The organism is Rhabdobacter roseus (assembly GCF_014202275.1).
GTDB lineage: Bacteria > Bacteroidota > Bacteroidia > Cytophagales > Spirosomataceae > Rhabdobacter > Rhabdobacter roseus.
Map to the genome: position 1 here is coordinate 56,656 of NZ_JACHGF010000011.1, position 57,671 is coordinate 114,326.

Below are 57,671 nucleotides of genomic sequence, written 5' to 3' on the forward strand. Positions count from 1 at the left end.
CGGTCACTTTCTCGCCAAATTGATCCACGCTATCCTGATCCTGCATGATGGTAGCTACGGGCTTGAAAGCCGTCCGAAAGTAGATGGCCTCGCCGTTGGAAATCCCGCCCTGAATCCCACCCGAAAGGTTAGTACTGGTTCGTACTTTGCCGTTTTCGTCCGTAAAAAAAGCGTCGTTATGCTGCGAGCCGTACATTTCAACGCCCGCAAATCCACTGCCATACTCGAAGCCCTTGACCGCGTTGATGCTCAGCATGGCTTTGCCCAACTCAGCGTGTAGTTTGTCAAAAACGGGTTCGCCCCAGCCAGCCGGTACGCCCTGAGCCACGCAGGTTACTACGCCCCCCACTGAGTCGCCCCTCTTACGGGTTTCGTCAATGTAGTCGAACATGCGCTGGGCCATGGCTGCGTCAGGGCAACGTACGTCGTTGGTCTCGGTCTGCGCCAGATCCAGCTCCTGGTAGCTTTTTTCCAACTTTAAAGTACCTACCTGCGATACATAGGCCTGAACGCTCACGCCTACTTTTTTCAGAAGTAGCTTAGCCAGCGCTCCGGCCGCTACGCGCGCGGCCGTTTCGCGGGCAGAGCTTCGCCCTCCCCCCCGGTAGTCCCGGATACCGTACTTGGCCTGGTAGGTATAGTCGGCGTGGGAGGGGCGGTACTGCGCCGCAATATGCGAATAATCTTTGCTGCGCTGGTCTTCGTTGCGAATCAGGAGCGCGATGGGCGTGCCGGTTGTCTTTCCTTCAAAGACGCCGGAAAGTACCTCGAATTCGTCGGCTTCGCGCCGCTGAGTGGTAATGCGCGACTGGCCCGGCTTCCGGCGGGACAATTCACTTTGAATAAAGTCGGGGTCAAAATCCAAGCCCGCCGGGCATCCTTCTATCACTACCCCAATGCCTAGTCCGTGAGACTCTCCAAAGGTGGCAATTTTCAATATTTTTCCGTACGTACTGCTCATGAGTAAATGCTTTCTATTTTCTAAATATCCATACCATGCCGACCAGCATCACCAGTACTACGGCATTGATTAAGTTCCGGGTTATTTCCTGGTAGTTGGGGGTACTTTCGCTGGTATCCAGCTGCTCGATATTGTCATAAATGGAGGTTAGCGTTCCCTGCCCAATCCCCTCGGCTATCTTACTTTCTCCCACTACCTCGATTGTTTTATCGGATCTTAAGGTATCGTATCGAGCCCGCCGGGGATCAAAGTAGATCCACTGGAAGAAGCGACCTAAAGGAAATCTACCCTTTTGCTTCGCTACTACAAAATAGTCAAACGTTTTTTCGCCACTTACGCGGTCGTAGCTTCGCCGTATTACTTGGCCAATATCCGGAGCGTAAAAGTCGAAGTACTGGCTAGCAGGTACCTCCGAGGCCGTTAGAGCGGGTATGTTGCCCGTCCCAACTAGCTTAAACAGGTAGCGGAAGCTTTCGCCGGAGGCTACCTGCGGCTCACTGAGCCGTTCCTCAAGCCGGTACTCGCCTACCGCTACCTGATCTTTTTGAGGGTGAGGCGGAAGTTCTTTCACCAGTACTTTGGCTGGTTTGGCGCTAAATTTTCTGAGGCTTTGCTTACGGGTACCTCCTTCGGTTCCGGGTTCAAGTACCTGCATTTCCAGGCTGATGGCCGGAAAGGCGATGGCTTGCAACGTCAGCGGAAAGAACACCGCCTGGTACATGCGGTATTCCGTGAATTTTTTGCCTTGGATCGTCACCGGTCGCTCAATGATTTCTTCAATACCTACGTTTTCTTCCCAGCAATTAGCGGGCCTTATCTTTTTAAGGATTGCTTGAAGCTGTGCATCCAACCGGTAAAAACTCATGTCTACCTGGGCGTCTTCGGCTACGTACAGGGAGAGCCGGATCGCAAAGCCTTCGCGGATATAGACGCTGGACTTGGTGGTACTTAAAGCTAAAAAAATATCTCCCTCAATACTTTCTACCGACGCTCCTTCCGACTCCTCTGAGTCCTGCGCCAAGTCATTGGCTTCTGTGGCGGCCGTGAATGTAAGGTTCAAGTCTTCTAGTTTAAACTTCACTCCATTCACACTGACAAGTCCCCCCTCAATTTCGTAAGTACCTTCCCGGCTGGCAAAATATTGCTGGCTGATGGTTTGGGTAAGTACTACCTTGCCTCCAACCGTGCTGCTGGTCGTGGTCGCCGAAGCGCTCCTTTTTTCCAAACCTTTAATTTCGGGAAAACTCACTACCGGCCGCTCGTCGCTATTCCGAACGATCACGGATACTATAAATGGTTGGTCAAGTCTAAGCTGGGTATCGCCGGTTTCAACGCTTACATCCGAAATAGGCTGCTGGGCATAAGCAGAAAAACACAAAATAATATTTAAATACACATATAATTTCATTTAAAACTTTCGTTATAGAAGTTGGTAAAAACACCTTTTGCCCTTTGTGGGTTATAAGAAGGTGGTACCATTTTCTAATCTAATCTTTGCATCCCTAAACCACAAAACTACATAATACTATGGCCTCAATGCTTGAATACATTAAAATAATTCTGCAGAAGGTAAGCTTCGATCGCAGGTTATTTGAGAAAGAACTCCGCAAAGCTATTCGAATGCTGATGCCTGACGAAATTAAACGATTAAAAGCTTGGTGCTACGAACGGTTCAGTTCGGTTCATCTTCCGGTACTTAATAAATGTTTTTTAGTGGCCAGCCCCCTAGGCTAGTTTAAAAAATAAGCTCACAAAAAAGCCCCAGGAGAATATCCTGGGGCTTTTTTGTGAGCAAGCTTCAAAGCCTGGCCTGGTATTGCTTAGTTTTTCTTCACGGCTCCCTTAACCGGAGCGGCAGCGGCCTGAGTCATTCCCAATGCTTCCTTCGCATTTTGGTTGTCAGGATCAATTTCCAGCAACTTAGTCCAGTACATCTTCGCCTTTTCTTCGTCTTTCAGCGTCGTCTGGTTGTAATAAGCCAGGTAGTTGTAAGCCAGACGCAGGTAAGATTTATACTTACCCATGTCCCCTTCTTTCTCTACCGCTTCGACGAGCTTCTCGTAGTGTGGGGCTGAGATCCCTTTGTCAATATTTTCCTGCCGATCGTAGGCATTATACAACGAGCTAGCCCGCCAGTAATGTCCGTAAGGCCAATCGGGTACTTTTTGGGTAACAATAGCGAATACTGAATCCGAGCTTACGAATAGGTTTTTACGTACATCGGCCAGTTGTGTGCTGTCAGCTCCCGTTAGGGAATCAGCAACCACGGTATTGGTTCCCTGTTGAAAATAAGCCATACCCAACAGATAATAATCGTTAGTGGATGCTTTAACCGTATCCAACTTAATGCCTTTATCAAAGGCCGCAGCAGCCTGGGCATACTCCTTTTGCTTATAGTACAAGTTAGCTACTTCTTTATAGGTAGCGGCGGCCTCTGCCACGCTGGTATCCATCTCGGCTCCCTTCAAGATATAGACCATACCTGTGGAGTCATACTCCCCGTCGGTCGCCATTTTGTTGTAAGCCCGACCCAGGAATTTGTAGTCATCTCCGATGACTTTTTCCGGGGCAATTTTAATGAATTCCTCCAGGTTGCTGATGGATTGCTCCATGTCGTTGGTCTTGAAGTAAGCCCAGCCGTACATACGCTTCGTAATAGGGTCATCAAGTTTCCCTTTGATCGACTCGAGGAACTGCAAGGATTTGGCGTATTCATCCGCCGTAAAAGCAAACTGAGCCGCCCGTAGAATCATCTTAGGATCGGTGTCCCCGCTTTTCTGTAGGTACAGATCAAAGTTCTCGGCTGCGCGCTTGTATTGCTGCGCCATAAAGTAAAGCTCGGCCAGGTCTTTGTAAGCGGGAGCAAAATCGGGACTCGCTTCGATCGCTTTTTTATAGTACTCCAGCGCATTGTTGTAGTTTTTACCCCGCAAGTATACCTGTCCAATCCGGTTGTTAGCCAGCGCGTAGTTCGGCTTGGCCGTCAACGCATATTCGTAGGCTGTTACCGCCGGGCCACCTTCGTTGCGTAGCAAAAGGGCGTCGCCTTTAGCCAGGTAGGCATCGGCCAGTGAGTTATCCCGCTTAATGGCCGCATCCAGCAAACGAATGGCCTCCGCCGGATCGTTATTCTTTTCAAAAAGAATATACGCTTCCCCGGCCCGGAAAAGTACCTCGGCATTTTTACCTTTGGTTTTTTTCTCCGCTACGGCAATCAATTCCTGAGCCTTCGCACGGTCACCCTTGCCTAAGGCTACGGAGGCGAGACCAACCTGATTGAGGTAATCTTTTTCGTCGAGCTGCGCACCCTTTTCAAAAGCCTTTTGGGCTTCATCCAATTGATCCGTACGCAGGTAATAGTACCCTAAATAGTACTGATTCTCGGGCGTGGGACTGGCCTCGGCCAATTTTGTAAATACTTCTTTCGCCTCATTGATCCGCTCGCCGTTGAGCTTCTCCAGTCCTTCCTGAACGGTTTGGCCCAAGACGGCGGTGAGCGAAATAACACCCATGAAGAGTGTTCCCATCATCGTTTTCAATGTTCTGTTCATTTTTTAACCGGGTTGAAAAAAGGATAAAAAATTTTGTGTTTATACTAAACAACTGTCAAAGATAATAAATTGCAACCTAACCCTAAAAATTTTGTTTGGTCTCCACTTCTACTTCTCGAGGGTAGGGTATAGCGGGTATTAAGCCCGATTTTTGAATAATAAGCCCTCCTACATCTCTAGCAATGTAGGTCATTAATCCGCCGCCTAAACCCGAAAAACCTTCTCGACTGATGATGTACAGGTTGCGTGATAAGGGATACTGGCGGTACTGCAAGTCGCGTTGAAAGGGCTGAAAGTAATCCTCGAGAGAAGTGGGCGTAGGCTTGGCAGAGACACCCATAACCCGCAGCCCTTTGGAGAGTACGTGCGTCAACACTTCATTACCGTCACTGATCCAATTGACCCCGATGAAGCCAATCACGGAGGCATTCTGCCGTACGTGCTCAATCACTTTTTCGTTCGTGCCGGACGTATACAAGCGAAGCTTAGTTACATCCTTTACTTTGAAACGGTCCAGCATGTAGCGCAGGTTACTGGAATTGGCGTCATCAAAAACCAAGGTAATGGCACCTGAACGTCGGCTGTTCTTAAGCTGTGACCAGTCCGTGATTTCTCCTTTAAATATCCCCTCCAGCTCCTGCATAGTGATCAGACTATCCGGCGCCTCTTTATTCACGATAAGTGCGATGCCGTCAATGGCAATGAACTGCGCTTTTTGAATACCCTCTTGTTTCTGGATGATTTCTTTTTCCTTCTCATTCAGCTCTCGGGTCACAAAGGCTAATCGGGCGGTATCACGCAACAGCTCCAAGATGGCTTCCTGCTCTGGCTTATACATGACGTTAAAATGAGCATCCGGGTAGATACCCTCATAGGCACGGGTAAGCGCATTAACCAGCGGGACGAACGATTCGTCCGCCGCAATGGTAATGGTACCCTGCCGGGGATTATCCAATGACTCCGAAGAAGTACAGCCCAATAGCCCTACTACCGTCAGAAAGCCCATTAAGATTGCTACTAGTTTCATATCTAAGACGCGCGCTGATTTCTTTTCCAATTGATCCACCCCCGATAGCCCCGGTAAATTCCGTACAGAATGAGTACCGAAGCCAACAAGTACCGCCAGAAACTACCTACCGGAAATAGCCTAAAAGACGAGGAGGAGGCGATCAGATAGATCCCTCCTCCTGCGTAAATCGGGGCCATCAGCAAAGAGGTAAGATCACTAATCCTCTCATGCAAAGGTTTTCCCTTCATAAACTCCGTTACTCAAGCGTAAAGCTAATGGGTAAGTTAAACTTTACCCGGACCGAACGTCCGGACTGCTTTCCGGGCTTCCACTTAGGCATGGTCTTCACCACTCGCATGGCTTCTTCATCACAGCCAAAGCCTAAGCCCTTTAACACCGACACATCTTGAATACTCCCGTCCGTATTAACAACGAAGGTCAAAAACACCTTTCCGGAGATGTTGGCCCGTGAGGCTGCCGGAGGGTACTTGATGTGCTTGCTCAGGTACTTGTACATTTCTGCGGCACCACCCGGATATTCGGGCTGCTGCTCTACCACAGTAAAGATTTGTTCCGGGGCAGGAGCTGCTTCCACAACGGTACCTCTACCGGGCGACACGGCTTCTGGAGCGATAATAAGCTCTTCGGCGTTAGGGTCTCCTTTTACGGTCACTTCTGCAGCTACAGCTTCCTTCAATTCTTCCACCGTAGGGGGAGGCGTTTCTTCCGGAACTTCTTCATCCTTCTTTACTTCCGGAGGCAAGAACTTCACCGTATTCACCTTAGGCTGTTCTATAGGCGGCGGCGGTGGTGGTGGTGGTTCGGCCGGGTCAATGGGCGGTGGTGGCAAATTCATCAAATCTACTTCTACCATTACAGCCTGGTCGTCATCACTTTGAAGGAACTTGTCGATCAAAGTAGGGGCAAACATAGCCAAAATGAAGATAGAAGCGCCGAATATGGTAGCGCGATTAACGACACCACGATATTCCTGCCGAAGTGAATATGCACCATACGCCTTGTTTCGATTGGCAAACACTATTTCATCCAGTGTTGCATTCGGGCTCATCTCTGCCATGGCGCTAGTTGGGTTAATGTTTTAATTTAATTACTACTGGTCTTTGGCCTCTACTTTATCCCCTAATAACTCTTTTTCCGAAGGAGTAAGTTCATCTACGAGGGCATAACGCTTGGTTTTGGTAATTGCCATCTCATCCAGAATATCTACCATGTTTCTATAGGTCGATGCGGGAGTAGGCTTGATAACGACCACAAATGGATCATTCCCCTGCTCATCCTTAGGATTTTGCGAATTGATACGTGTTTTAGACTTAAACACAATATCCCGAATTTCTGAGCCAAAGCGGGCTGTCCCCATATCGGTTTTGGCCTTGTCATCATCCGCCGCAATTCCATCCAGGTAGTAGATGTCGTTGTTCCGCCCCAGAAAAATCGTTAATACCTTCGAAGCTTTCAGGGGCTCCGTTTTCTCTTCAATTTTGTCCTTTGCCGGGACGTTGAGAGTCATGGATGTTGGCTTCGTCATGGTAGTAGCCAGCATAAAGAAGGTAATAAGGAGGAATCCTAAATCTACCATGGGGGTCATATCGACCCGGGTAGACATTTTTTTGGCCCTAACCTTACCGTCACCTTTACCGTGCCCACCACCGGATTCTACTATTTCTGCCATTGCTTTACTTTATTTTTTCAGGTGAGACCTTACTCTTTTACTCCTCTTCGGCCACCCAACCCGCTGGGGGTTGTTCAGAACCCGTAATCAGGTTGAACTTGTTGATATTCTGCGATTGCAGGTTTGCCAACACATCCTTGAATACTGGAAACTTAGAAGCGTTATCGCCTTTGATGGCGAGCCGGAGCTGGTTGTTGGCCTTACGGGCGGCATATACCCAGTCAGCTAGTTCACTCGTTCCGGTCGAATCAACCGGAATTCCGGGCTGCTTTACCTGGCTCATTTGATCCGGCGGCAGACTCAACCAGGACTTTAGCTGGCCAACGGGAAATCCGAAGCTGGATTGAAAAGAAAACTTCTGCTTTTCAAGATCCGTAAACGAAATCCCCTTGGTTTCGCCCATGTTCTCCAGCATGGCTACTCGGGTAGCTGCTGCATCCACGCCAAAGTATACTTTGCCCTCGGGACTGATGCTAATGATCATGATCTTTTCGTCCGGCACTTTGATCGCCGAAATAGACGTAGGTGTCGTGATCTCTGCTGCTTCGTTTGATTTAAACGTCGCCGTCATGATAAAGAACGTGAGCAACAGAAACGCTACGTCGGTCATGGCCGTCATGTCAGTCGTAGGTGGGTGCTTTTTTGGTCTTACTTTTCCCATACCCCAAATATATAAGTTTTTTTTATATTAACGAAATTTCAGAATTAATAGTGTGCAGCAAAATTTTGCTGGATACTCATTCCGATTTCGTCGATGCTATAAGTAAGGTCATCCACCCGGCTGTTTAGGTAGGCGTATGAAATGGTAGCAATAGCTGCCGTACCGATACCTAAGGCTGTATTAATCAAAGCTTCGGAAATACCCGTTGCCAGGGCTGCGGAGTCAGGCTGACCCGAAGTACCTAGGGCGGCAAAGGCCTTGATCATCCCGATTACCGTTCCTAGAAGGGCTAATAGGGTAGAGGCTGATGCCAGCGTAGCAATGATTGTGAGGTTTTTCTGAAGCATGGGCATTTCCAGGGTAGTAGCCTCCTCGATTTCTTTTTGAAGAGCGGCCAATTTCTGCTCTTTGTCCAGATTGGTTTCTGTCGTGAGCTGCTTGTACTTCTCCAGGCCGGCTTTAATTACATTTCCTACTGATCCTCTCTGCTTGTCACACTCTTTGATGGCTTCGTCAATTTGATTACGATCGAGCAGGGTTCTGATTTTCCGTACGAAGGCATCAATGTTGCCACTACCGCTTGCTTTACCCAGGGTAATCAGACGCTCAATGGTAAATACAAGTACAATTAAAAAACAGGTCATCAAAATAGGTACAATAGGGCCTCCTTTATAGACGATGCCGTAGTAGTCGCCGGGCTTTGGACCTTTTTCATGGTCACCATCAATAAAGTGATCGGGGGACCCCAACACAAACAGGTAAATTGAAAGGGCAATCACAAACAAAACGGGAATCACCAACGCTGGGTTTAAACCGCCTTTGCCTTTCTTCGGTGCTGCTGCAGGCTTGGCTGCTGGTGCCGGAGTCGTAGCTTTCTTTTCCATCAGACTTACTTTTAAAGGGTTAATTTAGATTTTTGGTTGTGAAAGAAATAAAAATTTGGGTTTAATAGATTTTTGTAAAATAAAATTTTGATTACAGCAAAAATAAGCGATTTCACAAAAGTATGCGTTTTCCTTTTAAAATAAAGCAAAGGTTCGGTCAGATTTTTGATATTTTTTAAAAAGGCAAATAAAAAATTGTACTATAATAATAATCTAATAGTCATTACCCCATTCTAATCATTGTTTAAACATCTTTTAATCAACGATTTAAATCCGTTAGTTATATATAGGTAAATTGTACTATGAATCCCTCAAAGACAAATTTGATTTCTATTATCAGGTAAATCTGACTCGAAAAATAGAGTCTTGATTAGAGAAAAGCAAATTTTATTCGGAGATTCCCTTCTATTTAACAACTTCTTCATTTTCCTCCTTGCTCCTACTCCTCTCCCTGCTTCTTTCTTAAATCACCGATGGATCCAAACCCGATGACATCTTTCAAAAGCAACTCCGTCTTGAGTTCAGAAACGCGCATAATCGCCTCATTTCCAAAACGTGTTTTGATGTCGTAGTAGGCCTTTCGAAGTAGGTCGCGCCGGGTATTGTTTTCAAAAAGTGTGTATTGTACCATTTCGGCCGGAACAAAATCATAAACACCGACGTGTAGGCGGCTCAAATAAATACTTAGTATCTGTTTGGGAGGCTGACCATGCTCGGCCTTTTTGATACGTTCGAGTAGTAAACGATGAATCTCGGCTCCATCTTGTATCGGAAGGCTACTTCGTACTTCAACCTCATAACGCAGAGAGGTTGTGTAGCGAGCGGAGAAGGTTATGGCTTTGCAAAACAGGGATTGCGTTACTAAGCGTTTTTCAAGGGAAAAACATAGCTTCATAAATAGAGTATGTACGTCCTCTACGGTTTGACGCTGTTCGGCGGATAAGCTTCGCATGGCCTGCATGCTCTTATAGTTTAACGGAGTAGTGAGATCCATTTCTCCGCCGAAGTTGAGACGATAATGCCAATGCAAGCCTACCACGCTGCGAACTACCTGACGCAATTTTTCGGGCGACGCCTGACGCAGGTGCAGGGGAGAGTCGATGCCTCCGGCTTGCAGGCGAGCGGCCATGGCACTACCTATACCGGGCAGATCGGTTAATCTTAAAGTACTCAAAATACGGTCTATGTTTTCTGGATCGATACATACCAAGCCATCGGGCTTTTGTAGGCCCGAGGCTAGCTTAGCTAGAAAAGCGTTGGGAGCTACCCCGATGGAGCAGCGAAGCCAGTCGCCTACATCACGGCGAATGGCCGCTTTCACTTTATGGCCCACATCCACTATATTTGGGTACATAAGCTGATGGTGGGTCAAATCCACGATCGCTTCATCAATACTTCTGGGAAAGACATCCGCCGAAAAGGTTTTTAATACCTCCATAATTTTAATGTGAAAGTCACGATAACGGGCAGGGTTGGTTTCTAAGGGCACCAAATCAGGGCATACTTTGATGGCGTCATCCAGGCGCATCCCTACCCTAACGCCCCGCCGCTTGGCCTCAATAGAAGGCGAAATCACACAGCCGTTGCGACCCGTATACACACACACCGCAACGGGCCTTTCCCGTAGCCAATAATTGACCTGCTGCTCACAGCTAGCGAAAAAGCTGTTCATGTCTACGAACAATACCGTAGGTTTCGTGTTGGGATTAGCGTGATTCATGGCTTTTTTTAGTAGCTAGTAGGATATTTGTTTTCTTTATTGTTATTTTTGTGTCATAAATATATGATACTTTTATCATAAACATCCATTGACATATGAAAAAGGAAGATGAATCAGGGCTTAGTATTCAGGAGCGTCTTAAAGAGGTGTTTGAAGCACTTGATCTAAGCATTTATCAAATAGCCAAAGACTTGGACGAGAATTCTTCCAAATTTTATAATATCCTGAACGGTCGCGCTAAACCCTCCTACGATACCATCTTACAACTCTTGAATCATTATCCTCAGGTGAGCGCAGATTTTTTACTGCGTGGTATTCCGCCCGTTCTTCATCCCGGCAACCCTTCCAATGCCCGTTTGCTGGCGGAGCAGACCTCCTACCAGGAAGTACCCTATGTACCTGTGAAATTTCACGCCAGCTTTGTGGAGACCTACACGCAGGGCTTTCGGTACGAAGAATTGGAAACCTACCGGGTCAATAGCGAGGTAGTTAAAAATCTGCGGAGCCCCGTAATTCTGGAAATTTCCGGGAACAGCATGACCCCCCAGCTGGCAGACGGAGCCAAAGTACTGGCTACGCCCATTGATCAAGGCGACTGGATGTACCAGTCCGGAGGCGTATTTGCGGTTATTTACCGCGACTTCTTCGTAGTGAAGCGTATTCGGGAAAATGAACTATTAACCAAACACTACCTTACCCTGCATTCGGACAATCCTTTGGGAGGAAGCGTAAGTGTGCCCGCTAATGAGATAAGGGGGATTTGGCGGATCGCGAGTATTGTAAGCTCTCCTGTCGAATAGGAGCTATTACCATTCTCCTCGTTTTTCCTACCTTTGACTTTTTCTTCTACCAGAAGGAAAAACGGAAACGAACTGGAGAGAAATTATGACTGATTATTTGTCGGGCCTGAACGAACCCCAACGACAGGCCGTCACCCACGGCGACGGTCCGCTGATGATTATAGCCGGAGCAGGGTCAGGCAAAACACGCGTACTTACCTACCGGATTGCCTACTTAATTGAGAACGGCGTGGACCCGTTCCGCATTCTATCGCTGACTTTTACCAACAAAGCTGCCGGTGAAATGCGACAGCGCATTGAAAAAGCGGTAGGCTACGAGGCCCGTAACATCTGGATGGGTACCTTCCACTCGGTATTTGCCAAGATATTACGCATCGAAGCCCGCTACCTGGGCTATACCAGCGATTTCTCGATCTATGACACCGATGACTCCAAGTCGCTGCTCCGCTCTATTATTAAGGAATATAAACTGGACGATAAGGTTTATAAGGTCAATGTCGTATTCAACCGCATTTCGGGTGCCAAAAACCGCCTCGTGTCGGCCGACGACTACCTCAACAACGCGCTGATCCAAGCCGATGACGCCGCCGCCCGGATGCCGGAAATTGGCCGTATTTTTAAAGCCTACACCATGCGTTGCTTCCAGGCCAACGCCATGGACTTTGACGACCTGCTCTTTAATACGAATATTCTTTTCCGGGACTTTCTGGAGGTACTTAACAAGTACCAGCACAAGTTTAAACACGTCATGGTGGATGAGTTTCAGGACACCAACGTGTCGCAGTACCTCATTACGCGCAAGCTCTCGGCGGTGCATCGCAACATCTGCGTAGTGGGTGACGACGCGCAGAGCATCTACGCCTTCCGGGGGGCCAACATCGAAAACATTCTTAACTTCGAAAAGGACTTTCCGGACGTACGTACCATCAAGCTCGAGCAAAACTACCGCTCCACGCAAACCATCGTCAATACAGCTAACTCGGTCATTGCCCGCAACAAGGCTCAGCTCAAGAAAGAGGTATTTACCCATAATGACGAAGGTACCCTTATCGACGTCATCAAGGCAAACTCCGACAACGAGGAAGGTCGGCTCATCGCGACGGCGATCTTTGAAGAAAAGATGCAGCAAAGCCTGACGAACTCTCACTTTGCGATTTTGTACCGTACCAACGCCCAGTCGCGGGCTTTTGAAGAGGCGCTTCGGAAGCTGGGCGTCAAGTACCGCATTGTGGGTGGGCTGTCGTTCTACCAGCGGAAGGAGATCAAAGATTTGCTGGCTTACCTGCGCTTTATCGTTAACCAGCAGGACGAGGAAGCTTTCAAGCGAATCATTAACCTACCCAAACGAGGTATCGGCGATACCACCGTAGCTAAGATTGCCGTAACAGCCGCCGAGCATAACGTATCGATTTGGCAGGTAACCGGCCATATTCATCAGTACGTAAGCGGGCGCTCGACCACGCCCATCGAACAATTTGCTACGCTTATTAAAAGCTATATGCTCTTAGTGGAGCAGGGAAAAGATGCGTACGAAATGGCTTCGCACGTAGCCAAAACCTCCGGTCTACTTCGTGAACTCTACGAAGACAAAACCGTGGAGGGGCTCTCGCGCTACGAAAACATCCAGGAGCTGCTCAATGCGATTAAGGAATTTGTAGACAATGCTGATAACGAAGATAAAACGCTCAGTGCGTTCTTGCAATCGGTGTCGCTGCTCACGAATGCCGACGAACCCGATGACGATGGGGATACGGACCGCGTTACGCTTATGACGATTCACTCGGCCAAAGGACTGGAGTTTCGTAATGTCTATATAGTAGGGATGGAGGAGGATCTGTTTCCTAGTCAGATGATGCTCGAAAGTCGGCAGGATTTGGAAGAGGAGCGGCGCTTGTTTTACGTAGCCATCACCCGGGCCGAACGAAAACTTACCTTCTCCTACGCCGAAAGCCGGTATCAATGGGGACGCTTGAAAATGTGCGAGCCCAGCCGGTTTCTGCTCGAGGTCGACCAACGGTACCTCAATACCTCCAAAACGACCCGCAGCCTGAACGAACGGGAAACGAGCCCCAGCCCGATGGCCTTTTTGAAAAATATGACGCCCCGCTCCGCGACTTCGCGACCGGCCGCCAGCAGTGCGCACGTACCCTCCTCTGATTTCAAAGCAAGCGATACCAGCACGCTTTCCGAAGGGCAGCGGGTGGAACACCCCAAGTTTGGCTTTGGACTGGTTAGCCAAATCGATGTAAACGGTACTGACCGCAAAGCCGTGGTGAAGTTTGACACGGCGGGCGAAAAAACCCTACTGCTGAGTTTTGCCAAATTGCGCATCTTGGAATAAATGTACTTTCTTTTCCCGTAAATTTCCTGCTTCGCTTCCTTATAGTACCTAAGTACCTACTCAAACACCCTAAACCAAGTATAGTAGTATGTTTAGTTCAGATGATTTACTTCAAATAAAAGAGCGAGGTAGTGATACTTCGCTGATAGAGGAACAAATACAGTACTTCGTAGACGGCTTCCCGTTTCTTCCTCTTTCCAAAGCCGCAACCCTGGGTGACGGCATCATTTACCTTAGCGATGAGCAGGTGGCAGAGTTGGCCGCCGAATTTGAGAAAAACACCGCGGAGGGAGAACTGGCCCTGCTGAAATTTGTGCCGGCCTCGGGCGCCGCAACCCGGATGTTTAAGTCGCTATTTTCGTTCCTGGAAGAAGGAAAGACCGATTCATCCGTCGAGGCTTTTTTTACCCGCCTGTCGGAATTCGCTTTCTACGAAGATTTGCAGGACGCACTGGCTTCTGACGGCCACGACATTCGTACAGCCGATCGCCAATTGCTCGTGGACTATTTTCTGACCGACAAGGGGCTGGGCTACGGTAATCTGCCTAAAGGGCTACTGGAGTTTCACCGCTACGACGAAAGACCCCGCACTCCGCTGGAAGAGCATTTGGTAGAAGGTGCGCTCTATGCCAACGCGGGCGGGCGCGTACAACTGCACTTTACCGTATCGCCCGAGCACCGCGATAAATTTGAGAAGCTGGTCGTGGAGGTACTTCCCACCTACGAGAGCCGCTTTGGTGTAAAGTACTTCGTTTCGTTTTCGGAACAACAAGCTTCCACCGACACCATCGCCGTCAACCTGGACAATACTCCCTTCCGTGAAAAAGACGGACGGGTACTTTTCCGTCCGGCGGGGCATGGCGCGCTGCTGGAAAACCTAAACGCCCTCGAAGCGGACATCGTCTTCATCAAGAACATCGACAACGTAGTACCTGACCGCCTTAAGGAGCCGACCGTAGCATATAAGAAAGCGTTAGCAGGGGTACTTCTCCGCTACCAGAAGCGCATTTTTGGGTATCTGGAAAAACTGGATAACTCTCAGGACGCCGGGCTGATTCAGGAGCTGGATGATTTTTTGCGTCAGGAACTGTGCATTGCTCCTCCTGCGGCCTTTAGCAGCTGGGCCGACCAGGAAAAGGTAGCTTATTTCCGTCAAAAGCTAGACCGCCCCTTGCGCGTGTGTGGCATGGTGAAAAACGAGGGGGAACCCGGCGGCGGGCCCTTTTGGGCAACCAATGCCGACGGATCGGCCTCCCTACAGATTGTGGAATCGGCCCAGGTAGCGATGGACGATCCCGCCCAGCGGACAACCTTCCAGGAAGCAACGCACTTCAACCCGGTAGACCTGATCTGTGCTTTAAAAAATCGCCAAGGTACCTACTACGACCTGCGTCGCTACCGCGACCCCAAGACGGGCTTCGTGTCGACAAAATCCAAAGACGGAAAAGACCTCAAAGCCCAGGAGCTCCCCGGCCTCTGGAACGGCTCCATGGCCGACTGGAATACCCTCTTCGTAGAAGTACCCCTGATTACCTTCAATCCCGTGAAGACCGTCAACGACCTACTTCGCGAGCAGCATCAGTAGCAGCATCAACTACTTATAAGGATACGATTACCCGCGGAAGGACTTGGACGACAAGCCTTCCGCTTTCTTTTTCGCGCTACTTTAGTCTTATCTTTGCACCCAGAGAACCCATCCTTCCCTATGTCGCTCAGTCCTCGCTTTCTTGCTTTTTTGCTCGCGTTTCTTATTTCGGCCATCACGACCTCCTTCCTGGCATTCGTCAATGATGTTACGTCGAGCATGCTGTTTGTGGTGGGTGTTTCCAGCTTTGTGGTGTCCTTCTTTCTGGTACTTTATACCATCGAGATCATTGTGTACCGCGAGGTAAACAAGATGTACCGCAGTATCCATAAGCTGAAACTCAAAGATTTTAGTATTTCACGAAAATCTTTGATCCGGGAGAATAATCCGCTGAAACGGCTCAACGACGAAATCTTCGTGTATGTAGCCAAGAAGCAAAAAGAAATCGAGGAACTCCGAAAGCTCGAGCAGTTTCGGCGCGAGTTTCTGGCGGATGTATCGCACGAGCTCAAAACCCCCATCTTTGCTGCGCAGGGTTTTATCCATACCTTGCTCGACGGAGCCATCGACGACGAAAATGTCAGGGACCGCTTCCTTAAAAAAGCCGCCAAGAGTTTGGACGGATTGGACGCGCTGGTTAAAGACCTGGTGACCCTGTCGCAAATGGAAACGGGAGCCATCAAGATGAACATAGAGGTGGTTGACCTACGGCTCGTGACGGATGATGTACTGGAGCGGCTGGAAAAAATTGCGCAGGATCGAAAGGTGACGCTGAAGGTAAAGCCCGACAAACTACCCGAAGTGCGCGTGAGGGCAGATCCGCAGCGCATTGAGCAGGTGATGGTCAACCTCATCGAAAATGCCATCAAATATAACCACGAAGGAGGTAAGGTGATCATCCACTTCGACGAAGAAAAGAAGCACTTTGGAGTATCCGTCCGCGACAACGGGCCCGGCATACCGCCCGAACACCTCACCCGGATCTTTGAACGCTTTTACCGGGTAGACAAAAGTAGATCCAAGGAGCGCGGCGGAACGGGCCTCGGGCTGGCCATTGTGAAACATATCCTGAATGGGCACGGTTCTAAGATTGCCGTCATGAGTAAGCTCGATAAAGGCACGACGTTCACCTTCAAACTCGAAAAAGCCGAATGAATGGATTCCTCTCAGTAGCCGGACTTGCGCTGAGCCTGCTGGCCTGCCTCTCCGATCCTATATCCTCTACCGTTCCCGCTTCGCCCGATATCGTTCCGGTCCCGGCGTACCGCTTCCTTTCCTTGGGCGACTCGTATACCATTGGTGAGAGCGTACCGGTTTCCGAGCGCTGGTCTGTGCAGCTGGCCGCGATGCTGCGGGAAGAAGGCGTTCCGCTACAGGTACCTACCATCCTGGCCCAGACTGGCTGGACCACGGCCGAGCTGCAATTTGCTATTCAGCAAGCCAAGGACACATCTACCTATGACCTGGTGTCTTTGCTGATTGGTGTCAACAATCAATACCGGGGCCAAAGCCTAGGGCGCTACCGGACGGAATTTAAAGAATTGCTTGACCTTAGTACCCACTTTGCTCGCGGACGGCCGGAGCGGGTTTTCGTACTTTCCATTCCCGATTGGGGCGTTACGCCCGCGGGCCTATCGCGACGCCAAAAGACGGCCACTGAGATTGATGCTTTCAACACCGTAGCCAAAGAAGAATGTGCCAAGGCGGGTATTCTATTTATAGACATTACCCCTCTATCCCGAACGGCCCTGAATAACCCTAGCCTGATTGCTTCGGACAATCTTCACTTTTCTGGAAAAATGTATAAATTATGGGCGGAAGAAGCTTTTCTGACTGTGAAGCGAATGGTTACCAAGTAGTCCTTCCAGATTCTGTAAGCTGTATTTATCCAACATTTTTTACCTTTGTCAATAGGTACCTTTTACTCTACCTTTATTCCCATTCAACCTATCTTACCATGTTTGTACACTCCGTTTACTTTTGGCTTAAAGAAAAAGACAACACCGAGGCGCAGCAAGCGCTGTTGGCCGGTTTAAAAACGCTCGAAAGTATTGAAGCCGTTCACACCGCCTACGTGGGGGTCCCCGCCGAGACGCGTCGGCCGGTGATCGATCATTCTTACGACTTTTCACTGGTATTGGTATTTACGGACCAAGCGGCTCACGATATTTATCAGGAGCATCCAGTTCACTTAAAGTTTGTGGAAAACTGCGCACACCTTTGGGACCGAGTTCAGATTTATGATGCGGTTCTGGCTTAAAAGTTCAAGCACGGGAGCTTGATTTCCACCAGAAAGGGTAGTTATCCACATCGACTGTGTGGATAACTACCCTTTCTGGTGTATAACTTCTTCAGTAACAACCTTTGGGCATCTATTTAGGACTCAATGGTCAATACGATTTTGCCAAATTGCTCCCCAGCATCCATGCGCCGAAGCGCGTGCTCGGCTTCCTGGAGCGGATAGAGCTCATCAACTACTGGCATAAGTTCTTGATCTTCTACAAAACGAAGCATCGCTTCAAACTCGGCTTCGGTCCCCATGGTAGTACCTAGTATAGTAAGCTGTTTGAAGAACGCTTTCGCCGGTACTACGTCCGTAATGTTCCCGGCAGTGCCTCCATAAAAACAGATGCGCCCACCCGGAGCGGCCAGGTCGAGAAGACGCGCGAAGCCTGCACCGCCCGCACCATCAATGATGACGTCAAAGTACCCCCGCTTGGGTGCTCGGACCTTCATGAGCAGGTCGCGGTACCAGGTAGGTACTTTGTAATTGACGCCCCCCCGAGCACCAAGTGCAACTGCTTTACGGATCTTTTCGTCGGAGCCGGACGTAACCCACACTTCTGCTCCCGCCGCCAGCGCAAATTGTACCGCAAACAGCGCTACCCCTCCGCCTGCACCCGTCACCAGGACCCGTTCACCTTCCCGAAAAGACGCCCGCGTCATGAGGGCCCGCCAGGCGGTAAGGCCCGCCAGCGGAAGTGTGGCGGTTTGCTCGAATGAAAGATGGCTAGGCTTCATGGCCAGGTACCGGGCTTCCACTTTTACGTATTCTGCAAAGGTACCTTGGTCGGGTAAGCCCAGGATTTTGTAATCATCCCCATAGTAGCCAGGGTGGTCGCCCCAGTGGTGGGATGGGTTGATCACTACTTTTTTTCCCAACCAGTAGTCGGCTACACCTTCTCCTACCTGTGCCACTACCCCGGCTCCGTCGGAGCCTAATACAAGGGGTGTTTTGATGTTAGGGTAAAGGCCTTTTTGAATCCATACGTCACGGTGGTTGAGAGCTGCTGCTTTTAGTTCTACAAGTACCTCGCCTGGCCCGCAGGTAGGCGTAGGTACTTCAGTATAGCGTAAAGGCTGATGAAGTTGTTCGAGTAGGGCCGCTTTCATACAAGTTGGTTGTTTAAAAAAGTACAAGTAGGTAATGAGAGTTGCGTTTTTAGGTACGTCCTGCTTCAATAGCCCCCCGCACGCTGCCGTGCGCATCCAGCAGCGCTTCTGCTTCCTCGCGCGTGGTACTTAGCTCGTCCATCACCATCCCAATCGCGCGCTCCACCAGCTTATGGTTGGTCATCTGCATATCCACCATCTTATTTCCTTTCACTCGCCCCAATTGGATCATCACGGACGTAGAGAGCATATTTAGTACGAGCTTCTGGGCCGTACCTGCTTTCATGCGGGTGCTGCCCGTCACAAACTCGGGCCCCACGACTACCTCTACGGGATACGCGGCGGCCTCGGCTACGGCCGAGTTTTCGTTACACACAATGCAACCGGTAAGTACCCCTTGTTTGCGTGCTTCGACCAGCCCGCCGATAACATAAGGTGTGCGTCCCGAAGCTGCTATTCCTACTAACGTGTCCAGTTCCGTAATGTGATATTTCTGTAGGTCCTTCCAGGCTTGCTCGGCATCATCTTCCGCAAATTCAACGGCTCGGCGAATGGCTTGGTCGCCTCCCGCTATAATACCAATCACCAGGTCGTGGGGCACTCCGTAGGTAGGCGGGCACTCTGATGCATCTACTACGCCCAATCGGCCACTTGTGCCGGCACCGATGTAAAACAAACGTCCGCCTTGACGCATACGCTTCACGATTTGTTCTACTAAAGCCTCTAATTGAGGAATAGCCCGTTCTACTGCCTGAGGCACCGTTTTGTCTTCCTGGTTAATACAGGTTAGTAGCTCTTTAACCGTCATCCTTTCCAGATGATCGTAATGAGAAGTCGTTTCAGTAGTCATCTTGAGAGGTACTTATAAATAGTACTTGTTGAAGATCAAAAATAATTATTTTTAAATTCAATAGGCATTTCTGAGCACAATACTGACATAAAACTAAGAATTATACAAAAAAGGAGGTAGATAATTTGGAAAATAAAAAGATACCGCTCTTCTTTGTAATGCAAATTCAATATTTAGCGAAATTTCACTGTCAGAAAAATTTCTTTAATTATGCCAGGCTTGGTACTACTCGTTATTCTACTCGTTGTCCTCTGCTAAGAGGTGAGTGAAACGCGGTACCTAGCTCGAACGCCTCACTCACATACTCCTTGAGTGAGGCGTTTTTATAAATAAAGTAATTAAAAGTACCCACTTGAACTTTAGCCAGCCTGAATGATACCAGATTGGCCTTACTGTATAACCAGCTGATTAGCCCTTATGTCTCAGGAACTAAACAAATTTTCCCGCACGCTTACCCAAGAAGTGACCAATCCAGCCGCTAAAGCCATGCTGTACGGGATTGGTCTTAAGGAAGCCGATATGGCTAAGCCTCAAATTGGTATAGCCAGCACCGGCTACGAAGGTAACCCTTGCAACATGCACTTGAATGGCCTCTCGGTCTATGTCAAGCAGGGAATTCAAGCCAACGAAATGGTGGGATTAATTTTCAATACCATCGGTGTTTCGGACGGTATGACCAACGGCAACGACGGCATGCGTTATTCGCTCCCAAGCCGTGACCTCATTGCCGATTCGATCGAAACCGTAGTGATGGCCCAATGGTACGATGGCGTCATTGCGGTGGTAGGCTGCGACAAAAATATGCCCGGGGCCGTAATGGCCATGGCCCGCCTCAATCGCCCGGCCATTATGGTTTACGGCGGAACGATCCGGTCGGGACACTACAAGGGACAAAAACTGGATATTGTCTCCGCTTTTGAGGCCTTAGGAAAGAAGTTTGCGGGGAACATATCCGATGAAGACTACGAAGGCGTGATCCAGAACGCCATTCCAGGCCAAGGGGCCTGCGGTGGCATGTACACGGCCAATACCATGGCCGCTTCGATTGAAGCCATGGGGCTGAGCCTTCCTTTTAGCAGCAGCTACCCGGCCACGCACGAAGGGAAACAGGAGGAATGCAAGAAAATAGGGGTTGCCATGAAAAAGCTCCTGGAGCTCAACCTGACGCCCAAAGAAATCATCACGCGCCAGTCGCTAGAGAATGCCCTGACGGTGGTCATGGCGCTCGGTGGTTCTACCAACGCCACCCTCCACTACCTGGCCATTGCCCGCTCCGCCGGAATCCCTCTCACCCTGGACGACATCCAGGCCATCAGCGACCGTACTCCTTACATCGCCGACCTCAAGCCTAGCGGCAAGTACTACATGGAAGACATACTCGCCATTGGTGGGGTACCGGCCCTTATGAAGTACCTGCACCAAGAGGGATTGATCCATGGCGAGTGCCTGACCGTAACGGGTAAAACCATTGCTGAAAACCTGGCCGAAGCGCCGGATCTGGATTTTGAAAACCAAAAAATTATTTTTCCGCTTTCCCAAGCCATCAAGAAGAGCGGGCATATTCAGATACTGTACGGTAACCTGGCCCCAACGGGTGCCGTGGCCAAAATCACCGGAAAGGAAGGCCTCCGCTTTGAGGGCGACGCCAAAATCTGCGAGCATGAGTCGGAAATCATTGAGGCTCTTTCCAAGGGTGAAATCAAGGCCGGAAACGTGGTGGTGATTCGCAACGCCGGACCCAAAGGTGGACCTGGCATGTCCGAGATGCTGAAGCCTACATCAGCCGTCATGGGCGCGGGGCTGGGCGACAAAATTGCTTTGATTACGGATGGTCGTTTTTCGGGAGGTACCCACGGGTTTGTAGTAGGCCATATTACCCCGGAAGCCTTTGACGGCGGCCCCATTGCGCTGGTGCAAGAGGGTGATCGCATTACGATTGATGCCAATACGCGCGAGCTGACGCTCCACATTTCGGACGAAGAAATGTTGGCCCGCAAAGCCGCCTGGGTACAGCCCAAGCCGCTATTTACTACCGGGGTACTTGGCAAGTACATCCGCGACGTTAAATCGGCCAGCGAAGGTTGCGTCACGGATGAAGTGTAAAGAAATACGTATCAGCAGCAAACTAAAATAAAGATAACGTCATGGAATTAAAAGAAAAGCAACTGGTCACCCGCCAGGCGGAGCCCCTGGCCGACTTGTCCCATCAGCCCGAGATTCTGAACGGATCGCACGCCCTGATTCGCTCCCTGATTGCCGAGGGCGTAGAAACCATCTTCGGGTATCCGGGTGGTGCCATCATGCCCGTCTATGACGCTATTTATGACTATCAAGATCAAATCAATCACATCCTGGTCCGCCACGAACAGGGCGCCGGGCACGCCGCCGAAGGCTACGCCCGCCTGTCGGGCAAAGTAGGCGTGTGCCTGGTGACGTCCGGTCCGGGCGCTACCAACCTCGTAACCGCCGTTGCCGACGCCATCATTGACTCAACGCCCCTGGTGTGTGTCATTGGGCAGGTTGCCAAGCACTTGCTGGGAACCGACGCCTTTCAGGAAACCGACGTGATTGGTGTGACTATGCCCATCACCAAGTGGAACTATCAGATTACCTCTGCCGACGAAGTACCGGAAATCATGGCGAAGGCCTTTTACATTGCCAAAAGTGGACGCCCCGGCCCGGTATTGATTGATATTACCAAAAATGCCCAGCAGGAGCTCATGTCCCGGCCTTTTTCGTATACCTACTGTGAAAAATTGGTCAGCTACCACCCTCGCTTATCGCCCAAAGCCGATCAGGTAGAAAAGGCCGCCAAGCTCATCAATGAGGCCAAGCGACCCTTTCTGATGTTTGGCCACGGCGTGCAACTGGCCGGTGCCGAAAAAGAACTACTGGAGCTGGTGGAAAAAACGGGCATTCCCTGTGCTTCTACCCTCTTGGGTCTGTCATCCGTACCCGTAGATCACCCGCTTTACGCCGGCTGGTTGGGTATGCACGGCAACTACGGCACCAACATCCTGACCAACCAGTGCGACGTGCTCATCGGCGTGGGCTTGCGCTTCGACGACCGGGTGACGGGTGACGCGAGCCGTTACGCCAAGCAGGCCAAAATTATTCATATAGAAATAGATCCGGCCGAAATCGACAAAGTAGTAAAAGCCGAAGCACCCGTAGTAGGTGATGCCAAGCAGGCGCTGCAAATGCTCCTGCCTCTGGTAAAACCCAACGACCACAGCGTCTGGCGGAATGAGTTCCGAAAATACGACGCCATGGAGGACGAGCAAATTACGCAGCCCGAGCTCGCGCCTACGACCGAGAAAATAAAAATGGCTGAGGTAGTCCGGATGCTTTCGGACAAAACCAAAGGCGAGGCGGTTATTGTGGCCGACGTAGGCCAGCACCAGATGGTGGCAGCACGCTACTACCAGTTCAAACGAAGCAACTCCTTCATTACCTCCGGCGGGCTAGGTACCATGGGCTACGCGCTTCCGGCAGCCTTTGGAGCCAAAGTGGGCGACCCTTCGCGCGAGGTCGTCGCCATCATTGGAGATGGTTGTTTTCAAATGACGATTCAGGAGCTAGGTACCATTGCGCAGAGTGGCCTGCCGGTAAAAGCGATCATCCTGAACAACAATTACCTTGGGATGGTGCGCCAATGGCAGCAGCTCTTCTTCGAAAAGCGGTACTCTTTTGTCGAATTGCAGAATCCGGATTTCATTACCATCGCCAAAGGATTCGGTATCGCCGGCCATACCTGTTCCCAGCGCGAAAGCCTCAGCGAATCACTGGACCAGCTCCTGCAATCCGATAAACCTTACCTGCTGGAGGTACTTGTTGAAAAAGAAGAAAACGTATTCCCTATGGTACCTTCGGGAGCCTGTGTCTCGGACATACGCCTCTGTTAAGAGCGCCAGGTACCTGACTAACCTTTTTAAAGTAGACGACCCATCAAAGCCATGACTACTTACACCATCTGTGTCTTTACTGAAAATACCATCGGTATCCTGAATAAGATCACCATTTTATTCACCCGCCGCCGCATCAATATCGAAAGCCTCACCGTCTCCGAAACCGAACGAAAAGGCGTTTCCCGTTTTACGATTGTCATTCATCATGACTCCCGCGAAGCCGTGGAAAAGCTGGTTCGGCAGATCCGAAAGGTCGTAGAGGTACTGGCGGTATTTGGGTACTTGTGTGACGAAATCGTGTACAACGAAATCGCTCTGTTCAAGATTGCCACGCCGCTGGGCTCCAAAGCGCTGGACATTGAAATCATCAACAAGGTACATAAGGCGTGGGTTGTGTACTGGCACCTGGACTACGTGGCCATTCAGAAAACGGGTACCGAAGAAGAAATTTTTCAGTTCTTTGACTACATCAAGCCCCACGGTATCCTAGAGTTTGTACGGTCGGGCCGGGTGGCCGTCAGCAAATCTCCCCATAGCCTCGTGGACTACCTGCCCGAAGCCGAATGGGAGTATTATTTGTAGAGAGGAATTGAACAAGATAGGTACTTTATATACATAAACGGCCGGGTTGTAAACCGACCTTTGACTAAGATAATTGCTCGGCTTTTTGCTAGTAAAGCATTTATAGCTGTACTTTCGGGCCATTTTCACCAACTCTCGCTTCCGTATGCAACGTACCCAAACCCTAACGACTCCTTTTCATTGGCTTGAAAAAAGGTTAGCGGTCTTTTTGGATAGTGCGTTTTGGCGGGTAAAACTTATTGGTCTGGCCCTGGCCTTTTCGGCGGGTAGTTTGTTTTTGTTTAATTCAATTCTCATTGAGCGGGGGCTTTTGAACTTATACTACGAAATGCGCCATCCGGGATCCATAGGCGGGCTTTTCTGGGACGACATCATCGAGCAGGGTCAGGACCCCTTTACGCAAAAGAACTACGAGCCCGGTACCCACGAAGCCAACCAAACCTTCCGGATCACCATTCCCCTGATTGCGCGATTTCTGCACCTCAACGTAGCCACGTTATACCTGCTGCATCTGGTGCTGGGGATTCCTTTCCTGCTGGTACTTACCGGAATCGTTGAAAAAATACTTCGGAATAAAATTCATACTTTCTATTTTCTAACGGGGTTTACCGCCATCTACGCGGGTTCTTGTTTTTATATCAACTACCTGGGGCACGCCGATATTTTTCCCTTTCTCTTTATGCTGCTCATGCTACGGTTTCGGCATCCGGCAGCCATTCTCTTGTTTTCCCAGCTGGCCTTCTGGTGCGACGAAAGGGCTTTGATCAATTCCTCTTTCATTGGCCTTTGGTACCTTTGGCCCGTCTTAACCGATTGGGAGGCTCATCGAAAACTGGTGCTAAGGCGAAGTGTTGTACTTCCGGTTGCGGCGCTGGTGGCTAGCGGGGTCTTGTATCTTCTCATCCGTACCTGGATGGAACATTCCCTGGGGCTTTTCATTGGCCATGACTCCGAGCTTTCGAAGAAAACGTTTTTCTGGAGCCTAAGTATCTTTGGGGACAAAATCACCCGGGGCTACGAGGGAATGTGGTTGATCATTTTGGGTGCCTTTGTGTTATTAATTTTAGTGCGCCGGTGGTGGACTTTCGTCTTATTAGCGGGCGCCTGGCTCCTCAATCTCATCGTCGCCATTCTGGTAGCCGACGGCACCCGCGCTCTTTCTTTTGGCTTCATAGGTTTATTGCTTTGCTTGTGTATCATGGCGGAGCATTTACCACCGAAGCAAATCAAGTATGTATTGATAGTAAGTACCCTTTTTTCATTAATGCTACCCCTTTCTTTTCCCTAAAAAGTAACATTATGAATCAGTCGTATTATAAAGAATACTATCAGTTGGAGCGTAAACATTGGTGGTTTATCGTTAGGAATAAGATCATAATGGATCATCTAAGAGACAAACTTCCCAAGCAACCACTCCGCATCCTAAATGTAGGCGTCGCCACGGGCCATACCTCCGAATTGCTGCGCGAATTTGGTAGCGTTGAATCCATCGAATACGATGAGGAGTGCTACGCATTTACGAAAAAAAATGTACTTCCTGACCTCATTCAGGGTTCTATTCTTGAGCTGCCTTCACCCGATCAGGTTTACGATCTGGTTTGTGCTTTTGACGTGATTGAACACGTCGAAGAGCATCAGAAGGCCGTTGAAGAAATGAAACGGGTCTGCCGCCCCGACGGGCTGGTGTGCGTGACGGTACCTGCTTTTAATTTCCTCTGGAACCAGCACGACGACGTGAATCATCACATAAGACGCTATACAAAGTCGCTACTCACCAGCTTATTCAGGAAGCGAGGCCAAATCCTTTTTAGCAGCTATTTTAATTTCTGGTTATTTTTTCCCATTGCTGCTTTTCGTGTACTATCTAAAATCCTGCCTTTTCACCAGCGTAGCGTCGAGGAAGCCGGCTCTGATTTTACAGTTATGAGCGGATCGGTATTCCAAAAACTATTTTATGGGATTTTTTATTCTGAAACGGTCCTCCTAAAACGGGGTATTCGACTTCCCGTGGGAGTTTCTTTACTGCTCAGTTGGAAAAAAAATAACGCGTTATCCCCTGTTTCCATTTCAAAATAAATATAAATAAATCCGATTGAGCTCCTTAGGCTCCGTCACTCTTTTTAAACCAAAAACAAAAAATCGTTTATCAATGGCAAAGTTAAATTTCGGCGGTGTTGAAGAAGAAGTAGTAACCCGCGAAGAATTCCCTCTCGAAAAAGCCCGTGAAGTACTTGGTAGTGAAACCATCGCCGTCATTGGCTACGGTGTACAAGGCCCCGGCCAAAGCCTGAACATGCGCGACAATGGCTTCAACGTGATCGTGGGCCAGCGCCAAGGTGGTAAGTCTTGGGACAAAGCCGTAGCCGACGGCTGGGTACCTGGCGAAACCCTGTTTGAGATCGAGGAGGCCCTGGAGAAGGGTACTATCATCTGCTACCTGCTTTCAGACGCCGCCCAGATCGAGCTGTGGCCTACGGTACAGAAGTACCTAACGGCCGGTAAGTCATTGTACTTCTCACACGGCTTTGGCATCACCTACAAAGACCAAACGGGCATCGTTCCTCCGGCCGACGTGGACGTGTTTCTGGTAGCTCCCAAGGGCTCAGGTACCTCCCTGCGCCGCTTGTTCGTGGAAGGCAAAGGCCTCAATTCTTCGTTTGCGGTGTTTCAGGACGCCACCGGCAATGCCCGTACCAAGTGCATCGCCATGGGCATTGGCGTAGGCTCCGGATACCTTTTCGAAACGGATTTTTACCGGGAAGTAACCTCTGACCTCACGGGCGAGCGGGGTACTTTGATGGGGGCCATCCAGGGAATCTTTGCGGCCCAGTACGAGGTACTTCGTTCCAATGGCCACTCGCCTTCGGAAGCCTTCAACGAAACCGTAGAAGAGCTCACGCAGTCGCTAATGCCGCTCGTGGCCGAAAACGGCATGGACTGGATGTACGCCAACTGCTCCACAACCGCCCAGCGCGGCGCGTTGGACTGGTGGAAGCCCTTCCGCGACGCTACCAAGCCCGTATTCGAGCAGCTTTACAATTCCGTAAAATCCGGTGAGCAAGCCAAAATTTCTATTACGCGTAACTCCCAGTCGGACTACCGCGTGAAGCTGGAAGAAGAACTGGCCGAGCTCCGCGAGTCCGAAATGTGGAAAGCGGGCGCTACGGTACGTTCACTACGCCCAGAAAACAGCTAATTTTCGAGGCGAAGGTACTTTGGGTGCTGGCCTGTTTCTGGCACCAGGTACCTGCGCTACCAAAACCCGCGGGCTTCGATCCTGCGGGTTTTTTTGTGCGAAATTCGTACATTCGTCCGCTACATTGAGTCCAGATCTCCGTTTTTTATGAAAAATAGTAGGCCCGAATCCGAGCTGGTTTTTCCTAACCTCGATAACATATTCCTGGCCGCCGAGCGGCTGCGCGGCATAGCGGCCCACACGCCGCTCATGCAAAATCTACATTTGTCGGAGCAGTACGAAGCCAACATCTACCTCAAGCGCGAAGATTTACAGATCGTCCGTTCTTACAAGATCCGGGGTGCCTACAACAAAATGGCAAGCCTGTCAGCCGAGGCCCTGGCCAAGGGGGTAGTTTGTGCTAGCGCGGGAAACCACGCCCAGGGCGTAGCCTACGCCTGCCGGAAAATGGGCGTAAAAGGAGCCATCTTTATGCCTACTACAACCCCGGCCCAAAAGATCAAGCAGGTAGGCATGTTTGGGAAAGAATGGGTGGATATTCAACTCGTGGGCGATACCTACGACGACGCCTACCATGCCGCTCTGCAGTACCAAACTACCCACGACGCCACCTTTGTGCATCCCTTCGACGACCTACAGGTGATGGAGGGGCAGGGTACCGTGGGGCTGGAGATTTTCAAAGACGCCGATTTCAAGATCGACTACCTGCTCATGGCCATCGGTGGTGGCGGGCTGGCGTCCGGCGTTTCGGTGGTTTTCAAGCAGCTTTCGCCCAAAACCAAGCTCATCGGCGTGGAGCCGCTCGGCTCGCCTACCATGCAGCGAGCCATCGAAGAGGGGCAGGTACTTACGCTGGACCACATCGACAAATTCGTGGACGGGGCTGCCGTACGCCGGGCGGGCGACATTACCTTTGAGGTGTGTAAGCAAAATCTGGATCGCATCCTGCTCATCCCGGAGGGCAAAGTCTGCTCGACCATCCTGCAACTTTACAACGAAGAGGCCATCGTGGCTGAGCCCGCCGGGGCGCTCTCGGTAGCGGCGCTGGATTTTATCCGGGACGAAATCAAAGGCAAAAACGTGGTACTGCTCATTGGTGGGGGCAACAACGACATCACCCGCACCGAAGAAATCAAGGAGCGCTCGCTGCTCTACGAAGGGCTCAAGCACTACTTCATGGTCCGTTTCCCGCAGCGCTCGGGGGCTTTTCGTGAATTTCTGGACGTGCTGGGCCCTGACGTTGATATTTCGCGCTTCGAGTACGTTAAGAAAACCAACCGCGAGCAGGGCCCGGCGTTGGTGGGCATCGAGCTCAAAAAACGCGAAGACTTCGAGCCGCTCCTCCAGCGGCTCGACGAAGGCCGCATCACCTACGAGTACCTCAACAACCAACCCGATTTGTTTCAATTTATGGTATAAATCTTCGGCTTTTGTCTTTACCGGATAAAGACGCAACGACTATACACCTCCTCCACGTTATGCTTACCTATTCACGCCAAAGCCTTAGGGCTGTCCTTATTCTATTTCTTGCTTGTCTGTTTTCTCCTTCTGCCTTCGGGCAGGGCAAGTACCTTGAGGGGTACCTGATTACCCATCAAAAAGACACCATTCGTGGCTTTGTTAAATTTGATGACTGGGAGAAGAGCCCCCGGGAGGTTACGTTTAAAGAAACCCTGGCTCAAGCTCCGCAGGTACTTGACATTAGCAAAGTGGCTTCTTTTTTCGTAACCTCGGTCAACGAAAAGTACGTCAGCAAAAAGATTGGTCTCACCCACATCAGCGACATGCGGGTGTATACGTCCATACCGCAAGTACATACCACCGACTCCACGGCGCTTTACCTACAGCTGCTACTGGATGGCCCGCAGGCGAAACTCTATAAATGGGGAGACGAGCAGGGCCAGAAGCGCTTTTTTGTGGAGAAAGCAGGTACTCTTCAGGAGCTGTATAACTACCAATACCAGCGCGAAGTAAAGGGGCAAATCTACATGGCTACCCTGGACGCGTATAAAAAGCAGCTCCAGAATTTGTGCTCTGACGCTCCCGCTTTTAAAGCCGCCGTTCCGGCCTATAAAGAAGGCGCGCTGAAAGCATATTTGCAGAAATACAATGGTTTTTTTTCCAGCGAACTGATTGCTTATCAATCAGACAAACCTAAAACGACCTTTGATGTAGGATTTAATGCAGGCCTGGAACAGTTCATAGCCGATGCCCGAACCCAGCGGGCTTCTTTTGGTATAGCCGCCCGCTGGAACCTACCCCGACAACACCGAAACCGCTTTTTAAAAACGACCTTTAACTTCACCCCCAACATACCGTTAGAAGGTACCTTTAAGCCTGGCATTGCGCTGGATATAGGCTTTGGCAGCTACTTTGGCTCGGGAAATGTCAGGCCCTTTTTGAGCTTGCATACGGGCGTGTCTAACCACCATTCTCCAGCCTATTTCTCCGGCGGGCTGAGCTGGAACCGGAAGCTGGATGTGGAGGTAGGCCATTGGGGCGATTTTACGTCGATGTTCCGCAAAACCCATTTTTTCACTCCGCCCCGTATTGGTTTACATTACTATATAAGTACCAAACGTTCTCGTTAAGTACCTTTCGACTGGCTTATCCGTGTTACGCGTACCTTCCGACATCAGCGCCCAGGAATTTGAATCGCTCAAGATTCAGGACATGACCTTCGTGGCCTACCGCAACGAGGTGTACCCCTCGCGCTACGAGGTATTTTTTGAAGAGCATGCGGTGATTGTGGTGCTGGAAGGCGAGAAAAAATTCAGCAGTCCCACGCAGGAAGTACGGGTCGAGAAGGGTGATATTCTGTTTATTCAACGGGGCTTTTACCTCATGTCGGAGTCGATTCATGAGGCCTACAAAAGCCTGGTTTTTTTCTTCGACGAAAAGCTTCTTAAGGAGTTTGTGGGCCTGCACACGGCGCTTTTTGAAGGCGAACAGAAAATGCCTTCGCCGCGCTCGCCCATTCTGCTCCTGAAAGCGACGGATACCTTCTCGCAGTTTGTGAGCTCGGTATTTCCCTACTTTCGCTCGGCTACGCCGCTCAAGAACCACTTTCTGCGCCTCAAATTTCAGGAGCTCCTGCTGCATCTGCTCGAGATCGATGCCTCCGGCCGGTTGCAGTCGATCCTGCTGAGCCTGCACCAGGGCCAGAAGGCCGACCTGGCTTTCCTGATGAACAGCTACTACCTCAAGCCCCTTACCCTGAACGAACTCGCGCGACTTTCGGGGCGCAGCCTTTCCGCCTTTAAACGTGATTTTCAACAAGAACTACGTACCTCTCCGGCCCTTTGGATCAAAAACAAACGCCTTGAGTACGCCGATTTTTTGCTGCGGACTTCTCCCAAAAACGTCACCGAAATAAGTACTGAAATTGGCTACGAGAGCGTGTCTCACTTTATTAAATCGTATAAAGAGAAGTACGGGCATACGCCCAAGCAACCGCTAAGTACCTAGCCGACAAGGTACTTTCTTCATTAAAGTACCTCAAAAATAAAGTTTTAAGATCAAAAGTACCTGTTGGACCAAAAACACTATTTTTTGGGCGTTTCGCGTTACCCGGCTTTGTACTATTCTATGGTACTTTGTTGCTCACTTTTGGTAACTGCCAGAGCCAGGCTAGTAGCCGCTTCGCCAGCCAGGTACCTGAGCCAAAACGTGTTGTTTTGATTTTGAAACATTTACCCAAAAATACATGAGTTCGCAACCAACCACTCTCTTCGACAAAGTCTGGGACGCCCACGTTGTTCGTAAAATCGAGGACGGGCCGGATATCTTTTTTATCGACCGTCACTTCATCCACGAAGTAACGAGCCCGGTGGCCTTTCTGGGCCTGGAAAGCCGGGGGGCGGGCGTTCTGTTTCCGGAACGTACCTTCGCCACCGCCGACCACAACACGCCCACGATCAACCAGCACCTGCCCGTACAGGACCCGCTTTCGGCCAACCAGCTGAAAGCCCTGGAAACTAACTCGGCCAAGTACGGTATTTCGCACTGGGGCCTGGGCCACCACAAAAACGGGATCGTGCACGTAGTAGGGCCCGAAAACGGCATCACCCTGCCGGGCATGACCATCGTCTGCGGCGACTCGCATACCTCTACCCATGGGGCGTTCGGGGCCATTGCGTTCGGGATTGGTACTTCGGAGGTGGAGATGGTACTGGCTACGCAGTGCATCATGCAGCCCAAGCCCCAAAAAATGCGGATTACCGTCAATGGTATCCTGGGCAAAGCGGTACTTCCCAAAGACGTGATTCTGTACATCATCGCGCAGATTTCGGCCAGTGGCGCTACGGGGTACTTTGTAGAATACGCCGGGGAGGTTTTTGAAAACATGAGCATGGAAGGCCGCATGACGGTCTGTAACATGAGCATCGAAATGGGTGCGCGCGGCGGGATCATCGCCCCGGACGCCACCACGCTCGGCTACATCGAAGGCCGCGAACTAGCTCCCAAAGGCGAGGCCTGGGATACGCTTGTTGCCTACGCCCAAACGCTGAAAACCGACGAGGACGCGACCTTCGACCTGGAATATACCTTCGACGCGGCCGACATCGAGCCGCAAATTACCTACGGCACCAACCCTGGCCTGGGCACGGGTATTAGCCAGCATATCCCCAAAGCCGGGGACGTCAAAGACGGCGAAGCCAGCTACCAGAAATCGCTGAAGTACATGGGCTTTGAGGAAGACGAATCCATCATTGGCAAACCCGTCGACTACGTGTTTCTGGGTAGCTGTACCAACGGGCGCATCGAAGATTTCCGCGCGTTTGCGTCCATCATCAAGGGCCGTAAAAAAGCCGACCACGTGACGGCCTGGCTGGTACCTGGCTCGCACGTCGTAGAGGCACAGATCAAGGAAGAAGGCATTTTGGATATTCTGACCGAGGCGGGTTTCCAGCTGCGCCAGCCGGGTTGCTCGGCTTGCCTGGCCATGAACGACGACAAGATCCCGACCGGCAAGTACGCCGTAAGTACCTCCAACCGCAACTTTGAAGGGCGGCAGGGCCCCGGGGCCCGCACGCTACTGGCCAGCCCGCTCGTTGCCGCCGCCGCCGCCGTAACCGGCCAGGTGACTGACCCGCGCGAGCTGCTCTAAGTACCTTATCCAAAGTACCTCCGGGGCGTTTTATAGAAAAAACAAAGCGGACGGGGGTACTTTTTGTTAAAAACCCAGCATTACTAAGTACCAGATCAAAACTATGGCTTACGATAAATTCACCATCCTGAAAAGTACCGCCGTTCCGATGCCAATTGAGAACGTCGATACCGATCAAATCATCCCGGCCCGCTTTCTGAAGGCCACCAAACGCGAAGGCTTCGGCGACAACCTGTTCCGCGACTGGCGTTATCATCCCGACGGTAGTCCTAAGGAAGATTTTATCCTCAATAATCCCATCTACTCCGGCAAGATCCTGGTAGGAGGTAAAAACTTCGGCAGCGGCTCCAGCCGCGAGCACGCCGCCTGGGCCATCTACGACTACGGCTTTCGCTGCGTGGTATCCAGCTTCTTTGCGGATATCTTTAAAGGAAACTCCCTGAATATTGGCATTTTGCCGGTGCAGGTAAGCCCGGCGTTTCTGGACAAGATTTTTCTGGCCATCGAAGCCGATCCCCAAACGGAGCTCGAAGTAAACCTTCCCGAGCAGACCATCACCCTGTTGGCGACCGGCGAGCAGGAAACCTTCGCGATCAATAGCTACAAAAAAAATAACCTGATGAATGGCTACGACGATATTGACTATCTGCGCGCCATGAAAGAGGAAATTGCTGCCTTCGAAGCGGCCCGACCCTACTGACCCGCTGCCATGCCCAAGCGTTACGTTGAAATCATGGACACGACTCTCCGCGACGGGGAGCAAACCAGCGGCGTGTCTTTTTCGGCCTCAGAGAAGCTCACCATTGCCCAGCTACTGCTCCAGGAAGTAAAGGTAGACCGCCTCGAGATTGCCTCGGCGCGGGTGTCGGAGGGGGAATTTCAGGCCGTAAAAAAAATAACGGACTGGGCCCAGACTACGGGCTTTCTGGAAAAGATCGAGGTACTTACCTTTGTAGATGGCGAAGCCTCCGTTAACTGGATGCTCAAGGCGGGTGCGCGCGTCATGAACCTGCTGACCAAAGGGTCGCTGAACCACCTGACCTACCAGCTCAAAAAAACGCCCCGGCAGCACTTTGAGGACATTGCGCGGGTTATTGCGCTCGCCAGCTCCCATGGCATCAGCACCAACGTGTACCTGGAAGACTGGAGCAACGGCATGCGCAATTCACCCGGCTACGTTTTTGAATGCCTGGATTTCCTAAGTACCCAGCCCATCCGGCGGGTACTTTTGCCCGATACGCTGGGGGTACTTACACCCGCCGAATCGTACGCTTTCGTAAAGGCGATCGTAGACAGGTACCCTGATCAGCATTTCGACTTCCACGCCCACAACGACTACGACCTGAGCATTGCCAACGTGCTGGAAGCCGTACGCGCCGGTGCGCACGGGCTGCATCTGACCGTCAACGGCATGGGCGAGCGCGCCGGAAACGCCCCCCTGGCCAGTACCATCGCCGTACTCAATGACTTCGTGCCGGACGTCGAAACGTCCGTGGTGGAGCAATCGCTTTATTCCGTCAGCAAGATCGTAGAAACCTTTTCGGGCATTCGGATTCCGGCCAACAAGCCCATCGTGGGCGAGAATGTCTTTACCCAAACGGCCGGTATTCACGCCGACGGCGACAAGAAAAACAACCTGTACTGCAGCCACCTCATGCCCGAGCGCTTTGGGCGGCAGCGGCTATACGCCCTGGGCAAAACCTCCGGCAAAGCCAATATTGAAAACAACCTCCGGGAACTGGGAATCACGCTTTCTGACGACGATCTCAAGAAAGTAACACAGCGGATCATTGAGCTCGGCGACCGCAAGGAAGTTGTTACGCCCGAGGACCTGCCGTACATTATTTCCGATGTGCTGGATAGCAACACCATCGAAGAGAAGGTACTGATCCTGAACTACGTACTGACGCACGCCAACAACCTCAAGCCTTCGGCTACCTTGCAACTCAAAATCGGTGACGCTGTTTTTGAGGAGAATGCCCAGGGCGACGGCCAGTACGACGCTTTCATGAACGCCCTCAAGAAGATTTATGCCAAGCAGCAAATCAGCCTGCCCATGCTGACCGACTACGCCGTGCGCATTCCGCCCGGCGGCCGTACCGACGCCCTCTGCGAGACCATCATTACCTGGAATATCCAGGGCAAGGAAGTAAAAACCCGAGGACTGGATTCGGACCAGGCCGTGTCGGCCATCAAGGCAACGCAAAAAATGCTCAATTTATTAAATCAGACCCCGGAACCCACCTCCAAACCATGGCCCGAAAAGCCGGAATTGGTGTAAAGTACCCCTACCCTTTTTTTAAATACTAACTAACTACTTTGTTTAGAGAAGTACCTTCCAAGCTTATGAAGAAACATATCTTAATCGTTCCCGGTGACGGCATCGGACAGGAAGTAACCGCCGTTGGAAAAAAAGTACTCGAAAAAATTGCCGAGAAATTCAACCACGAATTTACGTACGACGAGGCCCTGATTGGCCACGAGGCCATCGAAGCCACGGGCAATCCGCTGCCCGACGAAACCCTCGAAAAAATGCGGGCGTCGGACGCGGTACTTTTCGGCGCGGTAGGCCACCCCAAGTACGACAACGACCCCAGCGCCAAGGTACGTCCCGAGCAGGGGCTGCTCAAAATGCGGAAAGAGCTCGGCCTTTACGCCAACCTACGTCCCATTAAGCTATTTGACGAGCTGCTTTCGGCTTCGTCCATCAAGCCTGAAATCCTGCAGGGCTCCGACATTCTTTTTTTTCGGGAGCTCACCGGGGATATTTATTTTGGCGAAAAAGGCCGCAAGGACGACGGCAACTACGCCTACGACATCGCCGCCTACAGCAAGTACGAGGTAGAGCGCATTGCCCGCCGGGCTTTTGAAGCCGCCCGAACCCGCCGCAAAAAGCTCTGCTCCGTGGATAAAGCCAATGTGCTGGAGACCAGCCGCCTGTGGCGCGAAGTAGTACAGGCCCTGGCCCCGGAGTACCCCGACGTGGAGGTAGAGCACCTCTTTGTGGATGCGGCCGCCATGATGCTGATTAAAAATCCCAAGCGCTTTGACGTCGTCGTAACGGCCAACCTTTTCGGCGACATCCTGACCGACGAAGCCAGCCAGATCGCCGGGTCCATGGGTATGTTGGCTTCGGCCTCCGTGGGCGACAGCACTGGCGTGTACGAGCCCATCCACGGCTCTGCCCACGACATCACCGGCCAGGGCGTAGCCAATCCCATGGCGTCGGTACTTTCGGCAGCGCTGCTGCTAGACATATCGTTTGGCATGAAGCAGGAAGCCGAGGCCGTCATCGCAGCCGTAGACCAGGTACTTAAAGCAGGTTTCCGTACCGGCGACATTGCCGATGCCAGCACGCCTAAGGACATGATTTTGGGTACGGAGGCGATCGGCGAGGAGATTCTGCGCCGCCTCTAGGAGTACATTCTCTTTGTGTCTTGAACCCGTTTAACCCAGCCGCGCCCTTTCCATTAGGGTGCGGCTGAGTTAGCTTATAGACAAGGGGTACTTTCTTAAGAAGGTGTTTGAGTTAGTTTCTTTGAGCTGCAACATTGTCTTTTCGGCTGCAACCGCGTTACTTTTTCGAACCGTAGCCTCTGGCTACGGTCGAGGGCGCCCCCCGTCCAAAAAGTACCTTGTCTCGCTCGAAAATCCTTCGTTTCGCTATCAAATTAATAGCTCAAACACCTTCTAAAGCGAAAGTACCCTATTTTCGCACTCTTCCTGAAGAGTATTGTGAAGACTGATGAGCCGCTCTACGATTTCCAGGCATTGCACCTCTGACAGGTACTTGATGGTATGCACCACCTTGTTCAGAATCACCGTACCGTCCGCGGCTACAAGAGGGCCTCGCTGCGTCATGCGGGCTTGCAGATCCACCCATTTCATCCCTAACGGTTCCGAAAAGTACCTGGGATCAATAATAAGAAAATAAGCGGCCTGTGAAAGCAGTCCTTTTCGGAAATCGTTCTCGTGCTCCCGAAGACCCGCCACCAGCTTACCTAGCTCGGTGACCGCAAAAATGTTCGATTTTTTCATACGTTGAAGAGGGGGTTCAGTAAGACGGGCCACGGGCCAGCTTCTTTTACTTAAAGAAAGTACCTAGCATGTATGCTCTCTTGTTGGTTTCGATCAATGGTGGTTTTTTTTCGTTGAATGGTTAAAAGCAAGCGTTTTTTAGCCTTCCTTTTCAATTCTAAACTTTTTTATTGGTTACCATTTATTCTTTCCCATAAGGCACCTTTCCCCCAACACCCGAACGTACAAAATGCAAGTACCTCTACGTTTTCCTTGCACAAAATTTGTATAGCTCATTTCTTCGTATAACTTTGCAGAAGAAAATCGCAATGGGCGAAATTTCGCAAGCTTTATTTCCATGAATTGTCCCTATCAAAGCCTACTTCTTTCGCTTCTTCGTATGCCCTGAGCGCGAGAAAGGTATGGTTATAGCACAACAGCCCCTTTCTCACCTTGAGGAAGGGTTTTTAATTTCAGGAAAAATAGTAATTTCGTAGTTCAACTTTAAATTAACGTACCCACAATGAGTCAGCGAGTTTACATCTTCGACACTACATTGCGCGACGGCGAGCAAGTACCCGGCTGCCAATTGACCACGGAAGAAAAAATTATTGTGGCCCGACAGCTCGAAAAGCTAGGCGTAGACGTAATCGAAGCTGGATTCCCGGTATCGAGTCCCGGCGACTTCCGCTCGGTGGTGGAAATCTCCAAGGCCGTGCAGGAGCCCACCGTTTGCGCGCTGTCACGGGCCGTACAGGCTGACATCGACGCCGCCGCCGACGCCCTCCAGTACGCCCGGCGCGGGCGGATTCACACGGGCATTGGCTCATCCGACATTCATATACAGCATAAGTTCAATACCACCCGCGAGAAAATCATCGAGCGGGCCATCGACGCCACCAAGTACGCCCGCAAGCGCGTGGAAGACGTGGAGTTTTACTGCGAAGACGCCGGGCGCGCTGACCTGGTGTTTTTGGCGCAGCTCGTAGAGGCCGTCATCGGGGCCGGAGCTACCGTCGTGAACATTCCGGACACCACGGGCTACTGCCTACCGGACGAATACGGGGCCAAGATCAAGTACATTTTTGAGCACGTAAAGAACATCCATAAGGCTACCATCTCCATCCATTGCCACAATGACCTGGGTCTGGCTACGGCCAACTCCCTGGCCGGTATTCAGGCCGGAGCGCGCCAGGTGGAGGTGACCATCAACGGCATTGGCGAACGGGCCGGAAACACTTCGCTGGAAGAAGTGGTGATGGCGCTGAACGTACACAAGGAGCTCGGCCTGGAGACGGGCATCCACGCGCCGCTCATTTTCCCAACCAGCCAGTTGGTATCCAAAATGATGCGCATGCCTGTACAAGCCAATAAAGCCATCGTGGGCCGCAATGCCTTTGCGCACTCGTCGGGTATCCATCAGGACGGCTTCCTGAAGCATACACTGAACTACGAAATCATGAATCCGCAGGACGTAGGGGTAGACAAATCGGATATTGTCCTGACCGCCCGGAGCGGTCGCCATGCGCTCAAGCACCGGCTCGAGCTCCTGGGCTTCACCTTCGATAAGCCCACCCTGGACGACCTTTACCGTCGCTTCCTGGACGTGGCGGATGTCAAAAAAGAAGTAAACGACAAAGACCTGGTGGAGCTGGCCCGCACGGCCATAGCTGCCTAGCCACCCGGCCTAAAGCGCCGAAGGTACCTTGACGTGAGCCAAGGTACCTTCGGCGCTTTAGGGTACTTCATCTCCTGATTTTTAAAACTTTTTCTGGCTATTGGCCGTTTAAAAAAAGTACGTTCGCGCAATATTCTCTCGTCTTTTGTAGCTGTTGAAACGAACATCCTATTTATGGCCCGACCCAACCTCCAACTCATCGAAGCCTTACGACGGACGGCTCACAAACTAGCCACCGGCGCCTCCTACCAGTGGGGGCACATGGGTAGTTGCAACTGCGGCAACCTAGCGCAGGAACTTACCCAGCTCACGAAGGCCGAGATTCATCAGCGGGCGCTGGCCGTAGGCCGCGGCGACTGGCACGAGCAGCTCAACGACTACTGCCCCACCAGCGGCCTGCCCATGGACCTACTCATTGCGGATATGCTCGCCGCGGGCCTTAGCTCCGAAGATCTGCAGCAGCTCGAGCGCCTGTCGAACCGCCGCATCCTGGAGCGGCTTCCCCTCGAAAAAAGGTACCTACGGCACAACGTCCGGGATGATGTGGTACTTTACTTGGGTACCTGGGCGGATTGGCTGGAAGAGCAACTTCTGGAAAAAATAACCCTGCCCCGCTGGGAAAAAACGCCCGTCGAAAATTCCGTTTCGGAGCGCGATTCAGTAATAGCCTGACTATGAATTTGATATTTAGGATTAAAATCGGTATACTTACAAAGAATTTATTTCCATCAGAATAATAATGCGAAAGCCCCCGGCCCGTCTGGCCGAGGGCTTTTTTCTTGTGGTAGGCCGCCAAAAGTACCCCTAGTACCCAAAAAGGGTACTTAAAAACCCTCCGCTTTGAGCTCCTTTTCGTTCAGGGGGCCGTACTTTTTTACCTGCTCCCGGATCTCATCCGCTTTGCCTACCAGCACAAACTGAAAGTTTTCTTTGGGAAAGTACTTCGCAATAATCTCCTTCGACTGCGCCAGCGTCAGGCCGTCTACTTTGGTTTGAAAGGTATTGATAAAGCTTTCGTCGAAGCCGTACACAAACATGTCGGTGAGCAAACGCGCCAACGCCCCCGACGACTCATAGTTGGGCGGGAAGTCGCCCTTGACGTAGGCCTTGGCCGAGGCCAGGATTTCTTCGTTGAGGCCCGTGCGGTGCAGGCTATCCAGTACCCCCAGCGCCATGTCAATCGCCGGCACGGTCGTGGAGTTTTTGGTAAAGGTACTGATGTAAAAAGTACCCCCGTGCTTGTAGCGCAGGAAGCGGCTGCCCGCCCCGTAGGTCAGGCCGGAGTTGACGCGCAGGGCGTCGTTGAGCCAGGACGTAAAGCGCCCGCCCAGGATGGTGTTCACTACCAAGATAGGTACGTAGTCGGGGTTGCTGTAGGCTACGCCAGGTCCACCAATCAGGAAAGTTGTTTCGCGGGCGTCGGGCTTATTGACAAGCAGTACCCGGCTCTGGGAAAAAGACAGCTCCGGCGCGGCGCGCTTGATCATCTTGGCTTCGGCGGTTTTCCAGCCACCCAGCAGCGCCGTGATGCGCTTCTTCATGTCGGCGGTTTTGAAGTCGCCCACCACCGCAATGGCCCCGCGGCCGGTGGTGTAGTTTTGCTGGTAAAACTGCTTCACGTCGGCCACGCCTATTTTCTCCACGGTGGCGGGCGTACCGCCGTTGGGCGTGGCGTAGGGATGCTGGTCAAAGACCAGGCTGTTGAAGTAATTGCCGATCACCGCCCGCGGGCTTTCCTTCTGCTGGACCAGCTCCAAGAGCGTCCGCTGCTTGTGTTTCTCGAACTCGGTGGCGTCAAAGACGGGGTACATCAGTACCTGTTGCAGTACGTCAAACATCTGCTCCTGATCCTTTACCGCAAACGACATCCCGACGTTAGCACTTTCTTTGCCCGCGCTGCTGTAGAGGTTCGCCCCCACGTAGTCGGTCATTTCTTCGATCTGCGCCTTGCTGTACTTTTGGGTACCAAAGGCCAGGGCGTCGGCCGTCAGGTTGGCCAGGCCGTAGCGCTCGCCATCCTGGATGGAGCCCGCCTCAAACACCGCCGACAGCTGGATGAGGGGTACTTCGTGTTGCTCCATCAGGTACACCGTCAGGCCATTTTTGAGCTTAAATTTCTCGTAAAGAGGTACCTTGAAATTGTTCTGCGCCTGGGTGGTTAGCGTGGTTAGCAGCAGTAGCGCCAAAAGTATTTTTTTCATATTTATACGGTTATTAAAATGGTACTTTTAAGGGTACTTAAAAATCTTGCTTTTTTGGTTGATAAATGTAACCAGGCGATGGGCTAAGTCTAGTTATGTAACCTTTTTTAAACTAAGTTTTAATTTTTAATTAATTGAATTTAAACTATTTATATTAAATAAACTTACTTTTATAAACACTGTTAAAAAACAATAGTACTGTAAGAAAAATAGTACAAATGGCCGCTATTTAGGTACTTTATTGGTGACATAAATTTGACCATTTCTATAACTAATCATAGGATGCATTACAAGTGACTCGATGTTGCCTGCTTGCATAATATACGAATAGTTGTGGATTTTTGTAATATACACAAAGCGGTATTTATAGGATAAATCTCATGAAATTGACTGTGTTGATCAGACAAGGCTCCGATTATTTGATCGGGACGATTCAGGAAATACCGGCGGTCATTACCCAAGGGAAAGACAAAGCGGAAGTGATGGCAAATATTCATGATGCGTTGACGCTTTATCTGGAAGATATGCCATCTGAGGACGACGATTACGGGGCCATCATTGCCAAAGAAGAACTCATTCTTGCGTGATGTCTATCAAACGCAGTACATTTCTCAAACACCTGGAAAGCCATAGCTGCCATCTTCATCGCAATGGGGGTAAACACGATATTTACAAAAACGCCGTCACCGGAAAGAAAACGACCGTACCAAGGCACCCATAACTAGACCCACACCTGTGTGACCTTATCTGCAAGCAATTGGAAATTGAAAAATTGTAATACTTCCCAATGCTTCCTATTCCTCTTTCCTTCGTAATATAAAAACTACCCTACGGCGCACTTTGCTCCGGCAGCAGATACCCTACCGTGCGGTTGCGCTCGGTGAAGTACTGGGCCGCCACGCGCTGGATGTCGGCGGGCGTCACCTGCTCGTAGCGTTTTGGGGCTTCGTAGAGCCTGCGGTAATCGCCAAAAAATATTTCGTAGGTACCCAGGCTATTGGCCTTGCCGTTGATGGTCTCCATGGTCCGGTAAAACTCCATCAATTTCTGATTCTTTACTTTCTGGAGCTCGGTGTCGGTCACGCCCTGTTGGATGAGCTCGTCGAGCTGCGCCAGCACGGCCTGCTCCAGGTCGGGAGCCGAAACGCCCGCCCCCGCCACGGCATAGATGTAGAAGAGGTTGGGGTCGAAGCCGTCGCCCATGAAGGCAAAGACCTGGCTCGCCAGGGTGGTATCCATCACCAGCGACTTGGTCAGGCGCGAGGAGTTGCCCGCCGTTAGCAGGTTGTTCAGCAGGTCCAGTGCGTAGTAGTCGGCGTGGCCGGTTTCGGGCGTATGGTAGGCCAGCAGCAGGTTGGGCGTGGAAATATCCTTGTAGGTTGTCACGCGGCGCTCGCCGTTCTGATCGGGCTCCACGGTACGTACCTGCGGCGGCAGCCCCCGCGCCGCGATGGGTGCCATGTACTGATCGGCCAGCTTACGTACCTGGGCCAGGGTCACATCGCCCACCACCACCACCAGGCCATTGTTGGGGGCGTAGTAGGTTTGGAAGTAGTTTTCCAGGTCCTGCTGGGTCCAGCTTTTGATGTCCGACTCGAAGCCAATCACCGGAAACATGTACGGGTGCTCCTGAAAAGCCACCGACTTCACGAGCTCGCTGATGAGGCGGTAGTTGCTATTTTCGAGGCCCGTGCTCCGCTCCGAAAGTACCACGCCCCGCTCACTCTCGACCATCGTGGAGTCTATGGTGAGGTGGGCGATGCGGTCCGACTCCAGCTTAAAAATCGTTTCCAGGGCATCTTTCTGAAACCAGTCGGTGTAGACGGTCACGTTTTCGGTGGTGTAGGCGTTGTTGGAGCCGCCGTTGGCCTCCATGACGCGGTCAAACTGCTTGGGGCCGTAGTTTTTGGAGCCGTTGAACATCATGTGCTCAAAGAAGTGCGATAGGCCCGTGATGCCGTGTACTTCGTTGCGGGAGCCGACCTTCCAAAACAAGTACATGTTGGCCGTCGGAATGGAGTGGTCTTCCAGCACCAGGAACTTCATGCCGTTGGGCAGCGTGAACGTTTTGACCTCGTCGGGGGTACTTTGGGCGTAGAGCGTGCCTGCCCCTCCCAGCAGCACCAGACTCAGTAGTAGTTTTTGGAACATAAAGCGAAGTTAAGCTTAAAGGATACAGCGTTAAAAGTACATATTTTTTAGGTCCTAATTCGTTGCAAAGTACCTTTTCTTGCGCGAATTGCCCGACCTAAGCAAGCCCTTCTTGCGAAGAATCGCGGCTTGGAGGCAGGGTATTTACGCACCAAAGTTGTCTTACTTCATAATAGGAGGTTCCCTTTTCCCCTTACGTTTTTTGCTTTAAGCCCAATCCCTAACCTTTTTTACCAAACCATGACCACCCGTCGCACCTTTCTAAAACAAGCTCCCTCGCTCATCGGTCTGCTGGCTAGCTTACCTGCTTTGGGCCAGGCCAAGAAATCCATCATCCTGCGCTCATCCTGGCAAACCGTCAATATCGGCGACATTGCCCACACGCCCGGCGTGCTCACGCTGCTGGAAAAGTACCTTCCCGACGTGGAGGTGCGGCTGTGGCCGTCGAGCGTTAGCCAGGGTGTCGAGGAGCTGCTGCGCCGCCGGTTTCCGAAGGTACCCATCATTCGGAAAACCGACGAGATCGCGACCGCTTTTAAGGAATGTGCTTTTCTGCTACACGGGTCGGGGCCCTCGCTGGTAGCGCGCAACGACGTGGATCGCTGGCGGAAAGAAACCAGTAAACCCTACGGCATCTATGGCATTACGTTTCCGGGCGTGTACAGCGACGACCCCAAAGCCGCCGTCACTCCGTCTCCATTAGACGTGGAGCTGCTCACCAATGCGCGCTTTGCGCTGTTCCGCGATTCGATTTCGCTCGATCTTGCCAAAAAGAATGGCGTTACCAGTCCCGTGATGGAGTTCTGCCCCGACGGGGCCTTTGCCGTGGATTTGCGCAACGACGAAGCCGCTACCGCCTTTCTGAAAGCCCACGGCCTGGAAGAGGGGAAATTCATGTGCGTCATTCCCCGCACCCGCTTTACGCCCTACTGGGAAATCCCCACGCGCAATACGCCCTTTGACCAGAAGCGCCACGACCGCAACGAAGCCATGAAAGAGCACGACAACGCGCCGCTCCGGCAGGCGATCATCGAAGTGGTACGGCAAACACCGCTGAAAATCCTGATTTGTCCCGAAGACGAAACGCACGTCAAGCTCGGCAAGGAAATCTTGCTTGATAAACTACCCGACGACGTGAAACAGAAGGTAGTTTGGCGCGACAAGTACTGGCTCACCGACGAGGCCGTAAGTACCTACGTGCGCTCAGCGGGTATGTTCGGGCTCGAAATGCACTCGCCCATTATGTGCATTGGCAACGGCATTCCGGCCATCGTGGGGCGCTTTTTTGAACAAACCAGCAAAGGCGTCATGTGGCGGGACATCGGCCTGGGCGACTGGCTTTTTGATTTTGACAACGAGCAGGACGTGGCCCGTTACGTACCTGCTGTACTTGAGATGGCTAAAAACCCGAAGGCGGCCCGCGCTAAAGCGGCCCAAGGGCGTAAGTTTGTGGAAAAACGCCAACGGGAGACCATGGGTACTTTGAAGAAAAATCTAGCGTAAAGGTACCTGGCCCCTTCTTCACCCGCTTCATTTCTCGTAGTCAGGGGGTACTTGGTGAGGTACCTCCTGACAAAGTACCTAAATCCCGGATTTTCTTCCGTCAAAAGTACCCCTGACGCTTTGCACATTCGCCGCTGCCGCGCCCCGAAGCAAGTGCGTATCCGTGGCCGACGTAACCAGTTGAAAGCCGCGCTCGGCCATCTGGATTGCTACGTCAGGCGCGTTACAATGAATGCCCGTATACAAGCCGTACCTGGCCGCGACCTCAAGTACCCGGTCGAGCGCCCGCAGCAGCGCCGGGTTCCGGAAATCGCCCATTGTACCCAGCCCGGCCGAAAGGCTCAGGTCCCAGGGACCCACGTAGAAACCGTCCAGGGTGGGCGTTTGGGCTATCTCTTCGATGTTTTTTAAGCCCTCGGCGGTTTCGATCATCGCCAGCGTAAGTACCTCCTGATTGGCCAGCTCAAAGTAGGTACTTCCGCCAAGGAGCCCCGCCCGCAAGGGCCCGTAGCTCCGGTAGCCCTGCGGCGGGTATCGGCAGGCCTGCACAAAAGCTTCGGCCTCCGCCCGGTTGTTGATCATGGGGCAAATGATGCCCGCCACGCCCGCATCGAGCATCCGCATGTGCGTAGCGGGGTCGTTCCAGGGTACCCGCACCAGGGGCACCACCGGGCTGGCCGCCATGGCCTGTAGCATGGGTAGAATCGTGGTGAGGTCGGTAGCCAGGCCGTGCTGGGCGTCGATGGTAAGCGCGTCGAACCCGGCCTGGGCCATCAGTTCGGCCGTCCAGGCGCTAGGGATGGTCAACCAGCCGTTCACGACCGTTTGGTTGGTTTGCCAAAGCTGGCGAAGACGATTCGGAAACATGGTACTTTTTTAGTCAGGCGGAGGTATTTTTCGCGTAGAAGTCGCTTTAAATCCCGCAGAATTTAATACTTTACTTCTTCAAAAGCCCGACTCGGCGGGATACTAACCCATTCGACCCCAAAAAAAATTGTATGCGCTACCCTCTGCTCCTGCTGCTGTCCGGCATTCTATTTTCGGGCTGCCAGCCCTCCAACCCTGCCCAACGCGTGGTCGATCAAGCCATTGAGGCCCACGGCGGCCGGGCGTATGACCGCCTCACGATGGAATTTGACTTTCGCGACAAGCATTATATAGTGCAAAAAAACGGCGGTGCGTTTCGCTATGAGCGCGTCCAGACGGATTCCACCGGCGCGGAAATCAAGGATATCCTGACCAATACCGAAGCCTATCGCACCCGCAACGGCCAGCGGCAAAACGTACCGGATACGACGATGGATAAGTACAAGTACTCCGTGAACTCGGTGGCCTACTTTGTGCTCCTGCCCCAGCCCCTCAACGACCCGGCGGTGCAGAAAGAGTACCTGGGCGAGGTAACCATCAAAGGTAAACCCTACCATAAAATAAAGGTTACCTTCGGGGCCGAGGGCGGCGGCAAAGACCACGACGACGTGTTTGTGTACTGGTTCGGCCGGGACGATTCCTCGCTGGACTACCTGGCGTATCTCTACTACGTGGATGAAACGGGCCTGCGCTTCCGGGAGGTGATTAACCGCCAGAAAGTAGGTGGCATCGTGGTGCAGGACTACCGCAACTACGCCCCCGCCGACTCCGCCCTGGCCGTCAGGGAAGAAAATCTCCTTAAGCTCGACGCGCTCTTTGAAGCCGGGCAACTCAAGGTACTTTCCACCATTGAAAAAAAGAACGTGCGGGTACAGTAAAGGTACTTAACTCAGGGTACTTTCTGCTTCGGAATCTGGCTCGATTTGCTGCTGCAATTTTTTGAGGTTATCCATAATTTCTTCCAGCCGGGCGTACTCCTTGCGCAGGGTGCGTCGGCCCAGCACGAAGTAGGCAAATAGGATCCAGCCCAGCGTAACGCTGCACAGCACGATTTTGTAAACCAACGAAAAGTACGGCAGAAACTCCAGGTAGTATAGCCCCAGCGCCGCGCTCAGCGCCAGTGTATACAGCGGACCATTGTACCGAACCAACCGCCGCCGAAACTGGTAGTAAGCCTCCCACTGCCGCAAGTGCTCCGCTGCGGGGGCGGCCACATCCAGCCGCCGCAGCCGCCGGTACACGCTCAGGTTGATGAGCCCCTGCCCCAGCGGAATCAGCGCCAGCAGGCCGGTCGCCACGTAGGTAAGGGACGACTTAAAATCACTCATAAAACCTACGCCTGCAACCCACCCGGTGGTCAGGATCAGCGCCACGGCCGACCACAGCTGCGTCCGCTCCAGCTTCCGCTGGGCCGACTGGTTGGCTTTTTTCAGGCGGGCTACGTCCAGCACGGGCGGTGGGGGCGTGGGCTGTTGCCACAATCTTTTAAAATCTTCAAACTCTTCCATAGCGGGCATAAAGGGTACTTAGTTGCTTCTTGATCCGGTGAATTCGTACGCGCAGGTTTCCTTCCGACAGGCCGATGATCTGGGCGATGTCGGCATAGGGCGTGTCTTCCAGCACCAGCCCGATGATCAGGCGGTCGGTTTCGGGGAGCTGGCTGATGCAGCGGTACAAAGTACCCAGCGCGCTTTCGGGCTCGTGGGGCTCGTCGGCCAGGTGCTCGGCGTGCCGTTCCGTAAGCTCGGTGGTGGGGCGGGCCTTGGCGGCTCGGAGGTGATACAGGCAGGTATTGACCGCAATCCGGTACAGCCAGGTACTGAGCTGGGCGTCGCCCCGAAAGCGTGATAGGTTCTCCCAGACTTTTATAAAAGTCTCCTGTGCCAGGTCCTGCGCCTGCGGGTAGTCTCCCGTGTACCCCAGGCACAGCTTAAGTACCTTGGGGTAGTAGGTGGCATAAAGGGCGTCAAACGAAGCGGATGCGTTCATGAGGTACGTGGGGGTACTTTACAAACTACCCAAAAAAGCATCGATTTGTTGGTAAAACCAGGCCGGTTCGTCGTACATGATGAAGTGCTTGGCCTGGGCCACCACGATGGTTTTGTGGGGCAGCGTGCGGTACTGCTCGCCCAGAATCCGCTCGGTGGTCTGCGGGCTGTTGAAGTACAAACTACCCAGCACCAGCGTGGGAGCCGTGATACGGGCCAGGTTGGGCCGCAGGTCGGTCAGGCTTAGCTCCACGATGGTATAGCCCAGCGTTTTGCGGTCGCTCAGAGCGGCCCAGCGCGCAATCTGCCGCGCCCGGCTGCTATCCCGTACCTGCGTCAGCATGGCCCGGGCCTGGTTTTGCTCAAAGGACGAGTCCGGCAGGCTGACGAAGTTCTGCGCCACGGTTTCCGCGTTGTACATGGGTAGCTGCCGCAGCGAGTCGGCCCGCACGTTGGGGTTCATCATCGCCGCCAGGAAAGGTACCCCGTCCACGCAAATGACTTTGGAAAACAGCTCCGGCTCCGTACTGCTCACCCACAGGCTCATGAAAGCCCCCAGGCTGTGGCCCATCAGCACGGGCTTGTGCAGGTTTTTGGCTTTTACGTAGGCCATGATCTGGTCCCGGACGGTCTGTAGAATAGGCTGCTCAATGGGCGGTACTCCCGCGTAACCCGCCAGCGTGAGCACGTGGCACTCGTAGCGGTCTTTGAGGTGTTCGACGGTTTCGCGCCATACCTCGCCGCTGCACGAGTAGCCCGGAATCAGGAGCAGGGGCTGGCCTTGGCCCGTCACCTCCACGGTGAAGGCGGTAGGCTGGGCGTAACCCGCCCGAAGTACTATAACAAACAACAGTATAGAAAAAAGAAACTTTTGCATGATCGTGAAAAGGATAAATCGTGGTTGATGTCCGCCTGGGAGGGCCCATCCCGGGGCGGTGATTTATCCTTACGATACGGGCAGGGGTTGTTTGTTACAGGGCTAGCAATTTTTTTTGTATTAAAAACTACCTGGTTTTCTGAAGGTACTTGTCCCGATCTGCTTCGTAGGTAGCCACGACTTCTTTTTTATAACGGGTCGTAAAATCCGGCGGTGGTAGCAGCGACTGGGGGCCCAGCTTAGTTCCTAGGGCAAATTGCAGCCCTCCTTTTTTAGCCTTTGAAACCGTGAATTCGTCATACACTTCCCCTACGGCCGTTTTGGCTACGTAATGAAGGGCGGTGGGGGTTACGTTTATTTCCTGGTACAGTTGAAGCGAAGTACCTGCCCGCTCCATCCAATCCGTAAAGCGGATCGCATTTTGGTAAGGCCCCGAAACGCTAACGACATAGACGGGCCATTTCCCTTCCATACGGCCCCGGGCGTATACGTGTTCATGTCCCGTCAGCACCAACGGTACTTGGTAGCGCTCGTAGAGCGCCTTAAATTCCGGAAACCGAACTCCCGCCTCCCGGTTTCGCGCCAGCTGCTCCATGGAGTAGTGATGCATCACAATAACCCAGTCGCCCCGAAATTCCTTGAGGCGGTCTTCCAACCAGCTTAGCATAGCTTGGGTACCTGGCTTATCAATGGGATAACGACACAAGTTCAGGGAGACAAGCCGTACATTGTTATAATCCACGAAGTAGGTCTCTTCTTCGTGCCCCGGGGGTCCATTTTGGGGAAAAGCGAAATTGAGCCGCCAGTGCTTGGTCAGGTAGTCTGGCGAGCCCGCCGTGGCATATTCGTGGTTGCCGGGGGTAGCCAGGAGCGGGTAGTTTTGGAAAATCCAGCCTCCCGCCGGAAAGAACTCGTTCCAATTCTCCCGGTTTAACGCGCCTCGGTGAACCAGATCACCCCCAAACAGCAGAAATTTGGCGTCGGGTTTATCCCGTAGGGCTTGTCGGATCGTGCGGCTTCCCAGAGAATAAATATCCCGCTGGACATCGCCAAAATACAGAAACGAGAACGGTTCGTTCTTTCCGGAGGCGGTCTTAAATTCGGCCCATTCCGACCAGTACTCCCCATACCCAACGCGGTAGCTATATCGGGTTTGGGGACGTAGACGCTCAATGTTGATACTATGATGGTTCCAGGTTCCGTCGTCGGCCCGGTGAGGCTCCGTTTGGGCCTTCATCCGTTGTACGCGTTCCCGAAAAAAAGGCGTTGCGGTGGCCTCACAGTATTCGATGTAACTCTGGCGGGTCGTATCGTGGGTGCGCCAGCTAAAAGATTGGCTCGTACTGGGGTCTGTTTCCCAGGAAACAGAAAGATGATGCGGGTATAAAAAGGAAAGAGAGGAAACCGGGGCTTCAGTGTTTTCCCGAAGGGCCATGAGCCCTACGCCCACGGCAGCCACCAACAAGCCTGCTAGAAAAACATTCTTCATCGTAAAGAGCTATAAATTAGTGGAGTCTTCTTTTTTCGTACTAAGCCAAACCCGCTTCGAGTGGCTTTTCGACCCTTTCTAATACATAGTCTAAAAACAAAAAATAAGGCTATTGCCAGCAGCACAATAGCCTTAAAAAAACGGATTACCCAACCAAGCCTAGCAGTCCCGCTACTTCCCCTTGGCCTCCATTTCCTTGAGCTTGGCTTTTTGGGCGTCGCTCAGGGTAGGGTACTCGATGCCCAGCTGCTCAAGGTAGGTTTTGTACTTCGCAGGATCGTAATAGTACTTCTGGAGCTCGGGCTTGAAGGTCGCCATCGTTTCGCGGTTCAGGTGTACGGCCGGGTTGTCTTTGGGCCCCACCAGCGGCGTGTACTGAATCTCCTTCGTTTGTTCATCGCGGAAGTAGGCCGTCGCGGCTTTCAATACTTCGGGCTTTAGCAGCAAGTCCAGCAGGGTCATGGCCTCTACCTTGGCCCCCGCCACGATGCCCTTGTGTGCAATGGGCGTGGCCATCGAGATGGCGTTGGACCAGTGGTGGCCCGGCAAGCCCGGAATGTTGGAAGGGTACCTTAGCACCACCGTCGGCAGTGACCACGAAATATCGGCGATGTCGTCGGAGCCGCCACCCACTGAGCGCATCCCCTGCCCGCCCATAGCCGTGACGGGCGCATCGGCCGGCAAGCCGATGGTATCCAGCTTAATAGCCAGGCCGTCTATTTTGGCGGCTTCCATTTCGATTTGGGCCGCTTTGGCCAGGAGTTGGTCTTTTTCGTCCCAGACAGGCAGGCCCACGTGCTTGCTGTTTTGGTACACGGCCTCGGCGATGGGCTTGTTGAAGTGCCCCGGCCAGGCCGAGCCCAGGATTTCGTAGCTAAATTTCGTGTCGGTCATCAGGGCCGCCCCCTCGGCCATTTTCACGCCCGTTTCAAATAATTTTTTGATCTTGGGGTAGCTGCGCTCCCGGAAGTAGTACCAGACCGACGCCTTGGAAGGTACCACATTGGGCTGGTCGCCACCGTCGGGAATGACGTAGTGCGAGCGCTGGGTGAGCTCCAGGTGCTCACGGCGGTAGTTCCAGCCGATGTTCATCAGCTCCACGGCATCCAGCGCGCTTTTGCCGCGCCAAGGCGCTCCGGCGGCGTGCGCCGCCTGGCCTTCAAAGGTAAACTTCACCGAGATGAGTCCGTTGTTGCCCGCGTCGCCGTAGCCCACGCTCAGGTTGTTGCCGACGTGGGTAAAAATGCAGGCGTCGACGTCTTTGAAGTACCCATCGCGCACGTAGAAGGCCTTGGCTCCCACCAGTTCTTCGGCCACGCCCGGCCAGAGCATCAAGGTACCTGGTATCTTATCCCGCTCCATGATGTCCTTCACGGCCAGGGCCGAAATGATGTTCAGCGCCTGCCCGGAGTTGTGCCCCTCGCCGTGGCCGGGCGCTCCTTCTACCATGGGGTCGTGGTAGGCTACGCCGGGTTTCTGGCTGGCCTTGGGAATGCAGTCTACGTCGGAGCCCAGCGCGATGAGTGGCTTGCCGCTACCCCAGGTGGCGATCCAGGCGGTAGGCATACCGGCAATGCCCCGCTGGACGGTAAAGCCGTTTTTTTCCAGGAGCTCGGTGAGGTACCTGAAGGTTTCTTCTTCCTGAAAGCCCAGCTCCGCAAAGCTAAATAGCCGGTCGTTGATTTCCTGACCCAGCTTAGCCCGCTGCTCCACGCCCGCTACGGCCTGCTGCTTGAGCTTCTCGAGCGGATCAGCGGGTACTTTGGCGTTGCGTTTGCCCTGGGCCAAACAGGCCGGCGAAAGTACCCAGCTTCCCAGTAGTAGAACCAGTACTACTCTTTTCATAAAAAGTCGCTTTTCGTTTACGTTAAGAGATTGATCCCTATCAAGTTGTACTTTTTTTAAATAAGAAACAACGGCAAAGCTGCGAGGAAAGCCAAAATACTTGGGTAGTGCTACAAAGTACCATTTTAGTACCAATCCGTTCGGTAATACTGTACGATTCCGCCCCAGCCCGTATAACTATTTGAGGATAAAATTTCACACAAAAGCTACCTGAATGAACGTACCTGCCTACACGAAGCGGGGAACGCTAATTATAAGTACCTCTCACTACGACCCGTTACAGCACTTAAAACAAGCCAGAAATCATGAAACGTTTACCGTTACTAAATTGGGTACTGCTCAGTGTGGGGGTACTTAGCTTTGCATCCTGCCGGACGGTCTACGCTCCCAATGCCATCAACACGCCGCTTTTTCAGGAGCGGGGCGAGTCAAAAATCACACTGGCTACCAATAACCTACAGGCGGCCACGGCGGTCTCCGACCACATCGGAATCATGGCCAATGGGTACTTCAATGCGTTCACGAGCGACGACCGCGCTTTCCGCAACAACGGCTACGGCCTCGAGGCGGGCGTGGGGGTATTTGGGAGCAACGAAAACCGGATCAGTTACGAGGCCTACGGAGGTGTGGGCTTCTTGAACGTGAAAATCCGGGAAAACAACGACGCCAAGAACTTCCGGGCGCAGGGTACCAAGTTTTTTATCCAGCCCGCCGTCGGCTGGGTCAATCCCTACTTTGAGGTGGCCTTCAGCCCGCGCCTATCGGTGGTGAAGTACGGTACGCCGGAGCTCTCGGGCTACACGGCCCAGGAGCAAGCCGACTACTACTTCAATACGTTGGCCGATGCGCCGCACGCCTTCATTGAGCCCACATTGATCCTGCGGGGTGGCTACCGCTGGGTGAAGGTACAGGCGCAGTTTGGCCGCTCGCTGAAGCTCACCAAAAATAACCTCAACTACGACGACAATGTAGGGAGCGTGGGACTGATTTTTAACCTGGCCCGCTGGTATCGTGATTGACCTTCACCCCGACCTATAAGGCGCGGCCATTCCCTTACCGCCAACGGCCCTAGACCGTTTGGACCTGAGCGAGCGCCATTGGCTGAACACCTGACCGTAGCCTGGTGAGCATCCCCGTAGGAAATTTCTACGGGGATTTTCTTTGGTAACATTAAAAATGCAAATCGTCTGCGCTTCATAAAAATTTTAAAAATAAGGATTTTATTTTGAAATAATTTTGTAAAAATTATACTACTCCACATTATATTCTATATTAAGAACATATAGCAAATTTTATTCTAAGTTAGCATAGGGAAAAACCTCTTTCACTTGTCTAGGGGAGCACAACCCACTCTGGACACTGAAAAGAGCTACGATGACATTGACTATCAGGCAAAAAAATAGCTTATCGGCAGGGATTGCGGCCTCGGAAGAACCGTTTTTGCCAAGCCAGCCCTTCGCCACCATCACTCCCGATGACGAGCGGTTGCTGAGAGAAACCTTTGCCACCCATCCGCAAGAGGGGTGTGCATTACTCTTTAATCGATACTACGAAAGCCTGTGCAGTCACGCCATTCGGTTTGTACACTCCAAGGAGATTGCCGAGGACATTGTTTCAGAACTTTTTGCCGCTTTTTGGCAGGATCGCATTTTTGAACAAATTACCAGTTCCTACCGTGCCTACCTCTACAAGGCCGTGCGCTTTCGGGCCTATAACTATTTAAAGTGGCAGCTCAAACGCAACGATTCGCTGGATTCGATCCACACGCCGCTGACGGCTCAAACCGTGAGCCCGGACGAAGCCCTACAATATACGGAGCTGCACCAGCGGGTAGAAAAAATAATTCAACAACTGCCACCCCAATGCCGCCGGGCCTATTTGCTCAAACGGGTGGAGGGAAAAAAATACGAGGAAATTGCCAGCGAGCTTCAGATCAGCGCCAAAGCGGTGGAGGCGCTCGTGAGCCGGGCCTTGTTTAAACTCCGCAAAGAACTGAAAGACAACTGGCTTCTGAGTATTCCGCTTGTGTTGGCGATCGGATCCTGAACCCCTGAATTACGCCGTATCCAACCATTTATTTCCTTTTACAGCAATACCAAGCTACATGAGAGAATCAGTCACGAAGCAACTTCTGTTCGACTTTTTTGATGGGAATACCACCTGCGTTCAGCGCAAGCTCGTGGAAGAGTGGTTGGGGAGTAGTTCGGCCCATGAAGAACTGTTTTACCAGTACCTGGACGAATGGGAAAGGAAAGGTCCCCAGTTTTTCCCTGACGGAGAGCGGGCCCGACAAACCTACCATGCCCTGCTAAACGGTCGTACTTCCGCTGTTAAGCCCCTCGAACTCGTCCCTCCACCGCCCCGACAATTGAACCGGGCGTGGGCGCTCCGGTTAGCGGTGGCAGCCACTGTACTGCTCACGGCGTTCTTCTTCCGCTCGCCCCTGCTCTATCGTTCCTACGAATCAGCCCCCGGAGAACCGTATGCCTTTGCCCTGCCCGACGGCTCGCAGGTAACACTGAACGCCAATTCCTGCCTGCGGGTGCCCCGCTTTTCCTTTGGTCACCCGGTACGGGAAGTACAACTTACGGGCGAAGCCGAGTTTAGCGTCACGCACACCCAAGACCACACGCCGTTTCGGGTATGGATGGACGACAACTACCAAATCGACGTATTGGGCACCGAGTTTACCGCCTACTCGCGCGAGCGGGGCAAACGGGTGTACTTAAAAGAAGGGAAAGTTAAACTCCTTCTTCCCAAAGGAGAGCAAATTTATCTCAAACCCGGCCATTGTTTTTCTTCCAGTCCAGGTGGCGAATTTTCGGTGAGTATACCCGAGCAGCCGCAGGCACTGACCGCCTGGAAAGAGCAGGCATTTTACTTTGACAACACGTTGCTTTCGGAAGTGGTCGAACAAATCAAAGAGCGCTTTGCGATCACGATCCGTATCCGTGAACAAGCCTTGGCAAACCGCCGGATTGGTGGCATGTACCGCGCCAAAAACGCCGACGAACTGCTGGGCATTTTATCCGAATTACTGGACATGACAATTACCAAAAAATCAGGTTACATCGAATTGAGCACTACCAAACCTTAGAATCTATGAAAAGTAAAGTTTTACAACATGGGCTGCTGGGGCTGTTGGCCTTCCTTCCCCTGGGAACAGCCTCCCTGAGTGCCGCCACGCAGGATATAACGTATGTGCGCAAAACAACGCTTCGCCGCACCGCTGAACACCGGGTGGCTCAGAGCCAGAAGCTGAAAGATGCGCTGCTCGAATTGGGCCGGAAACACCAGGTTGATATTCTTTTTGAAGAATCTACGCTGGCAGACATCTATGTACAACCGGAAGACAGGTCAACCGACAAGGGACTGGAAAAAAAATTAGAACAGTTACTGTTTCCCAATGGGCTAACTTATCGAAAAATGAGTAAAAGTGCCTATCTAATCTGGAAAAAGAGTGCCGAAGCGGAGAGTTGGGCCATTCCCAGATCAACCTCGGCCACGACGCAAAACAAACTCGTGTTTGAACAAGTGACTCCGCTCCAACGGCTGCAAAGCCCAGGGGCCGTGGATCGCGAACTAACCGGAAAGATTACCGATGAAAAAAACGAAGGGCTGCCCGGTGTCAGTGTGCTTATTAAGGGTACCAACAAGGGGGCTATTTCGGATCAAAATGGGGTCTATTCCATTAGCCTTCCGGACCAGCCAACTATTCTGGTTTTTTCTTTCATTGGCTATTTAAGTAAGGAACTAACCGTAACCTCCCAAAGCCTCCTCAACGTGCAGCTAGTTCCTTCAATCAACAACCTGAGCGAAGTGATGGTGGTGGGCTACGGCACGCAGCGTAAAGGCGATATTACGGGCTCGATTGGTTCGATTTCGGCCAGAAACATTCGGGAAATTCAGGTAACGAACTTTGAAAACGCCCTTCAGGGTCAGATTGCGGGCGTGCAGGTACAGGAACCCAGCGGCGAGCCCGGTGCCGCCACCACCATTCGGGTAAGAGGCCTGGGGTCCGTATCGGCCGGTAACGAACCCCTGTACGTCATTGACGGTTTTCCAGCCACCAAGAATATGGATCCCGGCATTCAGGGGGATATTACCCGCCGGACTACGGCCTTCGCCCTGCCCGCCTCTAATCCGCTCGGAACGATCAATCCCAATGATATCGAGTCCATTGAGGTATTGAAAGACGCTTCGGCGGCCGCTATTTATGGCTCGAGAGGTTCCAACGGCGTGATTTTGATCACCACTAAAAAAGGGAAGCTCAACACCAAACCTGTCGTCGGATTTGATGCCTACTTTGGTGTTCAAAGTGTGGCTAAAAAAGTAAACCTGATGAATTCGGAGCAGTTGACGGCCTACGTAAAGGACTCCAAAAATAATGCCTACTTACAGGATGTGCCCGGGGCCAATGTCAACGACGATAATGCCACTCGCTATACCAAAACCACCAACGGAAGCTATTTTATTCCCGATGATTATGCCAATCCGGACGGAACTGATACCGACTGGCAGGATTTGATTTTTAATACGGCCCCCGTCCAAAGCTATAACGCGTCCGTCTCGGGCGGTAGCGAGTTTGTAAACTATTATTTCTCGGGCGGCTACTTCAATCAAAAGGGCATCATTGATCGCAGTGGATTTGAACGGTATAGCTTTCGGATAAATCTGGAGGCACAGCCGGTAAAAAGACTAAAAATTGGACTCGGGCTGAGTCCTTCTTTTACCAATACAGATCGTTCGCCGGCGGGAGCACCCTACTTTGCGGATCCTCCGGGTATCGTGTATTCGGCTCTGGTAACCTCCCCTACCGTGAAACCTTACCTGCCTGACGGCAGCATCAACCAAACCGATAATCAGTCGCACCTCTTTACCGAAACCGGACGAGGAGCCAACATGACCGCTTCAAGCAACCCCTTGGCGATCATTAAATACGTAACGGACGACCTCAAACAGTTTCGCACCTTTGGAAATGTGTATGCCGAATACGAGATGCTGGACGGTCTGACCTATAAACTCTATACAGGTATTGATGTAAACAGCTACAATCGTTCCTTTTACATGGCCCGGGCGTTTCTTAACCGAGCCGCCACCGTAGGTGATCCTTATGCGCAGTCCAATGCGTCTCTCAACTACAACTGGCTGACAGAAAATACATTGTCTTATACTAAAACCATTGGACAGGTACACCACATCTCGGCGGTAGTGGGTTACACCGCCCAAAAGGACCGGTTGGATGCCAATCAGGTATATGCCCAAAATCATCCCGACGATCTATCACCCACCATCAGCGGCGGGCAGGTAACGAGCGGCGGCGATAACCGGCAGGAGTGGTCACTGGTTTCGGCACTGGCGCGGGTCAACTATTCGTTTCGGGATAAATACCTGCTCACCGCCACAATTCGTTCCGACCGCTCCTCGCGTTTTGGAGCAGGAAATAAAACCGGAACGTTCCCGTCCGTTTCCGCCGGATGGCGCGTTTCGGAAGAATCGTTTATGAAGGGGGTGACGGCCGTCAGCGATCTGAAATTTCGAGGAAGCTGGGGACAAACGGGTAACTTCCTGATTCCTAACTATGCAGCCATTGGTCTCCTAAGCACTTACAATTATATTTTTAACAATGTGCTCACCAACGGCATAGCACCTTCCAGCATCAGCAACGAAAACCTGACCTGGGAAAAAACCACGCAGGTTGATTTAGGCCTGGATTTTGGGCTTTTCCGTGAGCGGATTTACATCTCGGCGGATTGGTACCGAAAGCTTACATCAGATCTGCTGCTTAATGTGCAGGTTCCGGCCGCGGTTGGCTTTTCTACAGCCTTGCAAAACATTGGTGAAGTGGAAAACAAAGGTTTTGAGCTGACCATTAGTAGCCGTAATCTTGTCGGTGCTTTTGGCTGGACCACCGATTTTAACTTTTCGGTCAATAAAAACGAAGTACTTAAACTCGGACCCACCGGCGACCCTATTTTGAGTTCGGGTGGTGCGGGCATCCGGCACATTACGGCTATTGGATCCCCTATTGGTAGCTACTTCGGTTACGTAGTGGAGGGGATTTATCAAAGTCAGGCCGAAGTTGACGCAGCCCCCAAGGACGCCCTGGCGCCGGCCGCCCGTGCGGGAGACTTCAAGTTCAAGGACGTGAACGGAGACGGTAAAATTGACGCGGCCGACCGTACTGTCATCGGTAACTATCAGCCGGATTTCATGTGGGGAATTACCAATCGATTCCGTTTCAAAGGAGTAGACCTGAGCGTTTTCTTCCAGGGTGTAGAAGGCTCTAAAATCTTGAACCTGACCCGACGCCACCTGGGCAACGGCGAGGCTGCCACCAACTCCTACGCCGACTGGACAGAACGATGGATTTCGGCCGAAAATCCGGGCAATGGCAAAATCCCGCGCGCGGACCGGCTCTCCGATCTGCACAGCGGAAACAACCGGCCGTCCACGTTTCAGGTCGAAGACGGCTCGTACTTTCGACTCCGCAGCATTTCGCTGGGCTATACATTCCCCAAAACCTTACTCGGTACCCGATTTCAGTCGTTGCGGGCTTACGCCTCCGGTACTAACCTGTTTACCAGTACCAAGTACATCGGGTATAACCCGGAGGTAAACAATCAGGCAGGTTTAACCGGAGTGCAGGGTGAAGACTATGGTGCTTACCCCTTATCCCGCAACATCACGTTTGGCTTGAACGTCACGTTTTGAGTTGGTTCTGCAAGAAGTAAAGGCATTTTAATAATACATAAAGATATGAAAATCAACAAATTACACCTCATAGCCCTGTTAGCCGGAGCCTTGCTCTCGT

The 57,671-nt window shown here is 52.0% G+C and carries 51 protein-coding genes (2 of these 51 only partly in view); 31 read left to right on the forward strand and 20 right to left on the reverse strand.

From position 1 onward, the window contains the following. Together aroC and HNQ92_RS23875 are read right to left on the reverse strand one after the other, a co-directional pair. On the reverse strand, positions 1-961 hold the 5' portion of the coding sequence (gene aroC / locus HNQ92_RS23870; RefSeq protein WP_184178144.1) for a chorismate synthase. 119 nt of this gene lie to the left of the window's left edge; 961 of the gene's 1,080 nt are visible here — the first part of the coding sequence; it begins with the start codon at positions 959-961; the stop codon falls past the left edge of the window. A gap of 13 nt (positions 962-974) precedes the next feature. Next, positions 975-2,369: a BatD family protein gene (locus tag HNQ92_RS23875; protein WP_184178145.1), complete on the reverse strand. Its 1,395-nt coding sequence runs from the start codon at positions 2,367-2,369 to the stop codon at positions 975-977. A 119-nt stretch (positions 2,370-2,488) separates the two neighbouring features. On the opposite strand from HNQ92_RS23875, the gene HNQ92_RS28785 reads away from it, so the two are divergent. Continuing rightward, positions 2,489-2,695, forward strand: a complete 207-nt coding sequence (locus tag HNQ92_RS28785) for a hypothetical protein (RefSeq protein WP_246440744.1) — start codon at positions 2,489-2,491, stop codon at positions 2,693-2,695. 86 nt (positions 2,696-2,781) lie between these two features. On the opposite strand, the gene HNQ92_RS23880 is transcribed toward HNQ92_RS28785, so the two are convergent. The 7 genes from HNQ92_RS23880 to HNQ92_RS23910 all read right to left on the reverse strand — a co-directional run bounded on the left by HNQ92_RS23880 (position 2,782) and on the right by HNQ92_RS23910 (position 10,476). Continuing rightward, on the reverse strand, positions 2,782-4,512 hold the full coding sequence (locus tag HNQ92_RS23880; RefSeq protein WP_184178146.1) for a tetratricopeptide repeat protein: 1,731 nt from the start codon (positions 4,510-4,512) through the stop codon (positions 2,782-2,784). Positions 4,513-4,594: 82 nt separating this feature from the next. Further along, positions 4,595-5,539 (reverse strand): PstS family phosphate ABC transporter substrate-binding protein, encoded by a 945-nt coding sequence (locus HNQ92_RS23885; RefSeq protein WP_184178147.1) that lies wholly within the window; start codon positions 5,537-5,539, stop codon positions 4,595-4,597. Between the two features lie 238 nt (positions 5,540-5,777). Beyond that, positions 5,778-6,599, reverse strand: a complete 822-nt coding sequence (locus tag HNQ92_RS23890; RefSeq protein WP_184178149.1) for an energy transducer TonB — start codon at positions 6,597-6,599, stop codon at positions 5,778-5,780. Positions 6,600-6,632: 33 nt separating this feature from the next. Continuing rightward, complete coding sequence (locus tag HNQ92_RS23895; protein ID WP_184178151.1) at positions 6,633-7,211, reverse strand: ExbD/TolR family protein; 579 nt, start codon at positions 7,209-7,211, stop codon at positions 6,633-6,635. A gap of 37 nt (positions 7,212-7,248) precedes the next feature. Further along, positions 7,249-7,872, reverse strand: a complete 624-nt coding sequence (locus HNQ92_RS23900) for an ExbD/TolR family protein (RefSeq protein ID WP_184178153.1) — start codon at positions 7,870-7,872, stop codon at positions 7,249-7,251. Positions 7,873-7,916: 44 nt separating this feature from the next. Next, entirely contained in the window at positions 7,917-8,756 is an 840-nt protein-coding gene (locus tag HNQ92_RS23905; RefSeq protein ID WP_184178155.1) for a MotA/TolQ/ExbB proton channel family protein, read from the reverse strand. Between the two features lie 439 nt (positions 8,757-9,195). Next, the gene (locus HNQ92_RS23910; protein WP_184178157.1) at positions 9,196-10,476 is read right to left on the reverse strand and encodes a DNA polymerase Y family protein; all 1,281 of its coding nucleotides are present in this window, start codon (positions 10,474-10,476) and stop codon (positions 9,196-9,198) included. 95 nt (positions 10,477-10,571) lie between these two features. Here HNQ92_RS23910 and HNQ92_RS23915 point away from each other — a divergent pair, with 95 nt between their 5' ends. The 6 genes from HNQ92_RS23915 (at position 10,572) to HNQ92_RS23940 (ending at position 17,462) form a co-directional block, all read left to right on the forward strand. Continuing rightward, positions 10,572-11,276 (forward strand): S24 family peptidase, encoded by a 705-nt coding sequence (locus HNQ92_RS23915; RefSeq protein ID WP_184178159.1) that lies wholly within the window; start codon positions 10,572-10,574, stop codon positions 11,274-11,276. A gap of 85 nt (positions 11,277-11,361) precedes the next feature. Beyond that, positions 11,362-13,617: an ATP-dependent helicase gene (locus tag HNQ92_RS23920; protein ID WP_184178161.1), complete on the forward strand. Its 2,256-nt coding sequence runs from the start codon at positions 11,362-11,364 to the stop codon at positions 13,615-13,617. Positions 13,618-13,705: 88 nt separating this feature from the next. Next, on the forward strand, positions 13,706-15,202 hold the full coding sequence (locus HNQ92_RS23925; protein ID WP_184178163.1) for a DUF4301 family protein: 1,497 nt from the start codon (positions 13,706-13,708) through the stop codon (positions 15,200-15,202). A 120-nt stretch (positions 15,203-15,322) separates the two neighbouring features. Continuing rightward, complete coding sequence (locus tag HNQ92_RS23930) at positions 15,323-16,357, forward strand: sensor histidine kinase (protein ID WP_184178165.1); 1,035 nt, start codon at positions 15,323-15,325, stop codon at positions 16,355-16,357. Further along, positions 16,354-17,061: an SGNH/GDSL hydrolase family protein gene (locus HNQ92_RS23935; protein ID WP_184178167.1), complete on the forward strand. Its 708-nt coding sequence runs from the start codon at positions 16,354-16,356 to the stop codon at positions 17,059-17,061. The genes HNQ92_RS23930 and HNQ92_RS23935 overlap by 4 nt, the downstream gene beginning before the upstream one ends. 98 nt (positions 17,062-17,159) lie before the next feature. Beyond that, entirely contained in the window at positions 17,160-17,462 is a 303-nt protein-coding gene (locus HNQ92_RS23940; protein ID WP_184178169.1) for a Dabb family protein, read from the forward strand. A 116-nt stretch (positions 17,463-17,578) separates the two neighbouring features. On the opposite strand, the gene HNQ92_RS23945 is transcribed toward HNQ92_RS23940, so the two are convergent. Together HNQ92_RS23945 and murQ are read right to left on the reverse strand one after the other, a co-directional pair. After that, complete coding sequence (locus HNQ92_RS23945; RefSeq protein WP_184178171.1) at positions 17,579-18,595, reverse strand: zinc-binding dehydrogenase; 1,017 nt, start codon at positions 18,593-18,595, stop codon at positions 17,579-17,581. A 49-nt stretch (positions 18,596-18,644) separates the two neighbouring features. Further along, a complete protein-coding gene (gene murQ / locus HNQ92_RS23950) occupies positions 18,645-19,445 on the reverse strand; it encodes an N-acetylmuramic acid 6-phosphate etherase (RefSeq protein WP_184178173.1) in 801 nt (266 codons plus the stop codon). Between the two features lie 417 nt (positions 19,446-19,862). Between murQ and ilvD the strand changes: the two genes are divergently transcribed. From ilvD to leuB, 13 genes are all read left to right on the forward strand, one after another. Beyond that, positions 19,863-21,548 (forward strand): dihydroxy-acid dehydratase, encoded by a 1,686-nt coding sequence (gene ilvD / locus HNQ92_RS23955; protein WP_184178175.1) that lies wholly within the window; start codon positions 19,863-19,865, stop codon positions 21,546-21,548. A gap of 41 nt (positions 21,549-21,589) precedes the next feature. Then, on the forward strand, positions 21,590-23,350 hold the full coding sequence (gene ilvB, locus HNQ92_RS23960) for a biosynthetic-type acetolactate synthase large subunit (RefSeq protein WP_184178177.1): 1,761 nt from the start codon (positions 21,590-21,592) through the stop codon (positions 23,348-23,350). Positions 23,351-23,401: 51 nt separating this feature from the next. After that, on the forward strand, positions 23,402-23,935 hold the full coding sequence (gene ilvN / locus HNQ92_RS23965; protein WP_184178179.1) for an acetolactate synthase small subunit: 534 nt from the start codon (positions 23,402-23,404) through the stop codon (positions 23,933-23,935). 145 nt (positions 23,936-24,080) lie between these two features. Next, entirely contained in the window at positions 24,081-25,223 is a 1,143-nt protein-coding gene (locus HNQ92_RS23970) for a hypothetical protein (protein WP_184178181.1), read from the forward strand. Between the two features lie 11 nt (positions 25,224-25,234). Continuing rightward, on the forward strand, positions 25,235-26,011 hold the full coding sequence (locus HNQ92_RS23975; protein WP_184178183.1) for a class I SAM-dependent methyltransferase: 777 nt from the start codon (positions 25,235-25,237) through the stop codon (positions 26,009-26,011). 73 nt (positions 26,012-26,084) lie between these two features. After that, complete coding sequence (gene ilvC / locus HNQ92_RS23980) at positions 26,085-27,131, forward strand: ketol-acid reductoisomerase (RefSeq protein WP_184178185.1); 1,047 nt, start codon at positions 26,085-26,087, stop codon at positions 27,129-27,131. A gap of 147 nt (positions 27,132-27,278) precedes the next feature. Next, entirely contained in the window at positions 27,279-28,550 is a 1,272-nt protein-coding gene (gene ilvA, locus HNQ92_RS23985) for a threonine ammonia-lyase IlvA (protein WP_184178187.1), read from the forward strand. A gap of 59 nt (positions 28,551-28,609) precedes the next feature. Next, a complete protein-coding gene (locus HNQ92_RS23990) occupies positions 28,610-29,722 on the forward strand; it encodes a hypothetical protein (RefSeq protein ID WP_184178189.1) in 1,113 nt (370 codons plus the stop codon). Positions 29,723-29,744: 22 nt separating this feature from the next. Then, on the forward strand, positions 29,745-30,599 hold the full coding sequence (locus HNQ92_RS23995; RefSeq protein WP_184178191.1) for a helix-turn-helix domain-containing protein: 855 nt from the start codon (positions 29,745-29,747) through the stop codon (positions 30,597-30,599). Between the two features lie 238 nt (positions 30,600-30,837). Further along, positions 30,838-32,241, forward strand: coding sequence for a 3-isopropylmalate dehydratase large subunit (leuC, locus tag HNQ92_RS24000; RefSeq protein ID WP_184178193.1), 1,404 nt, complete (start codon positions 30,838-30,840; stop codon positions 32,239-32,241). A gap of 103 nt (positions 32,242-32,344) precedes the next feature. Then, positions 32,345-32,941 carry a 3-isopropylmalate dehydratase small subunit gene (gene leuD, locus HNQ92_RS24005; RefSeq protein ID WP_184178195.1) on the forward strand — a complete coding sequence of 199 codons (597 nt, stop codon included), beginning with the start codon at positions 32,345-32,347 and terminating at the stop codon, positions 32,939-32,941. Positions 32,942-32,950: 9 nt separating this feature from the next. Further along, positions 32,951-34,522, forward strand: a complete 1,572-nt coding sequence (locus HNQ92_RS24010; protein WP_184178197.1) for an alpha-isopropylmalate synthase regulatory domain-containing protein — start codon at positions 32,951-32,953, stop codon at positions 34,520-34,522. Between the two features lie 65 nt (positions 34,523-34,587). Beyond that, a complete protein-coding gene (leuB, locus tag HNQ92_RS24015; RefSeq protein WP_184178199.1) occupies positions 34,588-35,658 on the forward strand; it encodes a 3-isopropylmalate dehydrogenase in 1,071 nt (356 codons plus the stop codon). A 273-nt stretch (positions 35,659-35,931) separates the two neighbouring features. Here the strand turns inward: leuB and HNQ92_RS24020 are convergent, their stop codons facing one another. After that, positions 35,932-36,279, reverse strand: a complete 348-nt coding sequence (locus tag HNQ92_RS24020) for a phospholipase D-like domain-containing protein (RefSeq protein ID WP_184178201.1) — start codon at positions 36,277-36,279, stop codon at positions 35,932-35,934. Between the two features lie 502 nt (positions 36,280-36,781). Between HNQ92_RS24020 and HNQ92_RS24025 the strand changes: the two genes are divergently transcribed. Both HNQ92_RS24025 and HNQ92_RS24030 read left to right on the forward strand, forming a co-directional pair. After that, complete coding sequence (locus HNQ92_RS24025) at positions 36,782-37,936, forward strand: 2-isopropylmalate synthase (RefSeq protein ID WP_184178203.1); 1,155 nt, start codon at positions 36,782-36,784, stop codon at positions 37,934-37,936. A gap of 174 nt (positions 37,937-38,110) precedes the next feature. Then, entirely contained in the window at positions 38,111-38,608 is a 498-nt protein-coding gene (locus tag HNQ92_RS24030) for a hypothetical protein (RefSeq protein ID WP_184178205.1), read from the forward strand. A 152-nt stretch (positions 38,609-38,760) separates the two neighbouring features. Here the strand turns inward: HNQ92_RS24030 and HNQ92_RS24035 are convergent, their stop codons facing one another. Further along, complete coding sequence (locus tag HNQ92_RS24035; RefSeq protein WP_184178207.1) at positions 38,761-40,137, reverse strand: M16 family metallopeptidase; 1,377 nt, start codon at positions 40,135-40,137, stop codon at positions 38,761-38,763. A gap of 380 nt (positions 40,138-40,517) precedes the next feature. Here HNQ92_RS24035 and HNQ92_RS24040 point away from each other — a divergent pair, with 380 nt between their 5' ends. Both HNQ92_RS24040 and HNQ92_RS29100 read left to right on the forward strand, forming a co-directional pair. Continuing rightward, on the forward strand, positions 40,518-40,724 hold the full coding sequence (locus tag HNQ92_RS24040; protein ID WP_184178209.1) for a type II toxin-antitoxin system HicB family antitoxin: 207 nt from the start codon (positions 40,518-40,520) through the stop codon (positions 40,722-40,724). Then, positions 40,724-40,858, forward strand: coding sequence for a type II toxin-antitoxin system HicA family toxin (locus HNQ92_RS29100; protein ID WP_343063041.1), 135 nt, complete (start codon positions 40,724-40,726; stop codon positions 40,856-40,858). Before HNQ92_RS24040 ends, HNQ92_RS29100 begins: the two co-directional genes overlap by 1 nt. Positions 40,859-40,965: 107 nt before the next feature. On the opposite strand, the gene HNQ92_RS24045 is transcribed toward HNQ92_RS29100, so the two are convergent. Further along, entirely contained in the window at positions 40,966-42,288 is a 1,323-nt protein-coding gene (locus HNQ92_RS24045; RefSeq protein WP_184178211.1) for a M16 family metallopeptidase, read from the reverse strand. A gap of 240 nt (positions 42,289-42,528) precedes the next feature. Here HNQ92_RS24045 and HNQ92_RS24050 point away from each other — a divergent pair, with 240 nt between their 5' ends. Continuing rightward, the gene (locus tag HNQ92_RS24050; protein WP_184178214.1) at positions 42,529-43,791 is read left to right on the forward strand and encodes a polysaccharide pyruvyl transferase family protein; all 1,263 of its coding nucleotides are present in this window, start codon (positions 42,529-42,531) and stop codon (positions 43,789-43,791) included. Positions 43,792-43,869: 78 nt separating this feature from the next. Here the strand turns inward: HNQ92_RS24050 and HNQ92_RS24055 are convergent, their stop codons facing one another. Continuing rightward, complete coding sequence (locus tag HNQ92_RS24055) at positions 43,870-44,658, reverse strand: HpcH/HpaI aldolase family protein (protein WP_184178216.1); 789 nt, start codon at positions 44,656-44,658, stop codon at positions 43,870-43,872. A 131-nt stretch (positions 44,659-44,789) separates the two neighbouring features. On the opposite strand from HNQ92_RS24055, the gene HNQ92_RS24060 reads away from it, so the two are divergent. Further along, entirely contained in the window at positions 44,790-45,536 is a 747-nt protein-coding gene (locus HNQ92_RS24060; RefSeq protein WP_184178218.1) for a DUF6503 family protein, read from the forward strand. Positions 45,537-45,542: 6 nt separating this feature from the next. Here HNQ92_RS24060 and HNQ92_RS24065 read toward each other — a convergent pair whose 3' ends face one another. The 5 genes from HNQ92_RS24065 to HNQ92_RS24085 form a co-directional block, all read right to left on the reverse strand. Next, a complete protein-coding gene (locus HNQ92_RS24065) occupies positions 45,543-46,166 on the reverse strand; it encodes a hypothetical protein (RefSeq protein ID WP_184178220.1) in 624 nt (207 codons plus the stop codon). Then, the gene (locus HNQ92_RS24070; RefSeq protein ID WP_184178222.1) at positions 46,153-46,647 is read right to left on the reverse strand and encodes an RNA polymerase sigma factor; all 495 of its coding nucleotides are present in this window, start codon (positions 46,645-46,647) and stop codon (positions 46,153-46,155) included. Before HNQ92_RS24070 ends, HNQ92_RS24065 begins: the two co-directional genes overlap by 14 nt. Positions 46,648-46,665: 18 nt before the next feature. Beyond that, entirely contained in the window at positions 46,666-47,523 is an 858-nt protein-coding gene (locus HNQ92_RS24075) for an alpha/beta fold hydrolase (protein WP_184178224.1), read from the reverse strand. Positions 47,524-47,650: 127 nt separating this feature from the next. Next, complete coding sequence (locus tag HNQ92_RS24080; protein WP_184178226.1) at positions 47,651-49,012, reverse strand: purple acid phosphatase family protein; 1,362 nt, start codon at positions 49,010-49,012, stop codon at positions 47,651-47,653. A gap of 171 nt (positions 49,013-49,183) precedes the next feature. Continuing rightward, on the reverse strand, positions 49,184-50,857 hold the full coding sequence (locus HNQ92_RS24085; RefSeq protein WP_184178228.1) for an amidohydrolase: 1,674 nt from the start codon (positions 50,855-50,857) through the stop codon (positions 49,184-49,186). 305 nt (positions 50,858-51,162) lie between these two features. On the opposite strand from HNQ92_RS24085, the gene HNQ92_RS24090 reads away from it, so the two are divergent. The 5 genes from HNQ92_RS24090 to HNQ92_RS24110 form a co-directional block, all read left to right on the forward strand. Next, positions 51,163-51,876 (forward strand): hypothetical protein, encoded by a 714-nt coding sequence (locus HNQ92_RS24090; protein ID WP_184178230.1) that lies wholly within the window; start codon positions 51,163-51,165, stop codon positions 51,874-51,876. Between the two features lie 355 nt (positions 51,877-52,231). Next, the gene (locus HNQ92_RS24095) at positions 52,232-52,903 is read left to right on the forward strand and encodes an RNA polymerase sigma-70 factor (RefSeq protein ID WP_184178232.1); all 672 of its coding nucleotides are present in this window, start codon (positions 52,232-52,234) and stop codon (positions 52,901-52,903) included. A 58-nt stretch (positions 52,904-52,961) separates the two neighbouring features. Beyond that, positions 52,962-53,954 (forward strand): FecR family protein, encoded by a 993-nt coding sequence (locus tag HNQ92_RS24100; protein ID WP_184178234.1) that lies wholly within the window; start codon positions 52,962-52,964, stop codon positions 53,952-53,954. A gap of 5 nt (positions 53,955-53,959) precedes the next feature. Next, positions 53,960-57,571, forward strand: coding sequence for a SusC/RagA family TonB-linked outer membrane protein (locus tag HNQ92_RS24105; RefSeq protein ID WP_184178236.1), 3,612 nt, complete (start codon positions 53,960-53,962; stop codon positions 57,569-57,571). Positions 57,572-57,616: 45 nt separating this feature from the next. After that, positions 57,617-57,671, forward strand: partial view of a RagB/SusD family nutrient uptake outer membrane protein gene (locus HNQ92_RS24110; protein ID WP_184178238.1) — the 5' portion only. It continues 1,349 nt past the right edge of the window; 55 of the gene's 1,404 nt are visible here — the first part of the coding sequence; it begins with the start codon at positions 57,617-57,619; its stop codon lies beyond the right edge, outside the window.

Bases quoted from the DNA above. Each gene is read 5' to 3' on its own strand.
- HNQ92_RS23875 (WP_184178145.1), bottom strand. From the start codon at position 2,369: ATGAAATTATATGTGTATTTAAATATTATTTTGTGTTTTTCTGCTTAT.
- HNQ92_RS28785 (WP_246440744.1), top strand. From the start codon at position 2,489: ATGGCCTCAATGCTTGAATACATTAAAATAATTCTGCAGAAGGTAAGC.
- HNQ92_RS23880 (WP_184178146.1), bottom strand. From the start codon at position 4,512: ATGAACAGAACATTGAAAACGATGATGGGAACACTCTTCATGGGTGTT.
- HNQ92_RS23885 (WP_184178147.1), bottom strand. From the start codon at position 5,539: ATGAAACTAGTAGCAATCTTAATGGGCTTTCTGACGGTAGTAGGGCTA.
- HNQ92_RS23890 (WP_184178149.1), bottom strand. From the start codon at position 6,599: ATGGCAGAGATGAGCCCGAATGCAACACTGGATGAAATAGTGTTTGCC.
- HNQ92_RS23895 (WP_184178151.1), bottom strand. From the start codon at position 7,211: ATGGCAGAAATAGTAGAATCCGGTGGTGGGCACGGTAAAGGTGACGGT.
- HNQ92_RS23900 (WP_184178153.1), bottom strand. From the start codon at position 7,872: ATGGGAAAAGTAAGACCAAAAAAGCACCCACCTACGACTGACATGACG.
- HNQ92_RS23905 (WP_184178155.1), bottom strand. From the start codon at position 8,756: ATGGAAAAGAAAGCTACGACTCCGGCACCAGCAGCCAAGCCTGCAGCA.
- HNQ92_RS23910 (WP_184178157.1), bottom strand. From the start codon at position 10,476: ATGAATCACGCTAATCCCAACACGAAACCTACGGTATTGTTCGTAGAC.
- HNQ92_RS23915 (WP_184178159.1), top strand. From the start codon at position 10,572: ATGAAAAAGGAAGATGAATCAGGGCTTAGTATTCAGGAGCGTCTTAAA.
- HNQ92_RS23920 (WP_184178161.1), top strand. From the start codon at position 11,362: ATGACTGATTATTTGTCGGGCCTGAACGAACCCCAACGACAGGCCGTC.
- HNQ92_RS23925 (WP_184178163.1), top strand. From the start codon at position 13,706: ATGTTTAGTTCAGATGATTTACTTCAAATAAAAGAGCGAGGTAGTGAT.
- HNQ92_RS23930 (WP_184178165.1), top strand. From the start codon at position 15,323: ATGTCGCTCAGTCCTCGCTTTCTTGCTTTTTTGCTCGCGTTTCTTATT.
- HNQ92_RS23935 (WP_184178167.1), top strand. From the start codon at position 16,354: ATGAATGGATTCCTCTCAGTAGCCGGACTTGCGCTGAGCCTGCTGGCC.
- HNQ92_RS23940 (WP_184178169.1), top strand. From the start codon at position 17,160: ATGTTTGTACACTCCGTTTACTTTTGGCTTAAAGAAAAAGACAACACC.
- HNQ92_RS23945 (WP_184178171.1), bottom strand. From the start codon at position 18,595: ATGAAAGCGGCCCTACTCGAACAACTTCATCAGCCTTTACGCTATACT.
- murQ (WP_184178173.1), bottom strand. From the start codon at position 19,445: ATGACTACTGAAACGACTTCTCATTACGATCATCTGGAAAGGATGACG.
- ilvD (WP_184178175.1), top strand. From the start codon at position 19,863: ATGTCTCAGGAACTAAACAAATTTTCCCGCACGCTTACCCAAGAAGTG.
- ilvB (WP_184178177.1), top strand. From the start codon at position 21,590: ATGGAATTAAAAGAAAAGCAACTGGTCACCCGCCAGGCGGAGCCCCTG.
- ilvN (WP_184178179.1), top strand. From the start codon at position 23,402: ATGACTACTTACACCATCTGTGTCTTTACTGAAAATACCATCGGTATC.
- HNQ92_RS23970 (WP_184178181.1), top strand. From the start codon at position 24,081: ATGCAACGTACCCAAACCCTAACGACTCCTTTTCATTGGCTTGAAAAA.
- HNQ92_RS23975 (WP_184178183.1), top strand. From the start codon at position 25,235: ATGAATCAGTCGTATTATAAAGAATACTATCAGTTGGAGCGTAAACAT.
- ilvC (WP_184178185.1), top strand. From the start codon at position 26,085: ATGGCAAAGTTAAATTTCGGCGGTGTTGAAGAAGAAGTAGTAACCCGC.
- ilvA (WP_184178187.1), top strand. From the start codon at position 27,279: ATGAAAAATAGTAGGCCCGAATCCGAGCTGGTTTTTCCTAACCTCGAT.
- HNQ92_RS23990 (WP_184178189.1), top strand. From the start codon at position 28,610: ATGCTTACCTATTCACGCCAAAGCCTTAGGGCTGTCCTTATTCTATTT.
- leuC (WP_184178193.1), top strand. From the start codon at position 30,838: ATGAGTTCGCAACCAACCACTCTCTTCGACAAAGTCTGGGACGCCCAC.
- leuD (WP_184178195.1), top strand. From the start codon at position 32,345: ATGGCTTACGATAAATTCACCATCCTGAAAAGTACCGCCGTTCCGATG.
- HNQ92_RS24010 (WP_184178197.1), top strand. From the start codon at position 32,951: ATGCCCAAGCGTTACGTTGAAATCATGGACACGACTCTCCGCGACGGG.
- leuB (WP_184178199.1), top strand. From the start codon at position 34,588: ATGAAGAAACATATCTTAATCGTTCCCGGTGACGGCATCGGACAGGAA.
- HNQ92_RS24020 (WP_184178201.1), bottom strand. From the start codon at position 36,279: ATGAAAAAATCGAACATTTTTGCGGTCACCGAGCTAGGTAAGCTGGTG.
- HNQ92_RS24025 (WP_184178203.1), top strand. From the start codon at position 36,782: ATGAGTCAGCGAGTTTACATCTTCGACACTACATTGCGCGACGGCGAG.
- HNQ92_RS24030 (WP_184178205.1), top strand. From the start codon at position 38,111: ATGGCCCGACCCAACCTCCAACTCATCGAAGCCTTACGACGGACGGCT.
- HNQ92_RS24035 (WP_184178207.1), bottom strand. From the start codon at position 40,137: ATGAAAAAAATACTTTTGGCGCTACTGCTGCTAACCACGCTAACCACC.
- HNQ92_RS24040 (WP_184178209.1), top strand. From the start codon at position 40,518: ATGAAATTGACTGTGTTGATCAGACAAGGCTCCGATTATTTGATCGGG.
- HNQ92_RS29100 (WP_343063041.1), top strand. From the start codon at position 40,724: ATGTCTATCAAACGCAGTACATTTCTCAAACACCTGGAAAGCCATAGC.
- HNQ92_RS24045 (WP_184178211.1), bottom strand. From the start codon at position 42,288: ATGTTCCAAAAACTACTACTGAGTCTGGTGCTGCTGGGAGGGGCAGGC.
- HNQ92_RS24050 (WP_184178214.1), top strand. From the start codon at position 42,529: ATGACCACCCGTCGCACCTTTCTAAAACAAGCTCCCTCGCTCATCGGT.
- HNQ92_RS24055 (WP_184178216.1), bottom strand. From the start codon at position 44,658: ATGTTTCCGAATCGTCTTCGCCAGCTTTGGCAAACCAACCAAACGGTC.
- HNQ92_RS24060 (WP_184178218.1), top strand. From the start codon at position 44,790: ATGCGCTACCCTCTGCTCCTGCTGCTGTCCGGCATTCTATTTTCGGGC.
- HNQ92_RS24065 (WP_184178220.1), bottom strand. From the start codon at position 46,166: ATGGAAGAGTTTGAAGATTTTAAAAGATTGTGGCAACAGCCCACGCCC.
- HNQ92_RS24070 (WP_184178222.1), bottom strand. From the start codon at position 46,647: ATGAACGCATCCGCTTCGTTTGACGCCCTTTATGCCACCTACTACCCC.
- HNQ92_RS24075 (WP_184178224.1), bottom strand. From the start codon at position 47,523: ATGCAAAAGTTTCTTTTTTCTATACTGTTGTTTGTTATAGTACTTCGG.
- HNQ92_RS24080 (WP_184178226.1), bottom strand. From the start codon at position 49,012: ATGAAGAATGTTTTTCTAGCAGGCTTGTTGGTGGCTGCCGTGGGCGTA.
- HNQ92_RS24085 (WP_184178228.1), bottom strand. From the start codon at position 50,857: ATGAAAAGAGTAGTACTGGTTCTACTACTGGGAAGCTGGGTACTTTCG.
- HNQ92_RS24090 (WP_184178230.1), top strand. From the start codon at position 51,163: ATGAAACGTTTACCGTTACTAAATTGGGTACTGCTCAGTGTGGGGGTA.
- HNQ92_RS24095 (WP_184178232.1), top strand. From the start codon at position 52,232: ATGACATTGACTATCAGGCAAAAAAATAGCTTATCGGCAGGGATTGCG.
- HNQ92_RS24100 (WP_184178234.1), top strand. From the start codon at position 52,962: ATGAGAGAATCAGTCACGAAGCAACTTCTGTTCGACTTTTTTGATGGG.
- HNQ92_RS24105 (WP_184178236.1), top strand. From the start codon at position 53,960: ATGAAAAGTAAAGTTTTACAACATGGGCTGCTGGGGCTGTTGGCCTTC.